Source organism: Halomonas sp. M20 (genome assembly GCF_020622265.1).
Taxonomy (GTDB): domain Bacteria; phylum Pseudomonadota; class Gammaproteobacteria; order Pseudomonadales; family Halomonadaceae; genus Modicisalibacter.
Genome location: NZ_JACNMQ010000004.1, coordinates 57,672 through 115,342, shown reverse-complemented (window position 1 = coordinate 115,342; position 57,671 = coordinate 57,672). Strand labels below are relative to the sequence as shown.

At 56.9% G+C, this 57,671-nt stretch carries 50 protein-coding genes, 1 tRNA gene, 1 other RNA gene and 1 riboswitch (2 of these 53 cut by a window edge); of the genes, 34 read left to right on the top strand and 18 right to left on the bottom strand.

The features are described 5' to 3' along the window. Positions 1-40, bottom strand: a riboswitch (TPP riboswitch) (it extends 82 nt beyond the left edge of the window). 62 nt (positions 41-102) lie between these two features. Further along, entirely contained in the window at positions 103-663 is a 561-nt protein-coding gene (locus H7850_RS11810; protein WP_227369740.1) for a Yip1 family protein, read from the bottom strand. Between the two features lie 77 nt (positions 664-740). Between H7850_RS11810 and H7850_RS11805 the strand changes: the two genes are divergently transcribed. The 7 genes from H7850_RS11805 (at position 741) to H7850_RS11775 (ending at position 5,137) form a co-directional block, all read left to right on the top strand. Beyond that, positions 741-1,178 (top strand): MarR family winged helix-turn-helix transcriptional regulator, encoded by a 438-nt coding sequence (locus H7850_RS11805; RefSeq protein ID WP_227369739.1) that lies wholly within the window; start codon positions 741-743, stop codon positions 1,176-1,178. 64 nt (positions 1,179-1,242) lie between these two features. After that, a complete protein-coding gene (locus tag H7850_RS11800) occupies positions 1,243-2,205 on the top strand; it encodes an ABC transporter ATP-binding protein (RefSeq protein ID WP_227369738.1) in 963 nt (320 codons plus the stop codon). Continuing rightward, positions 2,202-2,975 carry an ABC transporter permease gene (locus H7850_RS11795; RefSeq protein ID WP_227369737.1) on the top strand — a complete coding sequence of 258 codons (774 nt, stop codon included), beginning with the start codon at positions 2,202-2,204 and terminating at the stop codon, positions 2,973-2,975. Before H7850_RS11800 ends, H7850_RS11795 begins: the two co-directional genes overlap by 4 nt. Then, a complete protein-coding gene (gene queF / locus H7850_RS11790; RefSeq protein ID WP_227369736.1) occupies positions 2,972-3,790 on the top strand; it encodes an NADPH-dependent 7-cyano-7-deazaguanine reductase QueF in 819 nt (272 codons plus the stop codon). The genes H7850_RS11795 and queF overlap by 4 nt, the downstream gene beginning before the upstream one ends. A 77-nt stretch (positions 3,791-3,867) precedes the next feature. Then, positions 3,868-4,428 (top strand): nitroreductase family protein, encoded by a 561-nt coding sequence (locus H7850_RS11785; RefSeq protein ID WP_227369735.1) that lies wholly within the window; start codon positions 3,868-3,870, stop codon positions 4,426-4,428. Between the two features lie 2 nt (positions 4,429-4,430). After that, positions 4,431-4,937 (top strand): YiiD C-terminal domain-containing protein, encoded by a 507-nt coding sequence (locus H7850_RS11780; protein WP_227369734.1) that lies wholly within the window; start codon positions 4,431-4,433, stop codon positions 4,935-4,937. A 112-nt stretch (positions 4,938-5,049) separates the two neighbouring features. Then, positions 5,050-5,137 (top strand) — tRNA-Ser (locus tag H7850_RS11775). A 779-nt stretch (positions 5,138-5,916) separates the two neighbouring features. Here the strand turns inward: H7850_RS11775 and H7850_RS11770 are convergent. After that, positions 5,917-8,139 (bottom strand): hypothetical protein, encoded by a 2,223-nt coding sequence (locus tag H7850_RS11770; RefSeq protein WP_227369733.1) that lies wholly within the window; start codon positions 8,137-8,139, stop codon positions 5,917-5,919. Positions 8,140-8,394: 255 nt separating this feature from the next. On the opposite strand from H7850_RS11770, the gene H7850_RS11765 reads away from it, so the two are divergent. From H7850_RS11765 to H7850_RS11735, 7 genes are all read left to right on the top strand, one after another. Then, positions 8,395-9,087: an alpha-hydroxy acid oxidase gene (locus tag H7850_RS11765; RefSeq protein WP_227369732.1), complete on the top strand. Its 693-nt coding sequence runs from the start codon at positions 8,395-8,397 to the stop codon at positions 9,085-9,087. A 16-nt stretch (positions 9,088-9,103) separates the two neighbouring features. After that, positions 9,104-9,898, top strand: a complete 795-nt coding sequence (locus H7850_RS11760; protein WP_227369731.1) for a transporter substrate-binding domain-containing protein — start codon at positions 9,104-9,106, stop codon at positions 9,896-9,898. A 346-nt stretch (positions 9,899-10,244) separates the two neighbouring features. Further along, the gene (locus H7850_RS11755) at positions 10,245-12,116 is read left to right on the top strand and encodes an ABC transporter ATP-binding protein (protein ID WP_227369730.1); all 1,872 of its coding nucleotides are present in this window, start codon (positions 10,245-10,247) and stop codon (positions 12,114-12,116) included. A 46-nt stretch (positions 12,117-12,162) separates the two neighbouring features. Further along, the gene (locus H7850_RS11750) at positions 12,163-13,692 is read left to right on the top strand and encodes an ABC transporter substrate-binding protein (protein WP_227369729.1); all 1,530 of its coding nucleotides are present in this window, start codon (positions 12,163-12,165) and stop codon (positions 13,690-13,692) included. Positions 13,693-13,755: 63 nt separating this feature from the next. Continuing rightward, the gene (locus tag H7850_RS11745) at positions 13,756-14,679 is read left to right on the top strand and encodes an ABC transporter permease (protein ID WP_227369728.1); all 924 of its coding nucleotides are present in this window, start codon (positions 13,756-13,758) and stop codon (positions 14,677-14,679) included. Positions 14,680-14,681: 2 nt separating this feature from the next. Beyond that, positions 14,682-15,536, top strand: a complete 855-nt coding sequence (locus H7850_RS11740) for an ABC transporter permease (RefSeq protein ID WP_227369727.1) — start codon at positions 14,682-14,684, stop codon at positions 15,534-15,536. Positions 15,537-15,546: 10 nt separating this feature from the next. Next, positions 15,547-17,304: a peptidase M14 gene (locus H7850_RS11735; RefSeq protein ID WP_227369726.1), complete on the top strand. Its 1,758-nt coding sequence runs from the start codon at positions 15,547-15,549 to the stop codon at positions 17,302-17,304. Between the two features lie 65 nt (positions 17,305-17,369). Here the strand turns inward: H7850_RS11735 and H7850_RS11730 are convergent, their stop codons facing one another. Further along, on the bottom strand, positions 17,370-18,305 hold the full coding sequence (locus H7850_RS11730) for a 4-hydroxyproline epimerase (RefSeq protein ID WP_227369725.1): 936 nt from the start codon (positions 18,303-18,305) through the stop codon (positions 17,370-17,372). A 126-nt stretch (positions 18,306-18,431) separates the two neighbouring features. On the opposite strand from H7850_RS11730, the gene H7850_RS11725 reads away from it, so the two are divergent. From H7850_RS11725 to H7850_RS11710, 4 genes are all read left to right on the top strand, one after another. Then, positions 18,432-19,763 (top strand): NAD(P)/FAD-dependent oxidoreductase, encoded by a 1,332-nt coding sequence (locus H7850_RS11725; protein ID WP_227369724.1) that lies wholly within the window; start codon positions 18,432-18,434, stop codon positions 19,761-19,763. A gap of 100 nt (positions 19,764-19,863) precedes the next feature. Further along, the gene (gene nhaC / locus H7850_RS11720; RefSeq protein WP_227369723.1) at positions 19,864-21,297 is read left to right on the top strand and encodes a Na+/H+ antiporter NhaC; all 1,434 of its coding nucleotides are present in this window, start codon (positions 19,864-19,866) and stop codon (positions 21,295-21,297) included. A gap of 43 nt (positions 21,298-21,340) precedes the next feature. Further along, the gene (gene dapA / locus H7850_RS11715) at positions 21,341-22,219 is read left to right on the top strand and encodes a 4-hydroxy-tetrahydrodipicolinate synthase (RefSeq protein ID WP_227369722.1); all 879 of its coding nucleotides are present in this window, start codon (positions 21,341-21,343) and stop codon (positions 22,217-22,219) included. Between the two features lie 21 nt (positions 22,220-22,240). Further along, entirely contained in the window at positions 22,241-23,734 is a 1,494-nt protein-coding gene (locus H7850_RS11710; protein WP_227369721.1) for an aldehyde dehydrogenase, read from the top strand. Between the two features lie 115 nt (positions 23,735-23,849). Here H7850_RS11710 and H7850_RS11705 read toward each other — a convergent pair whose 3' ends face one another. After that, positions 23,850-24,533, bottom strand: a complete 684-nt coding sequence (locus tag H7850_RS11705) for a GntR family transcriptional regulator (protein ID WP_227369720.1) — start codon at positions 24,531-24,533, stop codon at positions 23,850-23,852. A gap of 242 nt (positions 24,534-24,775) precedes the next feature. Next, positions 24,776-25,507, bottom strand: a complete 732-nt coding sequence (locus H7850_RS11700; protein ID WP_227369719.1) for a FadR/GntR family transcriptional regulator — start codon at positions 25,505-25,507, stop codon at positions 24,776-24,778. Between the two features lie 246 nt (positions 25,508-25,753). On the opposite strand from H7850_RS11700, the gene H7850_RS11695 reads away from it, so the two are divergent. From H7850_RS11695 to H7850_RS11670, 6 genes are all read left to right on the top strand, one after another. Next, a complete protein-coding gene (locus tag H7850_RS11695; RefSeq protein ID WP_227369718.1) occupies positions 25,754-26,752 on the top strand; it encodes an asparaginase in 999 nt (332 codons plus the stop codon). Positions 26,753-26,822: 70 nt separating this feature from the next. Then, positions 26,823-27,824 (top strand): TRAP transporter substrate-binding protein, encoded by a 1,002-nt coding sequence (locus tag H7850_RS11690; RefSeq protein WP_227369717.1) that lies wholly within the window; start codon positions 26,823-26,825, stop codon positions 27,822-27,824. Between the two features lie 3 nt (positions 27,825-27,827). Beyond that, a complete protein-coding gene (locus tag H7850_RS11685; protein ID WP_227369716.1) occupies positions 27,828-28,349 on the top strand; it encodes a TRAP transporter small permease in 522 nt (173 codons plus the stop codon). A 43-nt stretch (positions 28,350-28,392) separates the two neighbouring features. After that, positions 28,393-29,670 carry a TRAP transporter large permease gene (locus tag H7850_RS11680; RefSeq protein ID WP_227369715.1) on the top strand — a complete coding sequence of 426 codons (1,278 nt, stop codon included), beginning with the start codon at positions 28,393-28,395 and terminating at the stop codon, positions 29,668-29,670. Between the two features lie 9 nt (positions 29,671-29,679). Then, positions 29,680-30,933: a M20 family metallo-hydrolase gene (locus H7850_RS11675; RefSeq protein WP_227369714.1), complete on the top strand. Its 1,254-nt coding sequence runs from the start codon at positions 29,680-29,682 to the stop codon at positions 30,931-30,933. A 110-nt stretch (positions 30,934-31,043) separates the two neighbouring features. Further along, positions 31,044-32,444, top strand: a complete 1,401-nt coding sequence (locus tag H7850_RS11670) for an amidase (RefSeq protein WP_227369713.1) — start codon at positions 31,044-31,046, stop codon at positions 32,442-32,444. Positions 32,445-32,472: 28 nt separating this feature from the next. Here H7850_RS11670 and H7850_RS11665 read toward each other — a convergent pair whose 3' ends face one another. Further along, positions 32,473-33,042 carry a helix-turn-helix domain-containing protein gene (locus tag H7850_RS11665; RefSeq protein ID WP_227369712.1) on the bottom strand — a complete coding sequence of 190 codons (570 nt, stop codon included), beginning with the start codon at positions 33,040-33,042 and terminating at the stop codon, positions 32,473-32,475. A 169-nt stretch (positions 33,043-33,211) separates the two neighbouring features. Here H7850_RS11665 and H7850_RS11660 point away from each other — a divergent pair, with 169 nt between their 5' ends. Further along, complete coding sequence (locus tag H7850_RS11660) at positions 33,212-34,975, top strand: sodium:solute symporter family protein (RefSeq protein ID WP_227369711.1); 1,764 nt, start codon at positions 33,212-33,214, stop codon at positions 34,973-34,975. Next, positions 34,972-36,933, top strand: a complete 1,962-nt coding sequence (locus H7850_RS11655; protein WP_227369710.1) for an FAD-dependent oxidoreductase — start codon at positions 34,972-34,974, stop codon at positions 36,931-36,933. The genes H7850_RS11660 and H7850_RS11655 overlap by 4 nt, the downstream gene beginning before the upstream one ends. Before the next feature lie 100 nt (positions 36,934-37,033). Here the strand turns inward: H7850_RS11655 and H7850_RS11650 are convergent, their stop codons facing one another. Further along, positions 37,034-37,453, bottom strand: coding sequence for an STAS/SEC14 domain-containing protein (locus H7850_RS11650; protein WP_227369709.1), 420 nt, complete (start codon positions 37,451-37,453; stop codon positions 37,034-37,036). A 105-nt stretch (positions 37,454-37,558) separates the two neighbouring features. On the opposite strand from H7850_RS11650, the gene H7850_RS11645 reads away from it, so the two are divergent. Together H7850_RS11645 and egtB are read left to right on the top strand one after the other, a co-directional pair. Next, complete coding sequence (locus tag H7850_RS11645) at positions 37,559-38,740, top strand: NAD(P)/FAD-dependent oxidoreductase (protein WP_227369708.1); 1,182 nt, start codon at positions 37,559-37,561, stop codon at positions 38,738-38,740. A 92-nt stretch (positions 38,741-38,832) separates the two neighbouring features. Then, positions 38,833-40,140 carry an ergothioneine biosynthesis protein EgtB gene (gene egtB, locus H7850_RS11640; RefSeq protein WP_227369707.1) on the top strand — a complete coding sequence of 436 codons (1,308 nt, stop codon included), beginning with the start codon at positions 38,833-38,835 and terminating at the stop codon, positions 40,138-40,140. A gap of 68 nt (positions 40,141-40,208) precedes the next feature. Here the strand turns inward: egtB and H7850_RS11635 are convergent, their stop codons facing one another. From H7850_RS11635 to H7850_RS11620, 4 genes are read right to left on the bottom strand one after another with little or no spacing between them, the layout of a single operon-like run. Further along, positions 40,209-40,508, bottom strand: coding sequence for a YqjK-like family protein (locus H7850_RS11635; RefSeq protein ID WP_227369706.1), 300 nt, complete (start codon positions 40,506-40,508; stop codon positions 40,209-40,211). Beyond that, positions 40,495-40,839, bottom strand: coding sequence for a phage holin family protein (locus H7850_RS11630; RefSeq protein WP_227369705.1), 345 nt, complete (start codon positions 40,837-40,839; stop codon positions 40,495-40,497). The genes H7850_RS11635 and H7850_RS11630 overlap by 14 nt, the downstream gene beginning before the upstream one ends. 50 nt (positions 40,840-40,889) lie before the next feature. After that, positions 40,890-41,246, bottom strand: a complete 357-nt coding sequence (locus H7850_RS11625; protein ID WP_227369704.1) for a DUF883 family protein — start codon at positions 41,244-41,246, stop codon at positions 40,890-40,892. Positions 41,247-41,306: 60 nt separating this feature from the next. Then, entirely contained in the window at positions 41,307-42,254 is a 948-nt protein-coding gene (locus H7850_RS11620) for a phospholipase A (RefSeq protein WP_227369703.1), read from the bottom strand. 157 nt (positions 42,255-42,411) lie between these two features. On the opposite strand from H7850_RS11620, the gene mscK reads away from it, so the two are divergent. Beyond that, positions 42,412-45,732, top strand: coding sequence for a mechanosensitive channel MscK (gene mscK / locus H7850_RS11615; protein WP_227369702.1), 3,321 nt, complete (start codon positions 42,412-42,414; stop codon positions 45,730-45,732). A gap of 5 nt (positions 45,733-45,737) precedes the next feature. Here the strand turns inward: mscK and H7850_RS11610 are convergent, their stop codons facing one another. Genes H7850_RS11610 through H7850_RS11590 form a run of 5 tightly spaced genes read right to left on the bottom strand, consistent with a single transcriptional unit; the run spans position 45,738 to position 50,299 of the window. After that, entirely contained in the window at positions 45,738-46,505 is a 768-nt protein-coding gene (locus H7850_RS11610; RefSeq protein WP_227369701.1) for a TlyA family RNA methyltransferase, read from the bottom strand. Then, positions 46,502-47,554: an ABC transporter substrate-binding protein gene (locus H7850_RS11605; protein ID WP_227369700.1), complete on the bottom strand. Its 1,053-nt coding sequence runs from the start codon at positions 47,552-47,554 to the stop codon at positions 46,502-46,504. The genes H7850_RS11610 and H7850_RS11605 overlap by 4 nt, the downstream gene beginning before the upstream one ends. Before the next feature lie 59 nt (positions 47,555-47,613). Beyond that, positions 47,614-49,014, bottom strand: a complete 1,401-nt coding sequence (locus H7850_RS11600; protein WP_227369699.1) for a sensor histidine kinase — start codon at positions 49,012-49,014, stop codon at positions 47,614-47,616. After that, positions 49,011-49,673, bottom strand: a complete 663-nt coding sequence (locus H7850_RS11595) for a response regulator transcription factor (RefSeq protein WP_227369698.1) — start codon at positions 49,671-49,673, stop codon at positions 49,011-49,013. Before H7850_RS11595 ends, H7850_RS11600 begins: the two co-directional genes overlap by 4 nt. Before the next feature lie 11 nt (positions 49,674-49,684). Beyond that, positions 49,685-50,299 (bottom strand): helix-turn-helix domain-containing protein, encoded by a 615-nt coding sequence (locus H7850_RS11590; RefSeq protein ID WP_227369697.1) that lies wholly within the window; start codon positions 50,297-50,299, stop codon positions 49,685-49,687. A 233-nt stretch (positions 50,300-50,532) separates the two neighbouring features. Here H7850_RS11590 and H7850_RS11585 point away from each other — a divergent pair, with 233 nt between their 5' ends. From H7850_RS11585 to H7850_RS11575, 3 genes are read left to right on the top strand one after another with little or no spacing between them, the layout of a single operon-like run. Then, a complete protein-coding gene (locus H7850_RS11585) occupies positions 50,533-51,519 on the top strand; it encodes a Bug family tripartite tricarboxylate transporter substrate binding protein (protein ID WP_227369696.1) in 987 nt (328 codons plus the stop codon). Beyond that, positions 51,519-51,971: a tripartite tricarboxylate transporter TctB family protein gene (locus tag H7850_RS11580; protein ID WP_227369695.1), complete on the top strand. Its 453-nt coding sequence runs from the start codon at positions 51,519-51,521 to the stop codon at positions 51,969-51,971. The genes H7850_RS11585 and H7850_RS11580 overlap by 1 nt, the downstream gene beginning before the upstream one ends. Next, positions 51,971-53,485 (top strand): tripartite tricarboxylate transporter permease, encoded by a 1,515-nt coding sequence (locus tag H7850_RS11575; protein ID WP_227369694.1) that lies wholly within the window; start codon positions 51,971-51,973, stop codon positions 53,483-53,485. The genes H7850_RS11580 and H7850_RS11575 overlap by 1 nt, the downstream gene beginning before the upstream one ends. A gap of 68 nt (positions 53,486-53,553) precedes the next feature. Here the strand turns inward: H7850_RS11575 and H7850_RS11570 are convergent, their stop codons facing one another. Together H7850_RS11570 and H7850_RS11565 are read right to left on the bottom strand one after the other, a co-directional pair. Next, a complete protein-coding gene (locus tag H7850_RS11570; RefSeq protein WP_227369693.1) occupies positions 53,554-55,566 on the bottom strand; it encodes a hypothetical protein in 2,013 nt (670 codons plus the stop codon). A 28-nt stretch (positions 55,567-55,594) separates the two neighbouring features. Beyond that, positions 55,595-56,818 (bottom strand): ATP-grasp domain-containing protein, encoded by a 1,224-nt coding sequence (locus H7850_RS11565; RefSeq protein WP_227369692.1) that lies wholly within the window; start codon positions 56,816-56,818, stop codon positions 55,595-55,597. A gap of 295 nt (positions 56,819-57,113) precedes the next feature. On the opposite strand from H7850_RS11565, the gene ffs reads away from it, so the two are divergent. Both ffs and H7850_RS11555 read left to right on the top strand, forming a co-directional pair. Continuing rightward, positions 57,114-57,210: signal recognition particle sRNA small type (gene ffs, locus H7850_RS11560), an RNA gene on the top strand. A 120-nt stretch (positions 57,211-57,330) separates the two neighbouring features. After that, positions 57,331-57,671, top strand: the start of a protein-coding gene (locus H7850_RS11555; RefSeq protein WP_227369691.1) for a DUF294 nucleotidyltransferase-like domain-containing protein. Its footprint extends 1,576 nt past the window's final position; the window shows 341 of its 1,917 coding nt (coding positions 1-341); the start codon lies at positions 57,331-57,333; the stop codon falls past the right edge of the window.

The following is a 57,671-nucleotide window of genomic DNA, read 5'->3' as shown; positions in this document are numbered from 1 at the left end:
AGCGGAATCTCAGTCCGCTTGGACTCCCCCAGGAATGCTCGCAAGCGTAGAACGATGGCTTATATGGGTCAAGTGATGGGTGAAAGAGTGGTTCACTTTGCTTCAATAAGCCCAAGCGACCGCGATCAGCAATCCCCAGGCCAATACGCTTGCAGACATGATCGTATAAGCTGCCGACATGGTTTCCATCTCGTCTTGTTCGCGTGCCAGGCCTTTCAATCCGTGGTAGACGAGGCTGCAGGAAACACCTAGTGCGATTAGCGCAACGATGATATTGAACGCCAGGCTAGGCACCCAGAGCGCCAACGCCGACAGCCACATCGGAATAGGTGCAAGGGCCGCCAGCATATAGGCATCGTGAATGCTAAGAGCGTTCTTGCTGGTATTGGCGATCTCGTAGATTAGCCAGCCCATTACCGCGAAGGTCAACAGCTCCGCCAGAAAGAAGATGGTCGTGATGAAGCGCCACTGTTTATCGGCGAATCCTGACATGAATGCATCACCATAATGAGTGCCAGCGTAGTAGAGCATGAGGGGTGGAATGAGAGACATCGGCAGCACAATGCACAGTACCAGCAATTGTACCGATGGTTGGCGCCGGGAAAGCTCTTTCCAGCCCTGGGTAGAGGAGAAGGGTAGCTGCATTAGAGATATCGGCGTCATGATACACCTCGATCGAAATTAAATATCATATTATGATATTTCTAGTTTGGCTTAAGCTGAGTGTCAAGGAGAGAAGGATGGAATCGCCAGAATCCACGTCCCGCATATCACTGGCTAAAACCGATTTTGAGCGCCTCTCGCATTTTCGCTATCGCCTGCGTTGTTTCCTGCGGCAGAGTGAGGATATGTGCCGCGCTAGTGGACTGACCCCGCTGCAGTATCAGCTTCTGTTGCACTTGCGGGGGTTTACAGGCCGAGAATGGGCGACAGTGGGCGAATTGGCGGAGCGTCTTCAGGCCAAACACCATGGTACCGTTGCGCTGATCGACCGCTGCGAAGAAGCTGGGTTAGTGGAGCGACGCCCTGGGCAAGGGGATCGCCGCCGCATAGAAGTTCATCTATTGGAAGAAGGGGCCCGGCTCGCGGAGCGAATTGCCAAGCAGCATCAACCTGAATTGCATTTACTCCAGGATGAATTCCAGCTGGCGGGGTGGCTGAACCAGAAGCCAACTTGAATTTCATCAATATGCCCTGATGTTAACAGACTCATTATTCACTAATTTGCGACAAGGATTGCCCATGGCCGAACCGGCACTGTCTATTCGTGGGCTGACCAAAGTCTACGATAATGGTTTCACTGCCCTGAAAGGCATCGATCTGGATGTTCCCCAAGGGGATTTCTTTGCCTTGCTGGGCCCCAACGGGGCGGGTAAATCCACCACCTTGGGGGTGGTATGTTCTCTGGTGCAGAAAACTGCCGGCAAGGTGTCGATCTACGGTACCGATATCGATAAAGATTTTGCCAAGGCCAAGTACAACCTGGGCGTGGTGCCTCAAGAGTTCAATTTCTCCCAGTTCGAGAAGGTCGAGGACATCATTCATGCCCAAGCGGGCTACTACGGCATGCCGCTGCGAGAGGCCAAGCCGCGCTGCAATCAGCTGCTGAAGGATCTGGGCCTGTGGGACAAGCGCAACGGTCCGGCGCGTATGCTCTCCGGCGGCATGAAGCGCCGTTTGATGATTGCCCGCGCCTTGATTCATCGTCCGCGTTTGCTGATTTTGGATGAGCCTACCGCTGGAGTGGACATCGAGCTGCGTCGCAGCATGTGGGAGTACATGAAGCGTATCAACCAGGAAGAAGACACCACCATCATCCTGACCACCCACTATCTCGAGGAAGCCGAGAGTCTGTGCCGTAACATTGCCATCATCAACAATGGCGAGATCGTCAAGAACACCACGGTGCGCAGTCTGCTGACCGAACTCGACACGGAAACCTTCATTCTCGATCTGGCTGCACCGGTGGAAAAGCCGCCACGAATCGATGGTTTCGAGGTGGAACAAACCGAGGGCTCTCAGCTGACCCTGGCGGTCAAGAAAGGTCAGCGGCTTAATGACGCCTTCGAGCAGTTCTCCGCTCAAGGTATCAACGTGGTCTCGATGCGCAACCGCGCCAACCGGCTCGAGGAGATGTTCGTCTCCATGGTGGAGGGCGACAATGCCAAGTCCCGGGAACCGGCAAAGGCGGAGGTGCAATCGTGAATGCACGTCAGATTCTGGTTTCCCTGTGGACTCTGGTGTTCAAGGAGATTCGCCGTTTTACGCGCATCTGGCCGCAAACATTGCTGCCGCCGTCCATCACCATGACCATGTATTTCATCATTTTCGGCAACCTGATCGGTTCGCGTATCGGCGAGATGGATGGCATCAGCTACATGGCCTACATCGTGCCGGGGCTGATCATGATGTCGGTGATCACCAATAGCTACTCCAATGTCGCCTCGTCGTTTTTCTCCAACAAATTCCAGCGCAGCGTCGAGGAATTCATGGTCTCACCCATGCCCGATTGGGTGATCCTGTCCGGCTTCGTGTTGGGTGGCATGGCCCGCGGATTGGGTGTAGGGCTGATCGTCACCGTCGTTGCCTCCTTCTTCACCGACGTGACGATTCATCATCCCCTGGTGACCTTGAGCGTGGTACTCATGACCTCGGCGGTGTTTGCCATCGGCGGTTTCATCAACGCCTTGATGGCAAACAAGTTCGATGACATTTCCATCGTGCCGATCTTCGTGCTGACGCCGCTGACTTATCTGGGTGGAGTGTTCTACTCCATCGACATGTTACCGGAGTTTTGGCAAGGCGTTTCCATGGCCAACCCGATCCTGTATATGGTCAATGTGTTTCGCTACGGCATTCTCGGCGTCTCCGATATTCCCGTGGGCGGGGCGCTGGTCGCCGTTGCCGCCTTCATAGTCGGGTTCTTCCTGCTCGCCCTGTGGATGCTCAAGCGTGGCAAGGGGATTCGTTCATGAATCTGCAAGATGCACCACTAGGACACGCGAGCGAGTATCCGCAACGCTACGACCCGGCGCTGTTGTTTGCCATTCCCCGGGCCGCCAACCGCGCGCCCCTAGGCATCGATGCGGCGAATCTGCCTTTCGAGGGCGAAGATGAATGGCATGCCTTCGAGCTTTCCTGGCTCGATCCGAAGGGCAAGCCAATCGTCGCCGTGGCGCGTTTTCGCCTGCCGGCAAGCTCACCGAATTTGATCGAGTCGAAATCCTGGAAGCTCTACCTCAACGGCTTCAACCAGTGCCACTTTGCCAGCCGTAATGCGGTACGCCAGATTCTTGTTCGCGATCTATCCTCGGCCGCTGGCGCAGAGGTTCAGGTCACGCTGCTGCACGTCGATGATGAGGCGCTGATGCCGCGTCGTTTGCCCGGGGAGTGTATCGACGATCTCGAGGTGGAGATTCAGGACTACGTGCCCAATCCTGAACTATTGATCGCAAGTGACGAGATAGTCGAAGAGGCGCTGTACTCGCACCTGCTCAAGTCCAACTGCCCGGTCACCGGCCAGCCGGACTGGGGCAGCGTGCTGATCCGCTATCGCGGCCCCAGAATTGACCGTGAAAGTCTGCTCAAGTATCTGGTCTCATATCGTCAGCATCAGGATTTTCACGAGCACTGCGTCGAGCATATTTTCACCGACTTTATGGCGCGGGTACGCCCGGAGAAACTGCTGGTACTTGCGCGCTATGTCCGCCGGGGTGGGCTGGATATCAGCCCCTGGCGAGCCACGCCGGGGGAGGGTCCGCCGGAGCCATTACGGCTGGCACGGCAGTGATGGCCTGGGTTAGAGTTCTTTTTAAACGCTGAGAAACGTTCTCGTCCAACTATTCCGTTCATTATCAGGAGAGCTGCATGGACGCAATGACGCTGCTGCAAGAGCGCAACTCGATGGGCAAACTGACAGGCCCAGTGCCAGATCGCGAACAGCTTGACGTGCTTTACCGGGCTGCGCTGAGGGCGCCGGATCACAAGCAGCTTACCCCTTGGCGCTTCATCGAATTTTCCGGTGAAGGCCTTGAGCGCCTGGGGGATCTCTTTGCCGAGGCAGAGCGGCGTGAAGAGCCGGATATACCCGAGAAGAAGCTCGAAGGTGCGCGCAAGAAGCCCCTGCGTGCACCCATGATTATCGCCGTGATCGCCAAGGTCGTACCGGACCTGCCCAAGGTGCCGCCCATCGAGCAGGTGCTTTCCGCCGGCTGCGCCGCTCATGGCATTCTGCTGGCAGCCCAAGCGCAAGGACTCGGCGCCATGTGGCGCACCGGCCACTTCGCCTTCAACCTGACGGTGCGGGAAGGCCTGGGACTCGATGAGCATGACGAGATCGTCGCCTTTCTCTATCTTGGTCAGCCCGGCGGCCGCGACAAGCGCATCCCCGAGCGCGACCCGGCTGATTTCGTCGAGCGCTGGACCTGAACATGGCTCGTGAGATCGGCGTGCCGCATCCGCGTTTATCGCTGCCTGCAAAAGGGCAGGGTGATGATTTGGTCACCTTTCAGCGCTGGCTTGGTGACGCCATTCCCATGGTGACCCATCTTGGTATAACCGACATGGCCTGGCAGGGCGACACGCTTGTCTGGCATCTGCAGCTTGCGCCCAATCTCAATGACAAGGGTACCGGCTTCGGTGGCTCCCTGGCAGCCCAGACAACCCTGATCGGCTGGTGCTGGACGACGCTATGGCTGCGCACACATGGGCGCGTTCAGAACGTGGTAGTGGCTACCGCCAGTCAGCGCTTTGTCGCCCCGGTGACAACCGACTACCGGCTTGAATGTGTACCAAAGGTCGCTGATGGGCTTGAGCAGCTTCGTGAACGCCTGGACACCAAGGGTAAAGGGCGCATCGCCTTGATTCAGCGGCTTTATGCTGGTGATACATTATGCCTTGAAGCCGAAGGCGACTACGCGGTTCTTCCCGAGTCCTGATTGGCTCGAATCCGACTTGAGTGCGAAAAAGTGGCTTGCAATCGAGGGCTTAGCTCGCTACCATTTGCGCCGTTCTCGAGGAGCGGCAAACGCTTTGAAAGATCAAAAATGCGGAGGGGTGTCCGAGTGGTCGAAGGAGCACGCCTGGAAAGTGTGTAAGTCGAAAGGCTTCGAGGGTTCGAATCCCTCCCCCTCCGCCAATTAGTTATACAATTCAATCAATTGCAAGCGTTTTTGCTACCCACCCAACATCCTTCCTAGCAAAACGAATGTGGTTAAATTTTCCTCACGTAGCTGTGTCCAGCAGGTTTCAATTAGATAGAAAAATTCAGCGATTGCTAAGCCTTTTCCGCTGCCTTCTCGTTTGCTGTCAACATAATAAGAGTTACATAGCCAGTTGTTCACCCGATGTTCTGTTTGAAAAAAACGACCTACATTCAATGCTCGATACAGGCCAACATTACCATGGCGCCGTAGCAGCTATTGGCTGGCTTGCCGTAACGCTGACAGAGACAATGTTTTTTCTTTAGCCAACTGATAGATTCTCTGCGACATTGCGCTGACAGTACTTCGGCCGATTGAGTTGCTGAGGTAGGCCACGCCATAGACGGCAGTGCATGGTGCGCAAGGCAATGCTTAGGCACATGCCATGGTTCTTGAGCCTTACCGATGCGCAATACGAAATTGGTCAATAGAGAACCCCCTACAACCATTTCAGGCCGCATAGCTCGCTGGACTATTTGCCACCCGTGGCGTATGCCGAGCAATGTGCATACAAGACGCGGATTCTCACATTGATGGCGAACTAAGCTAAGGGAAAGGCCAAGGAGGCCAATAAGCTTGGTCAGCTTGATGACGGCACTACAGTACAGCGTAAAACGCCCGTAGACCTCTTGCCAGGCAACTGACACTGTTCCTGCCCTTCGGGGGCGGGAATTTCTTCCCATCATGCTCCTGTAAACTGGCCCCGCCCTTATGCTTAGTACCGGTGATGATAGAATCTCAACATGTTTTGCTCCACGACTCGGCGGGCAGGATTAGCGCAGTCCAGGTGGCGAACCACTTTTTCAAGACTATTAAGTTCGGAACGATCGACCTTGATCGTATCGACCTTTTTGAAGGGGGCGCGAAAGCCAACCGGCACAGGGAACGCCTCTCTCGTGCTGGTCGGCGCCGAGGAGCCCCTGTAGTGACCGTAGCCGTTTCGGTATTCCTTCCAATGCGTTGTGGTCCATACAACCTGCTCTGTCCCTTCGCCACACGACCCATGAATATTCATCCTCAAGATCGCGTAGGCGGTGATTAAGCGCGCATACCGAGTTTGATATAGAGCGCCAGCGCCTAACGCCATCCCAGCATTGCCTAAGAGAGACTGAAGGGGCGCGAGGGCCGCTTCCGCATCCGCTTCGAGCTGCCTCTCAAGGCCCAGCCAGTCGGCGGAGGCGAACATCTGCATCTTGTCGCCCATGAGATTGCCCGCCAAGTAGACCAGCTTGGGCGGCGGTTCAGCTCCCGGACGCACGCGGCGGATCTCGGCTCGAAAGTAGTAGTCGTTGTCGAGTTTGCTCAGCTTAGATGCGGGATCAAACAGCGTCAGCTGCGCGATATTGTCTGGCTGGAGATCCCCGAGAAGCTGCAGCATCTCGCTGATCTCGACATACATGGATCCACCGCGCGCGACGTTATCGATTATTTGACCTGCGCGAGTCCGTTTATCAGTCAAGCGAAATTCGTGGCCAAGATCCGTCGAGGCGAGCCCCAAGTACCAGCGGGGAGGGTCCATGTGGGTTGGCTTCCGACAGACAAAGGTGAAAGCCGAGTAGTCGAGGGGCGTATCAGGCGACCAAGTGGGGTCAGGAAGCTTACTCTCATCGCACTCGCTGGTCTCTGGAATCCGAGGCATTATGGTCTTTCTGAGCTTCGCCATCTTCGTGGCGCGCTTCTCGGCGCGACGTTTCTCGGAGACGGCCAGTTCGGCCGCGTAGGCTGCTGTAGCGGCACGCTCCTTTGCCAGCCGTGCTTCTCTTCGCTCGGCGTCTCTCTTGACTTTTTTCTCCGCGTAGGACGTGAGAAGATCCTGTGGAGCATACTCCATCGACCAAAGCCGGCATTCGCTCGAGTGGCGCATCATACTTCCACTCCGACAAAGGTATAACGGGATATCCGCCCGTCCCTTGAACTTCAGAACTCCTTCCACGGTCATGTTCTCGTTCCACCCGGCAGATCTCAGGTGGACCTCTTCGCCGCTGCGGTGACGGATGAAGAGTTTGACGGACGAAGGACAGGGGCCATTTAAGCGTATTCCGATCCATCTACTTTTTCTCTCCTTCAAACTATACGAGCAGCCGAGACCGTGAATTGTGAGGCGCCGCTCCTCCAGTTTCCGTGCTAAAATAGCCGGGTATATCTCTTTGTCCAAGGGATTTTGAACCTCACCTTCGTAGACAATATCGTAGATTTCCTGTTTTGGTACCTCGACTTTTTTAATCATCTTCTCTTCGGCCTTCCGGGCCTCTCTACTTGCGTACTGACTGAATGATTTCAAATTGGCGCGGACCTCACCGTAATCCCATAGATTGGAAGCATACGATTTCGCAAGCAAACCGGACTTTCCCATTCTTGTCTTAACGGTTACAGTCAAATATACACCTAGACAATGTTTGGACGCCTCCGGTGGAGTCGAACTTATTTTGGGGTCGACTCTACTTAAGCTGTCTAGGCAAAGACGCTCATAAGCTTCACCATGTGGTTGCTTGGGATTAGATTCTCTAGCCCAAATGAATCTACCCTCTACCGTACTAATTGGGCCGTACTGCGGCATACCATATCTTCCGAACAAAGGTTCCGTGAGTTGATCAACCGGCTTTAACTTGGAATTACGTCCAGACATAAAGCCTATGCCTATCACGCGAGACTCCGCAGGAGATGAAGTATAATAAAATGAAATTTTCCTATCTTCATCATTCGCTGCCGCCCATTCTTCACGGTGAGTGAATTCTATATCAGTGTTTTCAAGTTTACGGCGCTCGTCATACTTCAGGTAGAACTCAAGCTCGGCCATCGACTTTTTGACCTCCGCGGGTGACATTCCAAGCGTAAGACCCAAAATATCTAGGTCGCTCTCAACTTCAGAAGTTTGCGCATATACTGAGCTACAACTAAATAATAATATAATGATCAACGCAAGTATTCGATATGTCATTTTATTGTCCTTTTTGTTATGTGTTGAATATCAAAAATCACTCATAGTGTGAGCTGACCTATATCTTAAGTAACCTAGTATTACCCTTATAGCCATTCAAGTTATTTGTTGGTGGTAACAGGATATGTGACTTGTGCAGGAAGACGCACTAAACCTCTTCATAGATGAAACCAGTAGAGGCATGCTGGCGGACAGGTCAATTTTGGAGTGCTGCATGCGCAGGAAGCGGGGGGGTACATTCCTTAAGGCTAATGTGTGGTATCGCAGTGTCGTGTAACCATCCCCGAAAATCATCGGCGAGCAGGCTTTTCGTCACCGCTTCGTCCCAGCCTGCGTCTGGCCTGGGACGGCCTGGTGCGATCGCGCTGGCTATTCGGGACCTTCCTGCGGACATTGTGGCGTCATGGTGTACCGCACTTCGAGAATAACGCCGCGACTCGCGGCGTACCGGTACTTGCGAAGAACGTCAACCGGGATTTCTCGGGCCGCCGACATCTCGATTGGTCGACCCTAGAGCGGGTTCGGGCGCGATGGAAAGGAGTGCTGGTGGTAAAGGGTATCCTGCACCCTGAGGATGCGCGGCGTGCTGTAAGCGCGGGCGCAGACGGCTTGATAGTCTCCAATCACGGCGGCCGTCAGCTCGATGCCACCGTGGCGCCGCTGACCATGCTGCCCGAGGTGCTTGAGGCGATTGAGGGGGCCGTGCCAGTGATGATCGACGGCAGCTTCCGCCGCGGCAGCCAAGTGCTTAAGGCTCTGTCGTTGGGGGGCAGCTTCGTGTTTCTTGGTCGCCCCTTTAATTATGCGGCCAGCATTGCTGGCGAAGCCGGTGTGGAGAAGGCCGTTTCGTTGCTTGGCGCGGAAATAGAGCGCAATATGGCGCTGCTTGGCGTGACGTGTGTGGTGGATTTGACTACGAATCTGTTACGAAGACATTATCTCCAATAACAAGCCGGGTGCCTCAATGAAATTCACTACTTCGTTTATCGTAAAGCTTGGCGGTCTTGCAACGGTCATTAGCTTATTCTCAGCTAGCCAAGTGCTGGCCCAAGAGCCTCTCAAGCTGGCTGTGGATGTGCCGTTCGAACCCTTTGAATACAAATTATCGGACGGCACGCTGACCGGTTTCGAGATCGAGCTCGGCGATGAGGTTTGCAAGCGTATTCAACGCGATTGCGAGTGGATCGTGCAGGCCTGGGACGGCATGATCCCGGGGTTATTATCGCGCAAGTACGATGTCATCATGTCCTCGATGGCCATCACACCGGAGCGTCGCCAGCGTTTGCTGTTCTCCGAACCCTATTACAGCAATCCCAGCGTCTGGGTGGCTGCCAAGGGTAGCACCTTGAATGCCAAGGATCGCGACAGTCTGAAGGGGCTCAGCGTAGGTGTGCAGCGTGGCACTATTCGGGATCGCTATATTACCGATACCTATGGTAATCTGATGGATGTGCGACGCTACGCGACCGGTGAGGATCTGGCGCTGGATATAGCCAGTGGACGTCTCGACACCGCCTTCATGTACTATCCGCTGGCTATTTCGAGTCTCAATATCAATCAGGATGACAGCCAGGTCATGCGCATCTCGGAGCTTATCCGCGAACCGAAGGAGTATTTCGGTTACGGTGTTGCTGCCGCCTTCAGGCCACGTGACAAGGAGCTTGCTGAGCAATTCAACGAGGCCCTTCGCGAGATCAAGAACGACGGCACCTACGACACGCTGATGCACAAGTATGTTGATTACGACATCAAGATATGAGCATGCAGTGACGCCCCAGCAGCTTCATATCTATCCTTGGTGCCTTAAGATAATTATGAAACACAACATGCATTTTCGTGTGGTTATCTAGCTTACTGGCTGAAGAACAGCCGCAGGGCAGTGCGCCTTGGCGGATGCGAGTGATTTCTCGATACGCGGCTATTCAGCTCTCTGTGTGGTATAAAGTTCGCGCTCGAATGCTCTATAACTATCGTTTCATTCAGAAGGTCTTACGTCAAAGGGTCAGATTGTTGCAATGAAACGACGGCAGTAAGAGTGCCCCGACTTGATTCTGGAATTGCATAATCAATAACGAGCCTGAGACAAACAGGGGGCATGGCAGCTTGTGACGACAACACCATTACTATCGGTTCACTCCTTGAGCGTGAATTTCGGCTCTAATTGTGTCGTGAAAGACCTGAGTTTCGATGTTTTTCCCGGCAAGACTACAGCGGTCGTCGGTGAGTCCGGTTCTGGAAAATCGATGACCTCCTTGGCCATTATGCGCCTGGTGGAGTACCTGAACGCCGAGATCACCGGTGGTTCGATATTCTTTCACAATGACGCCAATGACGGCTCGCAAACGCAAGACCTGACCCAACTTTCAGACAAGGCTATGCGCAAGATTCGTGGCAAGGATATCGCCATGATCTTCCAGGAGCCGATGACCTCTCTGGATCCTGTCTACACCATCGGCGATCAGATCACCGAAGTGCTGCTGTTGCATGAAAAACACACCCAGGTCTCGGCTCGGACCGAAGCGGTAAAGCTGCTGAAGCTCGTGCGCCTGGCCGATGCCGAGGCCTTGTTAAAACGTTATCCTCACCAATTATCCGGCGGCATGCGACAACGGGTGATGATCGCCATGGCCCTGGCATGCAAACCCAAGGTGCTAATAGCGGATGAACCCACCACTGCGCTGGATGTGACTATCCAGGCGCAGATTCTCACCATCATGCGCGATCTACAGCAGGAGCTGGGCATGGCGATCGTCTTCATCACCCACGACATGGGCGTGGTGGCAGAGATGGCTGACCAGGTGGTGGTCATGCGTGATGGCCAAAAGGTCGAGGAAGCCCCGGTAGAAGAGATATTCGCCCGCCCCCGGCATCCCTATACTCAGACATTGCTCGCGGCGGTGCCCAAGCTTGGCAGCATGCAGGGTGAAAGCTTGCCGCGCATGGTTCCGCTGATCGTGCTGGATGGCGACGCGACAAGCACCCTCGGCGAAAGCTGGCCGCAGGATACGGCAAGAACTGATGAAGCCCCCGTCGTGGAAGTGGAAAATCTGGTGACGCGTTTCGACATTCGCAAGGGGGTCCTCGGGGGCGTCAGCCATCGCGTGCATGCGGTAGAAAACGTCAGTTTCAATATCTTTCCCGGTGAAACCCTGGCGCTCGTAGGCGAGTCGGGCTCGGGCAAGTCGACGATCGGTCGCACGATTCAGCAGCTGCAGGCGAGTACCAGCGGCACGATACGCTTTGGTGGCAAAGCGGTGGCCTCGATGTCGCGGGCGGAGAAGATGCGTCTGCGCCAGGAGGTTCAGTATATCTTCCAGGATCCGTTTGCCTCTCTGGATCCGCGCAAGACGGCTGGTTTCTCGATTGCCGAGCCCATCCGCACGCATGGCTTGTTGCGCGGCGCCAAGGCGATTCGTCAGCGCGTCGATCAGTTGTTGGAGCGTGTCGGCCTGAGTGCCGATCAGGCCGAGCGTTACCCACATGAATTTTCCGGCGGTCAGCGCCAACGCATCTGTATTGCCCGCGCCTTGGCGTCCAAGCCTAAGTTGATCATCGCCGATGAGGCATTGTCAGCACTGGATGTCTCGATCCAGGCGCAGATCATCTATCTGTTGATGGAGTTGCAGCAAGAGGAAGGCCTGGCCTATCTGTTCATTAGCCATGACATGGCGGTGGTGGAGAAGATGAGCCATCGCGTCGCGGTATTGCACCTTGGGCAGATCGTCGAGTTAGGCGAGCGTCAGGCGGTCTTCGATTCTCCCCACCACTCTTACACCCGAAAGCTATTGAGTGCCGTGCCGGTGGCCGACCCAACCCAGCGGCGGCAGCGCACATTGATGCAGGGCGATATTCTCAGTCCCATTCGCAAGGTGGGCGATGAGCCGGTTCATCTACCGCTGGTAAACGTTGGCGCCGGTCATTTTGCGATCGAGGAGCCTGAAGAGAAGAGCGCGGCTGCAGCGCGGCTTGCGTCCTGAGTGCTCTCTTTACAAGATTCGCTTTACAAAAAAGGAGTCACACCCCATGAAAAGAACGCAGACCGTATTCAACAGTGTGATCGCTGGCACGGCATTGAGTGTAGCGCTTTCCGTTTCCGCGCAGGCTGGATCTCTGACTGTCGCCTCGCCCCAGGACCCGGGCAGTTGGGATCCGATCGATACCTTCCTGGTCAACTGGGCCTCGGTGGCAACCAACGTTTTCGATGGCCTGACCTATCGTGGCCCCGACCTGAAACTGGTGCCTGGCCTTGCCACACGGTGGGAGGAGTTCGACGATGGCACGCGTATTCGTTTCACCCTGCGCGAAGGCGTCACCTTTCATAACGGCGAGGCGTTCAATGCTGAGGCGGTGAAATTTACCTTCGAACGTCTACTGGGCGATGAAGGCGCCCAAGGGCCGCAGCGCTCCAACTATACAGCCATCGAAAGGGTGGAAGTGATCGACCACTACACGGTCGATTTTCACCTGAATGAACCGGACCCGGTACTATTGACCAAGCTGGCCGGTTACGGCGCCATGATCGTGCCGCCGAAGTATCTAAAAGAGCAGGGCGACGACTATTTCAATACGCATCCGGTGGGTACCGGACCCTTCAAGGTGGTGGAATATAATCCGCGCGAGAACGTGCAGTTGGAAGCGTACGAAGAGCATTGGGGCGGTGCGCCGAAGCTCGATGAGGTGACGTATCGGTTCATTTCCGAGCCGGCCACGGCGGTGGCGGAACTGCAGGCGGGGCGCGTGGATATTGTCATTCCTCCCACCATTCCCATCGGTATGATCAAGACGATCAATAACCACGACGGGGCAAGCGTCGTTAGCGTACCCTCTCCGACGGTGGAGGCTCTGCGCTTCAACACCCAGTCCGGCATCACCACCGATGAGCAAGTGCGCAAAGCCTTGATTATGGCCGTGGATCGCCAGGCTATCATCGACTCCATCCTGGCCGGGGAGGGCGAGATGATTGCCAGTTTCCAGAGCGCCCAGTCCTTCGGTAATGATCCCGCGATGGAGCCGATCCCGTACGATCCGCAGCGTGCCCGCCAACTCCTGGATGAAGCCGGCCTCAAGTCGGGCACCAGAGTGCAAATCGATGTTCGCGGCAACGACGCCACCTTCGGTGAAGTTGCCCAGGTGGTAGCCTCTTACCTGCAAGGTGTGGGCATCACTGCCTCTATTCAGCCCTACGAAACCAATGTGCTGCTCAATGACATCATCCCGGCGGGACGTACCGGGGAGATGTTCCAGCAGAAATGGGGCGGCTGGACGTTCGATTTCGACAACACTGCTTACCTGATGTACCACACCGGCGAACGCTGGAACCCTTATGACAGCGACGAAAAACTCGACGAAATGCTTGAGACCCAGCGCAGCATCACCGATCAGGACGAGCGTGAGGAACTGCTGCAGGCAATCGCCCGCTATACCCAGGATCGTGCCCTGGAAATGCCGCTCTACAGCATCAACGCCCTGTATGGCGTACGTGATCGGGTACAGAACTTCGAACCGGCTCCGGATAACCGCATGCGTCTGACCGACGTGGATGTCGCCGACTGACCGAGATGCTGCCCGGCCTCTTGTGAGAGAGGCCGGGCAGGGCCCAAATCATAAGGGATTACTGTGGCAAAGTTCCTTTTGTATCGAATATTGCAAGCCGTCTTCGTGGTGATTGCGGTCACTTTGATTGTGTCGTTTGCGATCCGCTTGACCGGTGACCCCGCAGTCATGCTGGCGCAGGGGGCAGGCAGTATCACGGAAGCGGATCTGGAAAAGATTCGTGAAGCCTTGGGATTGAATCAATCCTTTCTGGGGCAATACCTCGATTTCCTGCGCGGCCTGCTGGTAGGGGATTTCGGGCGCAGTTTCATGGGGGGGACACCGGTCAGCGATCTGATCGGCCGCGCCCTGCCTGCGACTCTCGCGCTGGCGTTTGCCTCGTTGTTCGTCTCCATTGCGGTGTCGATTCCGTTGGGAATCAAGGCGGCGGTGTCCCGCGGGAAATGGCCGGATCAGATGATCCGAATCTTTTCCCTGGTAGGGCTCTCGTTCCCCAATTTCTGGCTGGCCATCATGCTGGTGCTGCTGTTTTCCATCACCTTCAATCTGTTGCCACCCAGCGGCATGGAAGGATTCGCCAGCTTCATCATGCCGGCCGCCACCATGGGCATCATTCTTACCGCCACCAATGTGCGTCTCGTGCGTACCACCATGCTGGATACGCTGCGCTCGCAGTACATCATGGTGACGCGGGCGAAAGGTCTCTCCAACACGGTGGTGCTCTACAAGCATGCCCTTCGTAACTGCTCCATCCCGTTGATCACCTATTTCGGCTTGCAATTCGGCGGGCTGCTGGGCGGCATCGTCGTGGTAGAGCGCGTATTTAACTGGCCGGGTTTGGGCACGCTGGCCTTCGAAGCAGTGGCGGCGCGCGATTATCCGGTCTTGCAGGGGGTCATCACCGTGCTTTCGTTATTGATTATCTCCATCAACCTCATCGTTGATATCGCTTATGGCCTGGTCGACCCCAGAGTGCGCAAGGAATAACCATGACGACGGCTATCAAGACCGACAAGCTGAAACGCTTCAAGAATCTCGAGTTTATCCTGGGCGTCCTGCTTGTCGGGGGCATTGGCCTGGCGGTGATCTTTTCGGGCTGGTTGTTTCCCGGCGGCGGCACGGCGCTCGATTTGTCCCTGCGCTTGACACCACCCCTGGTGGAGCCCGGCTATCCACTGGGCACAGACCCACTCGGCAGAGACGTGCTTGCCCGGGTGGTCGTGGGCGGTGAGATTTCACTCAAGGTGGGGGTGTATTCTGCGCTCGGCGCGGTGATCATCGGCACCATTATGGGCCTGGTTTCCGGTTACTATGGTGGCTTCCTGGATATCATCGTGATGCGCTTTGCCGATGTGCAGCTCGCGCTCCCCTTCATCCTGTTGGCGATCACCTTCATTGCGGTGATCGGCGGGGGGTTGACCAACATGATCATCCTGCTGATCATTTCTCAGTGGGTGCAGTACGCCCGCTTGGTCAGGGGGTCGGTACTGTCGCTACGGGATCAGGAGTTCATTCTCTCCGCGAAAGCCATCGGGGTGAAAGATGTTCGCATCCTGTTTCAGCATTTGCTGCCGAACCTGATTGGTCCGGTGATCGTCCTGATGACCCTGAATGTGGCCAACAATATCCTCCTGGAAAGCAGCTTGACCTTCCTGGGGCTTGGCGTGGACCCGGTGATTCCCAGTTGGGGCGGCATGCTGGCGGAAGGGCGCACCTACCTGCAAACAGCGTGGTGGGTCAGTGTCTTTCCCGGCTTGGCCATACTATTGACCGTATTGGGACTGAATTTGCTCGGTGACTGGTTGCGCGATGCCCTTGATCCCACTGGACGTACTTCGCTATGAGCACTTATCCATGACCTCCCCCAAGACCGGCACGTTGTTCGAACGTTTCTTTTCACGCACCACTCGGGTCCTGCTGGAGGAATACGCCACGCCGGCGTACCAGGGCTATCAGTTGGAGGCGTGGGTGTTTGACGATGAGGCCGAGCGCCGGGCCACGCAGGCGGCTTTCAAGGCTGCCGGGATTTCCGCGCGACTGCGCAGCGCCTACAAGCCTCTGGTGCATTTCTTCCTAGAAGAGTTCTCCTGGGAGTCGCTGCAATCGCTGGTGATCGAATATCCTTTACTGGAAGATTCGCCCCGACGCTTCCTACTGGAAGCCTACCCGCTTGCGGCCATGCTGCCGCAAGACGTGACGCTACGCTGGGAGAGCGTCGAAGCCATCTCTGCCACCCCGGCACGCTATGGGATTCAGGTACAGCGCACTTCGAGTGGCCGAGAAATGTATACGGTAGAGGCGCCGAATCGTCATCACCAGGATCATGTCGGGGAAACGCAATACTCGCCCTGTGGCTGGCTGAGGCTGATCTCCCCTCAGGGTGAGGTGACCGAAACGGCCATCGAGACCGATTACGAAGCGCTGTTCCAGGCCGCCATGACGGCGCTGTCGTCAACTCGCTGGCAGGCGGCGCCATCTTATTTCGAAGAACTCAACTTCACCGTGCATCTGCCCTGCGGCGACCGCCAGTTGGCGTGGGACGATGAATATCTGAGCCTCGCCGAGGCGCTGCACGAGGAGCTTTATTTCTCCACTCTGGAGTATTTCCAGCGCCATGCCGGCTTGGCGCTAGGGGATCGCAGGAGTCAGCCCGGGCAGATTGTGCCGGAAGTGCTGACCCAAGGAGACGTTCCCTATTTGAGCGTCAGCTTGCGGCCATTGGATACAACTCAGCCTCGGCGTTCGGCTGTGACACTGGAAACCGCCCAGCAGGCGGTAGGAGAGGAGCAGATCACCCAGCTGTTGGGCGAGCTCGGGGGGCAGGTGTTGCAAACGACCACCCGGGCAGGCAGATCGGTGGAGGCTCGTTACCGGAAAGGAAGCGATCGCGCCGTGATGATCAGCGCCGGCCAGCACGCCAACGAAACCTCCGGCGTCGTGGGGGCGTTGCGCGCCGCCCGGCAGCTAAGCCGTCAGTCCCAAGCACATTTCGTGATCTCACCGCTGGAGAACCCGGATGGTTATGCGCTGCAAGGTCGGCTGGTGGCTACTCAGCCGCGCCATATGCACCATGCGGCACGCTATACCGCCTTCGGCAATGACTTGCAGAACCAATCGCTAGGGGGGCATTTCGAGCATGCCATTCGCGAGCAGGCACTCGCCGTCAGCGGTGCCGGGCTGCATATCAATCTGCATGGCTACCCGGCACATGAATGGACGCGCCCCTTGAACGGCTATGTGCCGCGCGGTTTTGACATGTGGACGATCCCCAAGGGGTTCTTCCTCATTCTGCGCTATCAGCCCGGCTGGGAAGGCGCGGCCAGATCATTGATCGACGCCGTGATCCAGGACCTGACCCAGGTGCCCGGGCTGGTCGAGTTCAACGCCACCCAGATCGCGCTGTTCGAAACCCATGCCGGCGACCTGGCGTTTCCGGTCTTGAATGGTTTCCCCTACCTGATGATGGAAGACGCACAGCAACTCACCCCGCTGATGCTGATAACCGAATACCCCGATGAGACCTTGTCTGGAAACGCCTTCGTCAAGGCGCATAACGCTCAGGAGGCGACGGTGATCAGTGCCTACAACGCCTTTCAATCCCTATCACTCTGATAACACTGCTTGTTTTCCGGGGGTTCGTCAGGTTTAAAGGAGTATTCCACCGAAGACAGCTAAGCTCATGAGGCGGTAATTCCCCAGGCAAAAGGATCGTTCTCATCTACGAGTAGCGTTGTATCAGCGCTTAAGTAAGCGCGGCCCCGTATGTACGGACGAATAGCGTCGTCTACTATCTCGTAATGCGCCTCGAACACACTCCCAGTGATACTCGCCTGACGCCAGGTTTGCTTCGGCGCTAGCTTTTCGTCGCCAGCCAGGCAGGCTAATTTGGCACAGGTGCCGGTGCCGCAGGGAGAGCGGTCATATTCTTTGCCCGGGCAAAGTACGAAGTTCCGGCTATCGGCGCTCGGGTCGTCGGCAAATAATTCGATATGATCAATTATTCCGCCGTCCTTACCGGTGATGTTGTTCTCTTCCAGCGTTTGACGCACAAGCCACGTGTACTCAGTCAATGCCTCGACATTATCGAAGGTGATGCGCTGGCCATGATCACTGACCAAGAAGAACCAGTTGCCGCCCCAGGCAATATCACCGTGAATTCGCCCATGCCCGGGGATGTCGAGAGGGACGCTCTGGCGATAGCGATACGCCAAGACATTGCGAAAGCTGACATCACCGTCGTCATGTAGCGTCGCTTCCACTTGGCCAACCGGGGTATCGATTAGATGCTTGCCTGCGTTGATGCGGCCCAAGTGCGCTAGTGAGGCGACCACACCGATAGTGCCATGGCCGCACATACCCAAATAGCCAGTGTTGTTAAAGAAAATGATGCCGCAGGCGGCTTCCGGCGTAACCGGCTCGCAGAGCAGCGCGCCAACCAGAACATCATGACCCCTAGGTTCTAGCATGCAGGCTTTGCGCCAATGATCATGCTCACTGCGCAAGATATCCAAGCGCTCACGCATGCTGCCTTTCCCCAGCACTGGAAACCCTTCAAGGACTAGACGCGTTGGCTCTCCGCCAGTATGCGAATCAATGATTTTGATCTGTTTCATAGCAGGTTCTCCGATTGTTTTGATTAATGGCCCTGTCGCATTAGACCTTCGTCTTCAATACTTGAAAGCGTAGATTATATATTTTATACAATCAATACTGTTTTCAGCGATGACGGGAGCGCGACCATGACTGCTAGCACGTCTACATCTGCTGCATCTTCAACCAACAGGGACGAGGCCGTACCCGATGCCGATATCGTCGTCATCGGAGCAGGGGTTGTGGGTGTCGCTTGTGCGCTTGAACTAAGCAGGCGGGGTCGCAAGGTGCTGGTCATCGATCGCGAATCACCGGGCATGGGTGCATCGTTCGGGAATGCCGGCCATATGGCAACGGAGCAGGTCTTCCCGGTCGCCGATGCCTCACTGCTGTGGCGTATTCCAGGCATGCTGATGGATTCAACGGGGCCGCTACGATTGGACTGGCGCTATCTACCTAAAGCCGCTCCCTGGTTCATGCGCCTTATGTGGAACATGCGCGCCGAACCCGCACGTCGAGCCACGGCGGGACTTCGAACCTTGAATGAAGCCAGTCTTGCCGCTTGGCAAAGCCTTCTGAACGACATTGGCCAGGCCCGACTGCTCAAAACAGATGGCTCGCTATTGGTGCACGAAAAGCCGGATACCGCCGAAGAGCTTGAGGGCGTCGCCAAACGCATGCAGGCCCAAGGCGTCCCGGTCGAACGCTTTCCTCGCGACAAGGTGCTGGCAACGGCTCCTGAGCTTACCGAGGCCATACAGGGAGCGCTGTTCTTCCCGGATACCGCTCATGTGACAAATCCATATCGACTCGTGGAAGCATTGGCTCGCGCCGCCGAGCAGCACGGGGCTCGGTTTGTGCAGGGCGACGTGAAGACAGGGCGCGTCCGTGATGACGGCGTTCATTTGGAAACCAGCACGGGCAGTGTTACGGCGTCCCGAGTACTGGTGGCATGCGGCGCTCATTCAGCACCGTTGGTTGCAGCCTTGAGCGGGTTGCGGGTGCCGCTGGATACCGAGCGTGGCTATCACCTGATGCTGCCTCGGGAGCCACATCGCTTACCCATGGCGGTTACCTCGCTAGAACGTCGTTTCATCATGACGCCGATGGAGAAGGGATTGCGCTTGGCTGGCACAGTGGAGTTCGCCGGTCTTAAGCGTGCACCCAACATGGAACGCGCCTGGCAACTAGAGCGTCTTGCCCAGGGGATGTTTCGTCGTCCGCTGGATAGCAAGGGTGCAACGCCCTGGATGGGATTTCGGCCTTCGCTGCCGGACTCTCTGCCAGTCATCGATCAAGTCGGCCCCGGGAAGCGGCTCTGGCTGGCCTTCGGTCATCATCATCTCGGGCTGACCCAGGCAGCGGTCACGGCCCGTCTTGTGGGGAGTTTCTTAAACGAAGGGAGTACAGCCAACAGTTCGAAACCAACTGCGCGAGCATTACCGTCGCTTGAGCCTTACCGACTTTTACGTTTTGCCTGATGACGTATCGGTGATGACCGGCAAACCAACGGTCATCGGACAACTCAACGCGCAACAACAGCATCGGTACAACAACAAATGCAAACGAGCGGAGTAACTCATGACTGAACAACAAATTGCAAAGACACGCTTGCCGACCGTCAAGGAAGTAGTAGGAGTCATGGTGGGCTTCATCGCCATCATGTTTCTATACATCAACGTCTTCGAACTACCTATACAGTTGGCGCTATTCACCGCCTGGTTTTTGGTGATAGGGCTGGGGCTAATGCTGAAGTTTTCCTACGCGGCGATGCAACAAGGGTTGATCGATGGCATCCATAATGGCATGGAAGCCGTATTGGTACTGACGACAGTCGGCGCGCTGATCGGTACCTGGATCGCTGGGGGGATCGTGCCCAGCATCATCTACTATGGCTTGTCGGTGATGAGCCCGCAGGTATTCCTGTTCGCGGCCTTCGTCATCTGTGCCGTCACCTCGCTGTCTACCGGAACTTCCTTCGGCACGGCAGGCACCGCCGGGGTGGCCATGATGGGTATAGGACACAGTTTTGGCATTCCTTTGCCACTGGTTGCTGGTGCGGTGATCTCCGGCGCCTATGTGGGAGACAAGATGTCGCCGCTTTCCGATACCACCGTCATGACCGCATCGCTGTGCCGCGTCAATCTCATTGATCACATTCGCTCAATGCTGTGGGTCAGTGGCCCGGCAGCGCTGATCGCGGCGATCCTGTTTTTGGTGGTCGGCTTTTTCTACGTTGGTGAAAGTGTTGATACCCAGCGGGCACAGATGGCCATGGAGGCGCTGAATGGTCACTTCACCATCAATGGCTGGCTGCTATTGCCGGCGGTGATCGTCATCGGTTTACTGACGCAGCGTTACCCGGCGATTCCAGTGATCACTTTTGGAGCACTGATGGGAAGCGTTTGCGCCTGGTTGGCTCAAGACGTTTCGCCGATCGATGCGGTGCGAACCGCCTATGTAGGCAACGCCATGCAATCGGACGTGGACTTTCTCAATACCCTGCTCAACCGGGGCGGTATCGAGTCGATGCTCAGCGTGGTTGTGTTGATCCTCTTCGCGCTGGGACTGGGTGGTCTGATGGAGCGTATCGGTGTACTGCAAACCATCAGTAATAGCTTCTTGCGTTGGGCCAACAATCCCGGCCGTCTCACTGTGTCCACCATGCTGAGTGCGTTTTTCGGTAACTTCTTCGGTGGTGCGGCCTATGTCTCCGTGATCACCGGCAGCACCATCACCGAGAAAAACTACGATAAGCAAGGGATCGAACGTCGCGTGCTGTCTCGCAATGTTGAGGCAGGTGGGACTATCACGACGCCCATGGTGCCCTGGACTGACGGCGGCGTATTCATGGCAACGACGCTTGGTGTCTCGACACTCACTTATCTGCCGTTTCTCTGGTACCACATGCTAGTGCTGGTTATTTCAGTGGTCTATGGCTACGCCAATATCGCCATCTGGCGTACCTCGTCTCCCCATTTCAATGCTCCGGCTGCGGCAACGGCTCACTCGTGAGCAATCCTTTTTACTCTGAAACTTCATCAAAAGGAGATTCATTATGAAACTTGACGGCATTATCGTTCCTATCGTCACCCCCTTTGGTGCCGACGGCGGTGTGGATTTGGATGTCTTGCGCACCCTGGTTGGTAAATTTTTGGATGCCGGTGCCGGCGGTATCGTTGCCTGCGGTACCACGGGTGAATACTACGCCCTCAATGAAACTGAGCGTGACAGCGTGCTGCGCACGGTGCGCGAAGCGCTTGGCGATCGGGCGCTGCCGATCGCCGGGATCAATTCTTTGTCAACCGCTGAAGCTGTTGTGCGGGCCAGCCAGGCCGAGGAGCTGGATTATCAGGTGTTGATGCTGGCACCGCCCGCCTATGCGCTGCCTACTCAGGATGAAATCGTGGCCCACTACGAAGAGGTGGCGGCCAACACGAAGCTGCCCATTATCCTTTACAACTTTCCTGCGCGCACGGCAGTGAATATTGAAGTAGAGACGGTAAGACGCCTGGCCAAGATGCCGCAGATCATCGGTATTAAAGAAAGCAGCGGTGACTTCAGTCGCGCCATTGAATTGATGCAACTGACCGATGATGGCTTTCAGGTGGTGTGTGGCTCCGACGATCAGGCCGCCGATTACCTGTTCTGGGGCGTTCGCTCCTGGATCAGCGGTGGTGCCAACGTTTTCCCGGCCGAGCAGGCGCAAATGCTCAAGGCCGCTGAACAGGGTGATTGGGATCGAGTACGCACAATCATGCTCGCCATGTTACCGGCAATTCAGGATATGGAAGGCGGTGACTACAACCAGAAGGCCAAGCTGGGCTGTGCACGCCATGGCGTCGATGTGGGCCCAGTTCGCGCACCATTACGTCCGGTAAGTGACGCCGATGCTCAGGTGTTTATAGATGCTTTGAAGGGCGTCGATCAACAGTGAGACAGTGACAGGAGAGATAGAATGAGCACGCAGCCATTAAGCGTCGAAGACGTTTTTGCCAAGGCACGTGAAGGCAAGCTCTGGGCGGGCCATCTCGTCCCGGGGCTGACCGAGAATCGGAATGACAGCTTCGCTACCCTGGCCCCGCATGACAAAAGTGAGATCGGTAGAGTTGCCAAGGGAAATTCGGGAATCATCGATCACGCTGTAAAGCAGGCTCGTGAGGGTTTCAATAGCGGTGTTTGGTCGAAGCTTGCACCGGCTGAGCGCAAGCAGATTATGCAACGCTGGATCGCACTGCTTGAGCATCACGCAGAAGAGCTTGCTGCGCTGGACTGTATCGATGGCGGTAAACCGATTACAGAATGTCGTGAAACGGATATCCCCGAAACACTGAACACCTTGCACTGGTATGCCGAGGCAGTCGACAAGATATTCGGCAAGGTCGCGCCCACTGGCGGTGATGCTGTAGGGCTGATCATCAAGGAACCCATGGGTGTTGTCGGTGCCGTATTGCCCTGGAACTTCCCGGCACAGATGTTTGCTTGGAAAGTGGGCCCCGCGCTGGCAGCCGGAAACTCGGTCATCGTCAAGCCTGCCGAGCAGACTTCCATGAGCGCTTATCGCATGGCTCAGCTGGCTTACCAAGCAGGGATACCCGAGACCGCCTTGTTGGTGGTGACGGGATATGGCGAAGATACTGGCCAGCCCATGGGACTTCACAACGATGTGGACGTAGTGTCATTTACCGGCTCCACAGAAGTGGGGCGCAAGTTTCTGGAGTACTCCGCGCGCAGCAATCTCAAAGAGATCGTATTGGAATGTGGAGGTAAAAGCCCGCAGGTGGTGTTTGCAGATTTGCACGACATCGACGTGGTGGTCGATGACATACTCAACGCCGCTTTCTGGAATATGGGTGAGAACTGTAGTTGCGGCTCTCGGCTAATTGTTGAGAGCAGTATCAAGGACGAACTATTGTCCAAGTTGGCAGAAGGCCTAAAGAAGTGGAAGGTGGGGGATCCTACCGATCCCGAGACTCATATCGGACCGATGGTCGAGCAGGTCCACTTCGAGAAAGTGCGGGGCTTCATTGAATCTGCGAAGGAAGAAGGCGCCAAGGCAATCGTTGGTGGGCAAACCCTAGATGAAGGAAGCGGGTGGTTTGTCGAGCCTACTATCTATGATTTGGTGACCCCCGAGATGCGGCTGTTCCGCGAAGAGGTATTCGGACCACTGCTTGCAGTAACGACGTTCGAGACCGAAGAGGAGGCATTGTCGTTGGCCAACGATACGGTCTATGGCCTGGCCGCGTCTCTTTATACCTCTGATGTGCGTCGCGCTCAGCGCATGGCGAGCGGGATTCGCGCGGGCACGGTATCGGTCAATGGCTTTGCTGAGGGTGACATCACCACGCCCTTTGGTGGCTACAAGCTCTCGGGATTCGGTGGTCGTGATAACGGACTTGAGGCCTTCGATCAATATATGCAGACCAAGACAATCTGGTATGTGAATTGAGCTGATATCCGGCTGATTGGACTCATCGAGTATAGGCAGAAGAGCCCGCCGCCGACCAGGTATGTCGCCGCTGTTATTTAGAGGGAAGCAGCGGCGTTTATTGAGCATTCAGCCGTCAAACGGTCTCAGGACGCTCTTTCTTCACCCGTCCTTGGCTTTCCAAAAGTGAGACGATGCTCTCGCAGGCGTCGAGGATATGCTGACGTAGCAGAGCGCAAGCCTCATCGACGTTACTCTCGCGGGAAAGTTCCAGCAGCGCATGATGTTCGCTTTCCGCCTTCTTGATCGCCTGAGTGTAAAGAAGCTGCATGCGAATATAGCGATCGGAGCGGGTATTGAGCTGAGTAACCAGATTCATGGCTTCAGGAAGATTAGCCGGAGCATACAGGGTCTTATGAAAGGCGAAATTATACTCGCTCCAGTTGTCGATCTGACTGCCACTATCTAGTGCCGCGTCGTACTCAAGCAAAATAGCTTCGGCGCTATCCAGCGTCTCAAGGGTCATGTTGGGCAGTGCGTGTTGGAGAAGATGCGTCTCAAGCAGCACTCGCAAGTCAAAAAGCTCACGAATCATCGCTACCGAAAGCTCGGTCGTGAATGCGCCTCGATGCGCGTGAAACACAACCAATCCTTCAGATTCCAGGGTCAGTAGTGCCTCACGCACGGGGATGCGACTAACTTCGTAGTCACTGGCGAGAGCGTCTTGACGTAGCTGCGTACCGCCTTTGAACTCGCCGCTAAGGATGCGGTGTCGAAGATTATCGGCGACCAGTTGCGCGCGTGTCTTGTAAGGGGGCATAGCATGAACTCTGAAACCTAAAGATATACATTATACAATTTCCGATCTGAAGTAATAAGCTCTTGTAATCAAATTTAATTCTGGCGTGCATTCTCGGCGGTCTCAAGTTCCAAGCACAACACTAGTGAAGTGTTTCAGGTCGGGTGACGGATTTCCCGGTAAGGCGCGATGAACCCCCGCGGCATCAAGCGACTTGTAGAGGGCTTCATGCAGCATCCCATGCACTGACTTTTTCATCGCAATCAGTCTCGATAGGTGAGGTCGGTCTCCCAGCTTTTGGCGCTTTCTTCGATCGCCGCGTGTACTCCCGGGATGTCGTTCATCTTGAATGCCGCGTAGATAGCCTTGTGATCCTTGAGGGCTGTTTCCGGCAAAATCTGCATTGAAGTTTCAAGGGCCGCTTCGATCAGCTGCAGCAAGGTTTCTCCGACACGAATCGTCATCGGGTTGTGAGTGGTGTGCAGAATAGCCCGGTGAAAGGCAATATCGTGGTGTGAGGTCTGTTCGCCATTGACGATCGCGGCTTCCATGTCGTCGAGGCTCTGGCGGATCCGGATATGGTCATCGGCGGTTGCCTTGATCATGGCCTGTTGGGTGTAAGCCGGTTCAAACATGCGTCGAAACTCCAGCACGTCGCGGGTCATGCCCCGCGCCAGGATCATGCCGAACGCCATGGGATCGACCAATGGCTCTCCCGGTTCGCGTCGGATGATGGTGCCCTGGCCGCGACGCACCTCAACAATGCCGATAGCCTGCAACATTTTGATCGCTTCTCGCACGCTTGATTTGCCGATACCCAGGCTGTGAGTCAACTCGGTTTCCGAAGGCAGGTAGTCGCCGGGCATGAGCTCGCCGCGAATGAGGGCGGTCTTGATACGCTCCAGAATCTGGAAGGCAATAGAGCTGCGATCAATAGAGCCTCCGAAGCGTCCTGGTTCCTTGGGGGAAATGCCACGTTGGCGTTTGAGTGTCATTTCGAGTGTCTCGCATATTCATCATTTAACGTGAGCAGAGGCTTGCTGGCATGCGGAGCCCTGCCGTCTGCAGGCTTGGTTGAAGCTTATTAGACCTTTTGATTGCAGACGACACTTGCGTCTCAACAGAAAGTGAGTCTAGCATCAAACAAACGTCAGACATCAGATGTCTGACGCCATATTAAAAACACTCGGTAGAATAAATGACCGGTGCGCCGATAACGAATAGAACAACGGTGCCAGACAATGACAAGAAAACACGTCGTGTTACTGACGACAGGCGGTACGATCGCTAGCAAAACCAGTGAGGCAGGTCTTAATATCTCCGGCGCTTTGAGCGGCGATGTACTGTTCGAGCGTGTCGTTCTACCGCCCGAGTCAGACATAGAGGTCGAAGTTCGCTCGATCCTGCAAAAGCCTAGCAATGCCATTACCCAAGCGGACTTGATCGAGATTCAGCAGCTTTGCCAGCACTTAGCCAATGATCCCAACGTTGCCGGTATTGTCATTACCCATGGCACCGATACCCTTGAGGAAACCGCGCATTTCCTTGATATCACTCTCTCCTTCAAGCACTGCGCTCTGGTCGTGACCGGCTCCCAGCGTGCTCCCCATGAAGAAGGTACCGACGCCTTTCGTAACATTGCCAATGCCATCATCGTGGCTGCCCATCCTGCAATGCAGGGGTTGGGCGCCTTGGTGGTGTTCAACGAATCGATCTATGCCGCACGACACGTTCGCAAGATGAATACTTATCAGGTGAACGCCTTCGAGTCGCCTGGCTACGGAAAGCTGGGCTATGTCGATGGTCTGAGAGCGTGCCTGGTTCAAAGGCCCGTGAGAGCGAAGACGCTAGCCTTGGGTGAAAGTCTGCCACGGGTGGATATTCTGCCGGCCTACCTGGATGCCAGCAGTGACCTGATCGACGCTGCTGTTGATGGTGGTGCTCAAGGGCTAGTGCTTGAAGGTCTGGGAAGGGGGCATGTGCCCACCAGCTGGCTTGAGAGTATCGGTCGGGCCACCGGTAGAGGGCTGCCCGTGTTGATAACAAGTGCCTGTCATCAAGGGCCGGTTCATCGCAGTTATGAGTTCCCCGGCAGCCTCGCCAGCCTGGAGACGCAGGGGGCGTTTGCTGTCAGGGATCTCAGTGCACGTAAGGCGAGGTTGTCCCTCGCTGTCCTTCTTTCCACTCACTCAAATGAGGATATTTCGTCCCGACTGAAACAGCTGAATAACGATCCGTGATCCGAGCAACACCATGAGACATTTGAATGGCTATGATCCTGAAAACTACAACGACACAAAGGTACTTCACATGAACCATTTTCTCACCAAGCTTTCATTGGCCTCTGCTATTGCTGCTGTCTCCTTAGGGATGACCCAGGCACAGGCAGCTGAATACAACTTCACCTTTGCCCACGTGCTGATCGAGGAAACGCCCAATGGGCAGGCGGCGTTGAAATTCAAGGAAGAGGTCGAGGAGAAATCTGGCGGTCGCATCAGCATCGAGGTGTTACCGGCTGCTCAGGTCGGTGGTGACGTCGAGATCATCGAGCAGATTCAGATGGGATTGGTCGATATCGGCATCCCGCCAACCGCCACCCTGGGCAACTTCGAGCCGCGTACGCAGATTCTCGATCTACCCTTTTTGCTATCGGATTACGACACCATGGTCGAGGTGCTGGACGGCGAGGTAGGTCGTGAAATTCTCGATACCCTCGAAGACGACAACATGCACGGCGTTAACTTCTGGGGTGCCGGCTTCCGCCACATCAGCAACAACGTCCGCCCGATCGAAAAACCCGAAGACCTCGATGCAATTCGGATGCGCACCATGCAGGCACCCATCATCATCTCGACCTATGAAAACCTCGATGCCAATGCCACGGCGATGGCCTTCACCGAGGTCTACAACGGTTTACAGCAAGGTGTCGTCGAAGGCCAGGAGAACCCGCTGGCTAATATCTACACCATGCGCTTTTATGAAGTGCAGGACTATCTGTCCTTGACCAGCCATGCCTATCACGCCTACGCGGCGGTCGTTAACAAGAGTTCGTGGGAATCGCTGCCCGAAGACCTGCAACAAGTGATGATCGAGGCCTTTGATAACGGACGTGACACAGCGCGAGAGCTTACGCAGCAGGATGAAAAAAGGATTCTCGAAGAGATCCAGGATGAAATAGCGATCAACGAGATCACCGACGAGGCGCGTGAAGCCTTTGTCGAGGCCAGTATGCCGGTGCATGAGGAATATAAGGATATCGTCACCCCCGAACTTCTGCATAAGGTCTATGACGTAGTCGGTATCGAGTATTGATCCATGTTCGAAGCGCTCAATAAACTACTTGATCGCTTGGAAAGCGTAGCGATGGTCGCCTTCATGTCGATAGCGACCATCATTACCACCTTCCAGGTCGTCTATCGTTACGGTTTCAACAGCTCACTTTCCTGGGCCGAAGAGGTCGTAATCTACTCCATCGTCTGCATGAGTTTCGTGGGCGCAAGCATGGGGGTTCGCCATGGCGTTCACATCTCGGTGGATGTGCTCAATGCCTTTGCGCCTCCTTCGGTTAATCGCTGGTTGCATATCCTGACAGCGGTGTTGGGTATCCTTTTCGCCATTGCGATGGCCTATCTCGGCTTCCGGCTCTTCCTCAGCACTCTCGAACGCGGAATGTTGTCTCCTGCGTTACGCATTCCCATGGCCTGGGTCTATCTGCCCATCGGTCTGTCCGGGGTTCTGTTGATCGTTCGCTACTGTTGGGTCATCCATGAAGTCTGGCGAAAACCGCCTGTGAGCCTGGCCGAGGAGCTCGCCGCCGAGAAGGACAAACTGGTGTGAAGAGCAGTCGCCACAAAATACCCAACAATAACGAGGGAATCTCATGATCACGGCACTGCTGCCCATCTTCTTTGCGGTATTGCTGCTGGGGCTGCCGATCTTCGCGGCACTGGCTTTTTCCGTGATTCTGGCCATTCAGTTCTTCGGGGGTACCGACCCGATCATCGTGCCGATGCGCATGTTCTCGGGCATGAACAACTTCTCATTGATGGCCATTCCCTTCTTCATCCTGGCTGCCGAGCTGATGCGAATCGGTGGTTTGTCGGATCGCTTGATCGAGCTCGCCAAGGCCCTCGTCGGCTGGGTGCCCGGGGGCTTGTCGGCAGCCACCGTATTGTCGTGCCTCTTTTTCGGCTCCATTTCCGGCTCGAGCCCGGCTACGGTGGTGGCGATCGGAAGTATCATGTTCCCGGCGCTGGTGGCGGCCGGTTATGACAGGCGTTTCGCCATTGGCGTAATCGCCACGGCGGGCACGCTAGGCCCCATCGTACCGCCAAGCATCGCCTTGATTATCTATGGGTCGGTGACCGGCACCTCGGTCGGCAGGCTGTTCGCGGCCGGACTACTTCCCGCCATTCTGATTGCTTCGATCCTGATCGCCTACTGCATCGTCTTTTCCTCCTTCAAGGGCTATGCTCGCGCTCCCTTCCCATCGCTTCATCAGATTGGCGCTGCCTTCAAGTCGGCGGCCTGGGGCCTTGGGCTACCGTTTATTCTGCTGGGTGGCATCTATAGTGGCGTGTTTACTCCCACGGAGTCCGCGGCCGTGGCGTGTGTGTATGGCTTGTTCGTCGGCATGGTGGTGTATCGCAAGATCAATCTTAAAAACCTGACCAGCACATTGAGCAGCGCTGGCTTGATGTCGGCCTCCTTGTTATTGATCACGGCCGGCGCGTCGGCCTTTTCCTGGTTGCTGGCGATCACGGGGGCACCGACGCAATTGGCCAGCCAGGTATTGTCATTGACCGATGATCCCATCCAGGTCATGGCTCTGTTCAACGTAGTCATGATCATTGCGGGGTTTTTCCTCGATAGTGCCTCCGCAATCATCGTCTTGTCACCGCTGTTACAACCGATTGCTGCCCAGGTCGGCGTCGACTCCACACATTTCGGAGTCATCACTCTGATCAACTTCTCGGTGGGCATGATTACACCGCCGGTAGGACTTAACCTGTTTGTCGCCATGGCGATTTCGAAGATGTCGCTGCAAGAGGTATTCAGGGCGTGCTTGCCGCTGATTGGACTGATGCTGCTGTCGCTGGTGATCATCACCTATGTGCCATGGTTCAGCACCTACCTACCTTCGCTGATCTATCGTTGAGGAGGGTAAATGACCGAATCTAGACACTTGGGTGAATGTCTCGACGGCCAGCGCTTCTGGAATGACGTGCAGTCTCTCGCCAGTATTGGCGCTCTTCAGCCAAAAGGTATCCGAAGGCTGGCGTTGGATGACCAGGATAATCAGGCTCGCTTGTGGCTTGTCGAACAGGGGAGGGCATTGGGGTGCCAGGCTTACTACGACGCCATGGGCAATGTCTTTATTCGTCGAGAAGGAAAGGCCCCTGAGCTGGCGCCGCTGTTGGTTGGCAGTCATCTCGACAGCCAGCCCCAAGCCGGTATCCATGATGGTGCGCTGGGTGTGGTGGCGGGATTGGCTGTGCTCAGGACACTTCATGAACAAGGCATCGATCATCTTCGTCCGCTGGAAGTCGTGGCCTGGACCAACGAGGAGGGCGCCCGCTTCACGCCAGGGGCCTCAGGATCCTCCTGGTTCGCCGGCCAGCGCGATTACCATGCTATCGTCTCCACCCTCGACGGCAGCGGTATCCGCTTCGGTGACGCCCTTGATGATTGCCTTGAGCTGCTGAAAGAGCATGGACTTACCTATCGCCCCGAGCCTTTCATCCCTCACACCTTCCTGGAGCTGCATATCGAGCAGGGCCCGGTACTGGAAGCACTGAACAAACCGATCGGCGTGGTGAGCGGCATTCAGGGGGTGAACTGGTACGAGGTCGAGGTGGAAGGCCAGGCCAACCATGCCGGCACCACGCCGCGTCAGGTACGTCGTGATGCCTTCGACGGCGCCCATGAGTTCGTGTCAGCACTCAAGGCCACGGTGTTGGAACAGGACGACGATCTACGCTTCACTATCGGCAAGTTTTCTCTCTGGCCCGACTCGGTGAACACCATCGCCCAGCATGCCGCCTTTACTATCGATCTTCGTCATCCGACTCAGTCAGTGCTCGATACCCTTGATGCTAGGTTCCATGACCTGGCTAAACGGCAGTGGGCCGGCTGCGACACCTCACTCAAGGTCACTTCTCATGTGGCGCCGGTGGCGTTTCCTGAGCATCTGCTCGACGTGCTGCGTGACAGCGCCGGGCGGTATTGCCCTGGCACACCGGAGTTGGTCTCCGGAGCCTTTCATGACGCCATCCATCTTGCTCATGTTTGTCCTACCGCGATGCTGTTCACGCCTTGCCGCCAGGGGCTTAGTCATCATCCGGATGAGCATATAGAGCGCGAGGATGCAGAGGTCGCCGCGCGGGTGTTGGCAGATGCCGCGGCTTCGCTACTGGGATGAGAACGTCATGCAATTTTGCTCTTGCGTCAAGATAAGCCGTTAGCAACATGCACGGTGTCGTCGCAGACATCGAACCGATATTCGCCATTCGCTAAGGACTGGACTCAGCCATGTACGACTCCCCGATCTTTCTGCCACTGCGTGAGCAACATGCAAGGCTACGCAACGGTTCACTGAGTGCGACTCAGCTTGCTGAGTCGGCGGTCGCCCACTATGCGTCTCGCGGTGCGCAGGATCATGCTTACCTCACCTGGAACGGGGAGGCCGCGCTGCAAGCTGCCCGTGCTACCGATAGCGTGCTGGCCGTTGGCGGCGATACCGGCCCCTTGATGGGGTTGCCGGTCTCGATCAAGGATATCTTCGCTGTACCTGGCCTGCCCACCTACGCCGGCTCCTCACGCCGGTTGCCCGAATGTTGGGAGCAAGCTGGGCCCATGGTGACAGCTCTGCTACACCAGTTGCCCAGCGTGATGGGCAAGACACATACGGTGGAATTCGCCTTTGGCGGGTTGGGCACCAATCCGCACTGGGGTACACCGCGCAATCCTTGGGATAAGAACCACCATCGTACGCCGGGTGGTTCGAGTGCTGGCGCAGGCGTCTCACTGATGGGAGGCACCGCGAGTCTGGCCTTGGGCACCGATACCGCCGGCTCGGTACGCATTCCAGCTTCCATGACCGGCGTCGCCGGGCTCAAGACCACCGGAGGGCGCTGGCCGACTCGGCAGATCGTGCCGCTTTCTTCCACCCTGGACACGCCAGGGTTGCTTGCTCGCAGCGTCGACGACCTGGCCTTCGCTTTCGCTGCATTGGATCATGAGCTGAGCGGTGTTCGCACCGAGCGATCGAGTACGCCCGAGCTGGCCGATCTTACCTTCGGCGTCCCAGAACGCTTCTTCTGGGACAACTGCAGTCCAGGGATCGCCGAGGCGGTTCGCGAGGCGATCAACCAACTCGAGGCTGGCGGCGCCCGCATCGTCACCGTCGATCTGCCAGGCACCGACGAAGCCTATGCGCTGTTCCAGCAGGGTGGTCTGGCAGCGGCCGAGTTAGCCGCGTTTCTCAATACCGAAATGCCCGAGATGATCGACGCCCTTGACCCCAATGTGGCCGCTAGGATCAAGGCTGCCGATGACATGCCGGCCTGGGAGTATGTTCGCCGGCGCAACGTCATCGATTTACTCTCTGTCGCCGCTGCCGAGCGCCTGGCCGCTATCGATGCGCTGCTAACGCCGACGGTGGCCATCACACCGCCGACGCTAACAAGCCTGGAGCCTGAAGGGGCCTATGCCAAGGCCAACATGCACGCGCTGCGCAACACAGTAATGGGCAACTTCATGGGACTGTGCGGGCTGACATTGCCCGTGGGTAAGGACGCGGCCGGCATGCCGGTGGGCATGCAACTACTGGCAGGACCCTGGCAGGAGGCGAGACTGCTGGTCATTGGCCAAGCGATAGAAAACAAGCTTGGCAGAGGTCACGATATTCTTGGCGAGCCACCTGCCTGTTGAATGCAGCGAATCTTGGTAGTTCAAGGTGTTAAAAAGAAGCCGGCGTTATGAACCATAGCGCCGTGGAAAAGCCCTCGCAGAGGTTGGCATGGCTGTGCGGTTCGTTGCTGGTAAAGGAGAGACAGTCGCCTTCTTCGAGTACGAAACGTTCGCCAGCCACCACGACCTCCATCTTCCCGCTCAACACCAGTACTGCTTCGTGTCCCTTGTGTGAATAGGGCTCGCTGCTCGTGCCCGGCGGGTAGCTCGCGTGAATGACTTCCAACTGGTTGTTGCTGCGCGGTGTCAGCAGCTGATCGACGATACCATCCTGATATTCGATCTTGACGCGTTGCGCCTGGGTAACCAGCTTGTCGCTCTTTAGCGTACTCCCATCATGTTCGCCTTGCGTATCCGAAAAAAGCCATTGCATGGTGACGCCCAGCGCTTGGGCGATATCCACCAGTGAACCGATCGAGGGCTGGCTGATACCGCGCTCGATCTGGCTTAAATATCCATGAGATATTCCGACCTTTTGCGACAATTGCATCAGCGTCATGCCTTTTAGCTTGCGCAGACTGCGAATTCTGGCGCCCTGCAAATGTGTCGTACCCGCCATACGGCCCTCACATCCAATTGAAATGCATAGTGTTCCACAGTAAGCGCCTGCATCACCGGTTTAGGAATTAGCCTAAAGTATTATTACTGTGAGTGAAAAAAGTACACTAAATTTTTACTTCAGTGGAAATCCTATTCCAAGCACCGATTACAATTACAAGGGCGCACTGATGAATATCTATTTCTGGGGGTTATTAGTAAGCATTGCCGTCTATCTGTTGGTAGGTAACTATGCCGGACGCAAGGTGCAGGGGCTCGACGACTACTACGTGGCGGGACGCAAGGCTCCCACGCTGTTAATCGTTGGCACGCTGGTCGCGAGCTTTCTCAGTACTACCGCTTTCCTCGCCGAAACCGGCTTTGCCTATGACGGCTATGCGTTTTTGATGCTGGCACTGGTCGCAATCAATACCAGCGGCTATGTGATCGGGGCGCTGTTTTTCGGCCGTTTCGTTCGTCGCAGCAAGTCATTGACCATCCCCGAATTCTTTGCCAAGCGTTTCGATTCGCGGGCAATGCAGGTGTTGGCCGGCTTTACCACAGTCATCGGTTTGACCGCCTATTTGCTTGCGGTGACTCAGGGTGGTTCGATCCTGATTTCGGATGTAGTCGGTATTCCGTATGGCGTGGCGTTGATCATGGTCTGGCTAGGCTATATGGTGTTCACCCTCTACTCCGGGTCTCGCGGTGTGGTGCTGACGGACACCATCATGTTCTTGTTATTTACCCTAGTTTCGATCGTTGCCTTTCCGTATCTACTTGGCGAAGAAGGGGGCTGGAATGCCACGCTCTCGGCACTCGCCACTTCTGAAGCGAAGCCGGGAATCGTCGCCTGGCATGGCATGACCGGAGAGGGCGCCTACTGGGCATCGGGCAAGGACGCGCTGATCTGGGCTCTGGTTCTGGGGGTATCCTGGTCCTTGGTATTGGCGGTCAGCCCGTGGCAGACCAGCCGCTACCTGATGGCCAGAAGCGAGCATGTGGTGGTGCGGTCGGCCTGTATCTCGGGTCTGGTACTCGCGGTGCTGTACGTGGTGTTGATGATGAGCGGCGCCGCCGTCAATCTCGTCAACCCGGATATCGAGGTGTCGGAGCGGGTCATGGTTTGGGCGGGGATGAACATGATGCCGGCCTTTACCGGTACCTTGTTGATATCTGGCATCATGGCTGCCGCGCTCTCCTCGTGCTCGACTTTTCTGTCGCTGATCGGCTTCAGCGTCTCGAACGATATCGTCAAGTCCACTCGCTGGAGCGAGCAGAAGACGTTACGGATGAGTCGCTACATCATGTTCTTTGCGGCGCTGACCAGCCTGATCCTGGCCTACTTTCAGCCGCCCGCGGTGATGTGGATCACCTATTTCGCCGGCACCCTGTTCGCCTCGTCCTGGGGGCCGGTGGCCTTCATGAGCATCTGGAGCCGACGCATCAGCGCACCTGCGGCTTTCGTCGGCATGCTGGTAGGGTTTGTCATCAACATCGGCGCCAAGCTTCTCGACAATGCGGGTATGGTGGCGCTACCTGTTTATCTTGATCCTTTCATTCTTGGCTTCGCCAGTAACCTGATATGCATTCTGGTGATCTCGCGTTTCACGCAGCCGACGACGGCTGCACTGGCTTACTTCGAGGCAATCCGCCGGACGCCGGAAGAGGAGTTCGATCCCGCCGAGGTCAAGAAGACGCTGGTCTGGCCAGTGGTGGTGATGGTTTCCGGATTGGCTATTGCCGGGCTGCTGGTCGTCTTTTATGCCATTCCCTATGCGGCAGCACTGGGACGTGACTTCAGTCTGCTCAGCGGCGAGAGCCTGCTATCGATTGGCTACGGCACTTCGGTGTTCTGCGTGGGTCTGCTGGCTTACTGGCAAGTGAGGCGGGTCTATGGTCGCAAGGCAGCCCTTCGCGCCATTCCCACACGACACTCGGAGGCTCATTCATGAGCACTCAAGCACTCTTTCCGACTCTTTTTTCGCCGTTTCAAATCGGTCGGCATACGATTCCCAATCGCATTGTCTTTACCGGTCACGATACCTGCCTGCCGGAAGACGATACCGTCAACGATGCGCTGGTGGCGTACATTGAGAAGCGCGCTCGTCATGGCACGGGATTGATCGTGCTGCAAGTCTCCGGCGTACATGAAACCGCGCGCTATACCTCGCATCTGCTGATGGCCAATGACGATAGCTGCATTCCAGGATATCGCCGCCTGGCGGAGGCTTGTCAGAAACATGGTAGCGTACTTTTTGCTCAGCTGTTTCACCCGGGACGCGAGATCATGGAGTCCGCCGATGGTCTCAAACCGGTTGCCTACTCGGCTTCCAGCACGCCTCAGGAGCGCTTTCATGTGATGCCGCGCGCGCTTAGCGGCCACATCATAAAAGAGATCGTTGCGAGCTTTGGTGCGGCCGCCCGGCGTATACAACAAGCCGGCGTCCAGGGGGTGGAGATTCTCGCAAGCCATGGCTATCTACCGGCGCAGTTTCTGAATCCCAAGGTCAATTCTCGAAGTGATGATTACGGTGGCAGCTTCGCCAATCGCGTGCGTTTCCTTGAAGAGATCATCGATGAGATCCGTCGTCAGGCTGGTGACGAGTTGGCTATCGGATTGCGTATCTCCTGCGATGAGCGTGACGAGGACGGCATGACACAGGAGATCGCCATCGAGACACTCAAGCACCTCGAGAGCAAGCTGGATTATGCCAGTGTTGTCGCCGGCACCTCAGCGTCTCTGGGAGGGTCGGTGCATATCGTGCCCCCCATGTCTTACAAGAATGCTTATCTTCAGGATGAAGCCTTGGCGCTACGGGCTGGCTTGTCACTGCCGCTGATTCTCACTGGGCGTATCAATCAACCTCACGAGGCGGAGGCGGTGATCCGTTCCGGCGCTGCGGATCTGTGTGGTATGACGCGGGCGCTGATATGCGATCCGGCGATGCCGAGCAAGGCCAGACAAAACGATGCCGATGGCATACGTGCGTGCATCGGCTGTAACCAGGCGTGTATCGGCCACTTTCACCGCGGGCTGCCGATCTCCTGCATTCAGTACCCCGAGTCGGGCCGCGAGCTGCACTATGACCGAATCGGCATGGCGGAACATGCCAAGCGCGTGGCGGTGATCGGTGGCGGCCCCGCCGGCATGAAGGCCGCGGTGATAGCGGCGGCCAGGGGACATCGAGTCACTCTCTATGAGGCGAGCACGCGTCTGGGCGGGCAGGCCAACCTGGCGCAATTATTGCCGCATCGCGCAGAATTCGGAGGAATCATCACTAACTTGCAAGAAGAGCTCAAGCGCAGTGAAGTAGACGTACTAACCCAGCGGACTGTCACGCCGGAAGAGCTACTGAAGGAAGGCTATGAGCAAGTGCTGATAGCCACGGGTGCCAAGCCCTACACGCCTCCCCTAGAGCGAATGGGCAATCTTCCGGTCAGTCAGGCCGTCGAGTTGCTGAACGCGAAGAACTTACCCGGTGGTCATGTGGTGGTCTACGACAGCCAAGGTGATTGGATTGGTGTAGGCCTCGCTGAGATGCTGGCTAAAGCCGGCGCGCGGGTAACGCTTGCGATCAATGGCTTGCACCTGGGCGAGTCGTTACAGAGCTATGTTCGCGATGGTGCGGCTGCACGGTTGCATAACCTTGGCGTCCAGATAAAAACCTATGCGCGAGCCTTTGGCGTCGACGACGATACGGTTTACCTCTATCACACGGGCGGTGGAGAGCCGATGGTCATCGATGGTGTCGATCATCTGGTTTTGGCGTGTGGAAGTGTTCCCTGCGTTTCACCTGAAGATGAAGATAGTTGGCAAGACCTGCCAGTCACTCTGATCGGCGATTGCCTTGCCCCCCGCACCGCCGAAGAGGCGGTTTATGATGGTCTTAAGGCTGCGGTTGATATTTGATAGAAAAAAGCACTCATCGCGTCGCGTTCAAACGCCTCAGCATGATTAATTCAAGCTGATAGAGAAAAAACAGCAGGAAAATAGATTGCCCCAGCGCACCCTAATCGGGTTGGGTTGAGGCAGCTTTTTCTGCGGAGGTATCTGCCTCCGATGACTCACAGACCCATTGCATTGCGGTCTCTTTCTCTTCTTTCTTGAATGGCCGTACCTCGATGGATGAGAACAGCTGATTCTGGACGCTTGCAACGCTACGCACCCATTGCTGATCCGAAACGACTGCAATGCGATGAAAACGATGCATGCGTCCAAACTGGGTCAGGCCATAACCGATGTCGCGCATCAGGGCGGTACCGGTCATCCAGCGTAGATTATCGACCTCGACAAAGAAGCTGATCTTATCGTGGCTTTTCTTGGTATGTTCGATGGCATCGATGCCGCGCTGGAGATCATCGGCGTCGATACAGCCGGAAACCCGCATGGCAACAACGTGTAAGGCTGGGGCAGCAATCAGTTCGAGCATGAGAGTCACTCCTCAAGTGATAGTCTTTTAACAGCGCAGACATTTTTCAGACAGAGCGTAGAATGACCGGCTTTATCCATTAAATAGTATCTGGAGCCTGTTTGTATGATTTCCAACCCGGATGTCGTGATAATCGGCGCGGGCGCCGCTGGGTTGATGTGTGCGCTGACCGCCGGCTATGCCGGGAGACGGGTGCTGGTCATCGATCATGCCAACAAGCCGGGCAAGAAGATTCTCATGTCCGGCGGGGGGCGCTGCAACTTCACCAATCTCGATACGCAGCCGGACCATTTCTTCTCCAACAATCCCCATTTTTGTATTTCGGCCCTCAATCGTTATCGCCCGGAGCATTTTGTCGAACTCGTCGAACGTCATGGCATCGAGCCGGTAGAAAAGGCGCCGGGCCAGCTATTCTGTGCCGATTCGGCAAAACCGATTCTCGATATGCTGCTTACAGAGTGTGACTGGGCAGGAGCGGAGATTCATCTAAAGACCACCGTCGAGCGCATCGAGCGAAAGGGCGAAGGCATGCGTCTGACAACGTCCGCTGGGGGCATCGATACCGGCGCGGTGGTGGTTGCCAGCGGCGGGCTATCGATTCCGACCATGGGGGCATCGGGTTTTGGCTACGATATCGCCCGCCAATTCGGCCTGGCAGTAACTGAAACCCGCGCTGCGCTGGTGCCGTTTATTCTGACCTCTCAATGGAAAACACGCGCGGCAGCGCTTTCGGGCGTGTCCTGTGAAGTGGACGTGAAATGCCGTAATGGAGGCTATCGGGCACCGATGCTGTTTACCCATCGCGGGCTCTCCGGCCCCGCTATGCTACAGATCTCGAGCCATTGGCAGCCGGGTGATGAACTGCTGATCGATCTTTTGCCAGACATCGATGCCTTCGGTGCGCTGGCCAGTGCACGCAAGGCTACCCCCAAGCGCCGGCTTTCGACCTGGCTGGGTGAGCATTTGCCCAAGCGCCTGGCTCAGGCATTGATCGAGTGGTATGGCAGCGATGGGCTATTGGCGGAGCAGTCCAATGCTCAGTTGCAATATTGGGGCGAGCGACTCAACGCCTGGCGGCTAAAGCCTGCGGGAACGGAAGGGTGGCGTACCGCAGAAGTGACCCTGGGGGGCGTGGATACAGCGGCCATTTCCTCCAAGACCTTCGAGGCTAAGGATCTGCCGCAACTGCGCTTCATTGGTGAGGTGCTCGATATTACCGGTGAGCTGGGAGGGTACAACTTCCAGTGGGCCTGGGCGTCCGGGGTGGCGTGCGGCCTGGCGTTGTAAAAAAGTTACCCGAACTACTTGGACTCGCGCAGTGACCTGCTACGCTGAATTGTCATATCAAGGATGCCATTTTTTCGACAGGAGGTTGCCGTATGTCATTACTTGTGGAAAGAAAGCGCGATTCGGCTTTCGAAGAAATCCAGCATACCAAGGAGTGGTTGCGCAGTTATCAGCGCGTTCGCGCCGCTACCGAAGCGTTATGCGCGCCGCTGTGCAAGGAAGACTATGTGGTGCAAAGCATGGCGGATGTCAGTCCGCCCAAATGGCATATTGCTCATGTCAGCTGGTTCTTCGAAGCATTCCTGCTGACGCCGTTTCATGCATCCTATTGCCCCCTCGATAGCGCCTACGACTTTCTTTTCAACTCCTATTATGAAACTCATGGGACTCCGTTTCCACGACCGCATCGGGGGCTGATATCACGCCCCACGGTAGATGATGTATACCGTTATCGTGCCCATATCGACAATGCCATGGTGGAACTGCTCAGCAATCCACCGGCTGAGCATGTGAATGACATCCTCCACCGAGTGGAGCTTGGGCTCAATCACGAGCAGCAGCATCAGGAACTATTGGCCATGGATATCAAGCATATCCTGTCACAGAATCCGCTTTTCCCGGTTTATCGCAGCGACCTGTCGCCGGCTTCCGATCAACAGGCCGAGCCACTGCGGTGGCATGATTTTGCAGCAGACGTGCGCTATATCGGTCGTGAGGTCCACGCAGATGGTTTTGCCTTTGACAATGAAACGCCGCGCCACCGCCAGTTCGTCGAGGCATTTCAACTTTCCAGTCGCCCCGTGACGAACGCTGAATTTCTGGCGTTCATGCAGGCCGGTGGCTATGAACACCCGGACTATTGGCTATCCGACGGCTGGCAGACGGTCAAGCAGGCTGGATGGAAAGCCCCGCTTTACTGGGTAAAGCGAGATGATGGCTGGTACCACATGACCTTGGGGGGGCTAGTACCCGTGGATTGGCAGGCGCCGGTGAGCCACGTCAGTTTTTATGAGGCCGATGCTTTCGCCTGCTGGGCCGGCGCGCGTTTACCTACGGAGGCGGAATGGGAAGTCGCTGCCCGAGAAGCGAATTCCGAAGGCAACTTCATCGAGCAGGATTACTTGCGCCCGGTAGCCGGCGGAGTTTCAGAGGATGCACCCGGGCAGATGTTCGGCGATGTCTGGGAGTGGACCGGCAGTGCCTACCGGCCATACCCGGGATTCAAGCCACTGCCCGGTAGCCTCGGGGAATACAACGGCAAGTTCATGTCGGGTCAAATGGTGCTGCGTGGTGGATGCTGCGCGACGCCCCAGGCCCATATCCGCGCAACCTATCGAAACTTCTTTCCGCCTCATGCCCGCTGGGCTTTCTCGGGATTCCGTCTTGCCAAGGACGTTTGAAAATAGAAACAACAACGCCGGCATAAGCCGGCGTTTCATTTACACGCTTTGCTAAACGACGATGAGGCTCAAGCGCGTCGATTGCGCAACATGCGATAGGCGACCCGGCCTCGATTGACGAGCATCATGCCGGTAAGCAGCCTGCCCATCAGCTTGCCGGTAGAACGAGGTTTGCGAAGGCCGCGTATTGCAGCAAAGCCGCCCAATGCAATGAAGGCCGTACGCCATTGAGTTAGCCGTTGCCATCCACGATCAATGGGAGCAGTTGCTTCTCGCCAATCGCGCAAGGCCATGGTCATATCAATGCGTTGTTGAAGTATCTCGATCTCGAGCTCTTCTCGCCGCTTAAGACGATCACGATGGCTCACGCGAAGACTCCAGATAGTGCCGATCTTGAGACAGGTTGCTTAGCGTCGATTCCATCAGCCTGCGCTGCTTGGCAATACGCTTGGCACTGAATGCCAGTATGGCAGCCACGAGTAATAGCGTGCCGCCGCTGACACCAATCGCCAAAACACGATGCTGCTCCCAATAGGCGACTATCAGCATCAGAAGTAGCATGCCAATGCCAAAGGCAAACAGTATCAAGCTGGCGCCTGCAAGCATCAGTACCGTAAGGATGCGGTCACGCTCGAGTTCCAGTTCGACTACGGCGAGACGCAGTCTCGTCTCGCCGGTAGTAACCAAGCTGCTCAGCATTTGCCGTCCAGCTTGAATCACGCGTTCCGCTGGGCCGTTGCCGCTGGACATTAGCGCCGTCCGACGATCATGCCGATAACGACACCCACGGCAGTACCGATACCAATGCCGGTCCAGGGGTTCTGATGCACGTAGCGATCGACCATGTCGGCACTATCGAGCACGCCGTCACGGGCATCGTTATAGGCTTTTTCGCCTCGAGCTTCGATACGCGTGCGTGTTTCCCGCAAGCGCTTCTCGGCACGGCTGCGCAATTCCTTGACGTTGCTTCGCGAATCGTCGGCAGTTGCACTGACCAGTTCTTCCACGGTCTGAGAAAGATGACGCAGGTCTTCTTTAAGTTGCTCGGTGCTGGCTCCGCGAGAGTTCGTCTCACGGCTGTGGTGTCCTACAGGAAACATGCTCATTTCTATAGTCTTCCATGAGTGGTGAATAAGGCTATCATCATAGCAACATGCCCTTGGTTATCAATCATTGCCTGGAATACCCGCTAGATAAGTATTCAGGCTGAAGCCCAATCCGAAACGCTGTACGTCCTCATCGTAATCAACGAGACTCTCCCCATACCCATCGAAGTACTGCACATGGCCCCGGACTTTACCGATCAATGGGAAGGTATAGTCTATCAGCGCGCCGTAATGATGCTTGCCTGGATTGCCGCGCAACATGAGGGATATTTCCTGATCGCCGAAGGTATGTACCAGAGTCATGTCGGCATAGCCGATATAGTTCTCGAGGTCCGGGTTGTCGTCGTCTTTATCCGACTCGGGAATGCGCCAGTGGGGGACTACGCTGATCGCCCAATCACCCCGTTGAAAAAGCAAGTCCGCATACAGACGATTCCAGCTGCGGGACAAGGGCTGCGATTGCCCGTTTGACTGGTGCGCGAAACCTACGCGATTTTGCGTGTTGGTCCAGCCAAACCAGGAATAGGCATTGTCGAAACTGATGAACGCTTCGGGCTCGTGATTGGTTTCGCGGAATGGAGACGATGCCTTGGCATTGTAGGCCTGCCACCAGCTGCGCTGAGTATAGGCAAAGTAGAGATCGCCATTGTCACCAAACATGTCGTTCAGGACGCTTACCTTGAGACTGATCTGAAACTTGACTTCTGAATTGTCTGCATTGCCATTGGTGCTGATTGAGTCGAAATCTTCCTGGTTGGGGTTGGTACTGTAGGACCAAGGCAATAAATAGTTGCGTCGATAAACGCTAAGCACCAAGGGATTGCGCGATGATTCGCGCTCAAGTTCACGGCGAACATCCGCCTGCTTCAGGGTGCTGGCAATTGCCTCCTCGCTACCCGAAGTACTATTTTCTTGCGTGCTCGGCTGGGCGTTCGCTTGAATCGAAACGCTCAGCAATGAACAAAAAAGCAACCGCGCAATCACACGCAGCGGTGAGGGCAAAACCATTATCAGCGTCCTGTATGCGGCACCAAGCGTCTGTTTCTACCATGCTGTTCTGCCAAGTCAATCGCTTTGCGGAAGTAATTGCCACCTTGATATGGCGCTCGGATAATTCTTTAGCAATTAGAATGCGATACGCTCGCATGGGAAATGAGGATCAATAATGGCAGCGGGGCAGAAAAGAGGGTGGCGCATAGTCATTGTGGTTGTGCTGGCGTTGTTGTCGATTTGGACTTCGGCCTGGGGCCAGGAGGTGCCACCGGAGCGTGATGCAGTTTCCCGGAGTCTGGAAACACTGACGGCAATAGAGCAGCCGAATAGCGATCAGCAGGAAGAAATGGAAACGCTGCAGTTCGTGCTTGATATGCTGAAGGACATAGAAAACATTCGTCAGGAACGCAACGAGCTCGAGCAGCAAATCACTCGTGCGCCGGATGAAATGCAGCGCCTTGCGCGTTCGCTGCGCGACACGATGGCAAGTGAAACGGTAGACACCGAAACACTCAAGTCTCTCGACATTTCTGAACTGGAAACACGAGTCGCCGATACCCTGAATCGGCTGCAGTCGCTGCAAGACGATCTAGCCAAGACCAATTCACGCTTGATCGCCGCCCAGACGTTGCCCGAACGCGCTCAGGCAACTATCTCCGAAGCGCTCGAAGAAATCGAGGAAAAGCGTCTTACGCTGAGTGATTATAGCGGTGTCGCAAATTCACCGAAGGCATGGTTGGCGCGAAGCGAATTGGCACTGGCGGAGAATAAGTTGGCGCTCAAACGTCGACAGCTGGCCGTGAATACCCGCTTGCTCGAATTGGCCAGTCGTCGGCGCGAAGTGCTTATCCGCGAAATCGATCAAATCGAGGATAATCTCACTCTGATGCAGGCCATCCTCGACCAGAAGCGTCGCGACCAACTTGCAGATACGCTGGGAGCGACGTCCGGTAACGAACCTTCCCTTGCCGATGACAGTGCAGTGGTGATCGATGCCAGATCGCGCAATCGCCAGATGAGTCTCGAGTTGTTGCAGGTGATCGATCGCTATAACGTACTCAAGCGTGAAGGCGTGACGGTGCGTACGCAGCTCGATCGCGTACGACAGGTACAACGCACCTTGAAAGAGCAGATTGAGGCTGTGCGGGGGAGTCAACTGTTGTCGCGCATTTTGCGGGAGCAGCGCAGTTCCTTGCCTCAGGTCGATGCGGTCAAGGGTATTCAAGAACAGATCGCCGATATCCGCCTCAAGCAATTCGAGTTGAATCGACAGCGTGATGGGTTGCGTGATGCGGAACGACTTGCACGTCAGCAAATCGACGAAAATGGCGCTGAAATGACGCCCCAGGTAATCGATACATTGAGGAAACTGTATCAGGGGCGTAGCGAACTGGTGGATCAACTTGAGCGAGAATACGGTGAGTTGCTGACCACAGCCATCGATCTTCAGCTCAATCAGCAGCAGCTACTCGAAATCAGTGCATCGTTGCGCATGACCATCGAAGAACAGCTTTTCTGGGTGGCGAGTCGTCATCCTCTCGATCTGGCCTGGCTGCATCAATTACCACAATCACTGATGGCTCAGGTGAGTGGAGAAGGTTGGCGGCAGAAGCTCCATCACTTCTGGCGGCTCCCTCATCCGGCTGGCCTGTGGGGACTGCCATTGCTGCTGCTTTCCATCGGCCTGTTGCTACGGCGTCGGCCTATCAAGGCACGACTATTGGCTCTCCACGAACAGGTAGGGCGGCTCAAGCGCGATACCCAGATGCATACCCCCAAGGCCATCCTGCTCAACACTCTGATCGCTGCCCCGGGGCCTTTGGCATTGGCTGCCATTGGCGTCTCCATGAGCCTTGGTGGGGTAGGTGTCGTCGTTGCCTGGGGCGAGGCGCTATTGCAGCTCTCCCTGGCATGGGCGGCAATCGCGCTGGTACGTCGTCTCCTCGTACGAGATGGTGTCGCGGTGCGTCATTTCCACTGGCCTGCCGATTACGCTACGCGCTTGCGAAGCCTGCTCTGGTGGTTGGGCATCGCGCTCATTCCAGTGTTATTGATCAGCTCCCTGGCTCAGGGTGACGGCCCGACCCTTGCCGAGCGGCCGCTTTTCCTATTTTTAGTACTGGCGGGTCTGTTGGCCATGAGCGTGCTGCTGGCACGACTCATTCTTGCTCACACACCCTATTTTGGGGTCAAGCTGTTTCGACTGCTGTTAGGGCTGGCGCTGTCCGGCACTACCCTGGTTCTGGCGGTGCTGATCGTGTTGGGCTATGAATACACCGCCTTGAAGTTGGTCAATCGCTTCGTTGCCAGTTTGTATATATTCGGCTTGTGGATTCTGGTCGAGGCATCCGTGGTCCGTGGACTGGCGGTAGCCGCGCGGCGCCTGGCTTATCGGCGAGCTGTGGCGCGCCGCCGTGCCCAGGTTCAGGAAGGCGCCGAAGGTGGGCTCGAGGTCGTCGAAGAACCGCCATTGGATCTCGAGCAGGTCAATCAGCAGTCCTTACGTCTGTCCAAGCTAATATTATTCCTTGGTTTTTCTGTGGTGCTTTACGTTCTGTGGTCGGATTTGCTGGCGGTGCTGGCCTATCTCGACAATGTTGGCATCTGGTCGATCACCCAAGGCGTAGGTGAAAGTCTTAGCGAAACACCCATTACCGTCGCAGACCTGCTGACGGCACTGATTACCGTGGTGCTGACCTCCGTCATGGCACGCAATCTGCCGGGCTTGCTCGAAGTGATGGTGTTGTCCCGGCTATCTCTCAAGCAGGGCAGCGCCTATGCGATCACATCGCTGCTTTCCTACATCATCGTTGGGGGCGGTATCGTTACGGCGCTGGGAACGCTCGGAGTGTCCTGGGGCAAGCTACAATGGTTGGTGGCTGCTCTGGGTGTCGGTCTTGGTTTCGGTCTTCAGGAAATATTCGCCAACTTCATCTCGGGGCTCATCCTTCTTTTCGAACGCCCAATACGCATCGGCGACACCATCACCCTGGGTAATCTGCACGGAACGATCAGCCGCATCCGCATTCGCGCCACCACGATGACGGATTTCGATCGCAAGGAGATCATCATTCCCAACAAGACGTTCGTCACGGATCAACTGATCAACTGGACGCTGTCGGACAATGTTACTCGGGTGGTGCTCAACTACGGCGTGGCCCATGGTTCCGATCTGGACAGAGTGCACCGGTTGCTGGGGCAGGCCGCCGCCGAGAACGAACGGGTGCTCAAGGACCCGGAGCCTCAGGTGCTGTGCACCAGCTACGGGTCGACGGCCTTCAACTTCGAATTGCGCATCTTCGTCAACGATCTGCTCGACCGGCTTTTCGCTGCGGACGAGATCAATCGGCGGCTCGATACGCTATTTCGTGACAACGACATCCGGGTTGCCTTTAATCAGATGGACGTCTGGTTGCACGATGCAGAAGGACGGGCGAAGAACGTCATCTCCCAGACGAAAGATACGACGCTGGGCGAATCACTGAATAAGTGAGGGGATCACCGGTGCCGAGCATGCAACAGGAATTCGCGATTGCCGTCGCCACCGAGAATCGGGCTGTCGCGCCAGCTGAGTACCTCAAAATCGTGCCCGGCACAGCAGGCGCGGATGCGCTCTTCGACCTGTGTATAGCTAGCACTATCCCTGACGATGCCGCGAGTATCTACTCGGCCTGGACCGGCCTCGAACTGCGGCTTGACCAGAGACAGCAGTTCGGCGCCTCGGTTTAGCATCCGGCCTAGCTCCGGTAGGATCAGCGTCTGGGAGATAAACGAAACATCCATGACCGCCACGGCTATCCCGAGCGGGGCATGTTGCTTGATGGCCGCCAGAAGCCGCGGGTCATTGGACATGGCCCTCGCATTGAGCCCTTCGAGGCATGTCACGCGAGGGTCGCGGCGTAATTCGGTATCGAGTTGATCGTGGCCTACCTCGATGCCGATGACATGGACGGCGCCATGGTGCAGGGCGCAGTCGGTAAATCCGCCGGTGGATTGGCCTACGTCCAGCACGCTTTTACCCTCCAGGCGCAATGCCAGAGTGGTGAGCAGGGCTTCCAGTTTCAGGCCGGCACGGGAGACATAACGCTCTTCCTCATCTTCTCCCAGCACAAGCCCCGTGTCTTCCGGAAGCTTTTCGCTGGGTTTCGTCAACGCCTTGTCAGGAGCGCTTTTCAGCGTCACCCGCCCATTGCGAATCAGGCGCTGGGCCCGGGTGCGCGAACGCACTAGCCCTTGGGCGACGAGTAGCTGGTCGAGACGCATCATGGGTGTTCTCTCATGTAGGCGTGGGGATTGGGGCCTGGCGTGGCGCGCTGAAATTCTCGCTCCCATCGGTCCAGCAGCGCTTCGCGCTTGAGGTGATCGAGTGTCGCCAGCAACCCCGGCCCGAGGCGAATCGGCCGCAACGCTTCGCCCAGGCGCTCGCGTAGTGCCGCTGCACTGCCCGGGCCTTCGAAGGCCGGGTGCACGGCCCCCAAGGGCGTTTGTTCGCCGATTACCCGTTGTCCCGCCTCACTGAGCAGGTAGTCGAGAAAGCGTTGCCCTTGCTCACGGTTGTTTGCCGAGCGTGACAGGAATACCAGCCGTTGCATGATCAGCGCATAGTCGTCCGGCACGACGATTTCCAGCTCCGGGTGCGTTTGAACGAAATCCTGAGCGTAGCTGCCGAGCAGATTGTAGCCGATGAGATAGCGTCCCGACGCCAATCCTTTCAGCATTTCGCCGGTGGTGCCCACGAGATCGGCCTGTACGCCGCCAAGGGCGGCGACCAGCTCCCAGTAGCGGGGCGATAGGCGAGCCTCCTCGACGGCATAGGTATAACCGGCACCGCTGAGTGCCGGATCGTAGGTCACTACACGACCTTGCAGGGCGTCGCGCTCATTCTCGAGCAGCCGAAGCAGGTCGCCGTGATCGGTCATCTTGCCGAAACGCTCGGCCAGCTCCCTGCGGTAAACGATCACCACCGGCTCGAAGGTGATGCCGAACAATTCACGCCGCCAGCGCGCCCACTGAGGCCAATTCCGGGCTGCCTGGCCGTCCAGGGCTCGGGCATAGCCGTGGTTGGCCAGCTGATACTGCCAGGGCATGGCCGAAGACATCACCACGTCGGCACTCCTTTCACCCTCGTCGGCCAGGAAGGTGCGATGGATCTCGAGGGTGGTGAGATTGCGATAGGTCAGGTCGATGTGGGGCTGGCGGCGATGGAAGTCCTCCAGCACCGGTGCGATCAGCGGTGGGTCCAGGGCGCCATGAATCAGCAGGTGAGGTGCATTGGCGCGTTCTGGTTCGGCAGGGTAATGCAGTGTCTGCGCCATGCTTGGCTGCGACAGCAACACCAAGCAAAGCCATGAGAGGGCCATTCGCCATCCAACATTCATGATGGCGTCTCCGGAAAGCGTATGACCGCATTCAGTCCATGCCCCGAACCAGCCTCTTCAAGACTCAGGCGCGCGCCGTGGCTGCGGGCAATACCCTCGACGATGGCCAGACCCAGGCCCGACCCCTCGCTGGATAGCCGGTCACTGTGCTGACCTCTGTAAAAGGGACGCAGCACCCTCAGGTGTAGGTGAGGCGGGATCCCGGGCCCGTTGTCCTCGACCGCGAGTATCGGCGGGGCGGTTTGCACTCGAACGGTGATGCGTGGAGCCTCCTGGTGTCGTTCGTCATGCTGACTGCCATATCGTCGCGCGTTGTCGATGAGATTGCTCAGAGCTTCTTCCAGTTGCCAGTCGATTCCCGAAACGATCACGGCATTTTCCGGCACCTCGACGCCAAGGTCGATGCCGGCTCGCTGGCAGGCCGGGAGTGCGTTGCGCGTTGCCCTGCGCGCAATCTGATTAAGATCCAGTGGTCTGAGTTCCGGGGTGGCCTCGGGATTGTTGAGCCGGGTCAGCGACAGCAGTTGTACCGCCAGACGAGCGGCACTGTTGCTGGTTGACTGCATCGCGCACAGGGAGTCTCGCCATACGCTCGGGTCGTCCTGGCGCAGGGCCAGTTCGGCTCGCGCCGATAAGCCTGCCAAGGGGGTGCGCAACTGATGGGAAGCATCGCCAATGAAGCGTTCCTGGTTGGCACGCACGCGGCGCATGCGTGACAGCAGTTCGTTGAGTGCCTCGCGTAGTTCTGCGAGTTCCCGTGGCAACGACAGCTTCAGAGGCGCCAGGGTGCGAGGATCTCGGGCGCGAATGGCGCGACGCAAGCGGGTGAGTGGAGCCAGGGCGAAGCGAATGGCGAGTACCAGTACGCTGGTGGCCAGCAGGGCCAACAGGGCGATGCGGACAAGGCTGCCATGGAAAAGCGATGACGCCAGTCTTTCGCGGCCTTCCCGGGTGTGAGCGACCCGTACCTCAAAATACTCACGCTGGTTCCAGTCCTCGAGCCGAGCATTGCGTATGCCCAGTCGCAGCGTCTGGTTCTGCCAGCCTACATCTGCAAAGCGTAAGGGAGCGCTGTCTCCTTCGAGGGCAGGTAGATGAGCGTTGCCGGTGACGAACTCGTCCTCCGCGGCATAGAGGGCGTAGAACACTCGTTCTTCGGCATCCGTGGCGAGCATTTCCAGAGCCGCCGGCGGCATGTCGAGCCAGAGGCGATCGTCCTGCCACTTGACCTGTTCGGCGATGGCCAGCGACGCCGCCTCGAGCAATCGATCGAAGGCGCGGTCTGCGGTGTCCCGGGCGCCCAGATAGGCTTGCCACAATATCAGTACCGCCAGGCCCAGCAAAGGCAATAGCAACCAGGCCAGAAGACGTCGGTAGAGACTGTCTCGGGCTGTCACGATGACACCAGCTGATAGCCCAGACCGCGTACGGTATGCAAGGTGACATCGCTGTTGGCCAATCGGCGCCGCAGGCGATGCACGTAGACCTCGATGGCGTTGTCTCCTAGAGATTCGCCGGCAAAGGCTTCGGAGGCCAAGCGAACCTTGTCCACCGGCTCGCCGGTGTGGCGCATCAGGCAGGCGAGCAAGCGCTGCTCTCGGGGCGGTAGATTGAGGTATTCACCGCCAAGCGTAAAACGCTGGGCGAGACTATCGAAGTTCAGCGTGCCGATCTGCAAGCTGGCATCGCGTGCCTGGCGGCGCAGCAGCGCACGCACCCGGGCTTCCAGTTCATCCAGGGCAAAAGGCTTGGCAAGGTAGTCGTCGGCGCCCAGGTCGAGCCCCTTCACGCGATCCTCGATGGCGCCGCGGGCAGTAAGGATCAACGCCGGCGTTTTTGCGTCGCACTGGCGCAGGGCGGCAAGCACCTCCAAGCCGCTGCAGTGCGGCAGGTTGAGGTCGAGCAGAATCAAGTCCTGACCATGATCGGCGTGGGACAGTTGCTGACGAGCCTCGCGACCATCCTGGAGAGTCGTGACGCGATGGCCCTCGAGGCGCAATACGTCGGCCAGCGTCTCGGCGAGCAGTGCGTCGTCTTCGATCAAGAGTAGCTTCATGGCTGTCTCGCTCAGGGCGCAGCAATCGCTGACGGGCTAGTAGCCTCCGGCCGCTGTGCCACTCTGGACACTGCTTCGTTCAATAACGCGGTGGCGGTGGTGGGGTCGAGGCGTCCGCGTGGCCCGGAGAGGGCGAGCCAGAGTGTTCCCGAATCCGCTGTCGTCAAGCGCTGGCAGACCATGACACCGCCAATGAAATCCAGTATAGGGCTGCCCTGGGGCGCAGGCCAGCGCTGCCCGGGACGTAGTGCATGATGCAGGGCCGCATCCGGGGTCGTTACCAGGCGGCATTCGGCGTTTTCATCGTCGATCTCGATCAGGCTGGCGGTTTCGCCGCTGACGCCGGCCAGGCGATCGAGCACGGGCTGGATACTGACCTCGAGCTGCCTGCTAGGCAGGTGCCGACGGGCCAGGCGCAATGGTGTCGACCCCAGGCGATAGCGTCCATCGCTGCCGCGCTGCACGTAATCGAAGCGCTCTAGTGAGCTCAACAGGCGTAACAACGTGCTCTTGTAGAAGCCCGTGGCATTCGCCAGTTCGGCAAGCGTGAAGCTCTCCATGGAGGAGTCGAATGCTTCGAGTATGGTCAATGCCCGTTCCACGGCCTCTACGCGGTCTTGTGCCATGCTTTCAGTGTGCCTCGTGCAGGAGTGGGGGATGCCGTCACCGATACACTACTTTGGTCGCAGCGACGCCAATAAACGTTGACGCCACCTCTCAAGATGCCTAGCTTTCTATTCAGAGGAACGGCGTTCTTCCTTACAGAATTGTAAGGTAACGTCTAGGTGAATGGCAAGTCCGGCGATTCGCCATTCGTTTCGAGTCGATTGATCCATCTCCACAGGAAAGGGAAACAACAATGACGATGAAAGCACCCATCAAACTACTTGCTGCGGTGACGCTGACCTTGGGTAGCAGTATGGTCATGGCTTTCGAGCCCTCCGGCAAGGTGGAGTGCCTGGCGCCTGCAGACCCGGGTGGCGGCTGGGACTTTACCTGTCGGAGCGTGGGCAAGGTACTCGAGGAAATCGATCTGGTACCGCGCAGCGTGCAGACCATCAACATGGCCGGCGCCGGTGGTGGTGTCGCCTATGCCCATACGGTGAGCAAGCGTGCCGGCGACGAGCAGCTGCTGGTTGCAGCCTCTACCGCCACGACTACCCGTCTGGCCCAGGGCCAGTTCCAGGGTTTGGACGCGGACATGGTCAACTGGATCGGAGCGCTGGGAGCGGACTATGGCATCATCGCTGTGTCCAAGGATTCCGAGTATCAGGATCTGCCGACATTGATGGACGCGCTCAAGCAAGACCCCCGGGCGGTGAAGTTCGCCGGCGGCAGCGCCAAGGGCGGCTGGGACCATCTCAAAGTATTGATTGCGGCCCAGGATGCCGGGGTCGAGAACCTGCCACGCATTCCTTACCTGTCCTATAACAACGGCGGTGAAGCCATGACCCAGGTGGTGGGCGGTCATGTGGACGCCTTCACAGGTGATATCACCGAAGCCCAAGGCTTCATGGAATCCGGCGATCTACGCGTGCTGGCGGTACTTGCCGAGGAGCGTCTGCCGGGCGAGTTCTCCGACATACCCACCGCCAAGGAGCAGGGCATCGATGCGGTCGGCCCTAACTGGCGTGGCTTCTACATGCCGGCGGATATCTCCGACGAGGCCAAGCAGTATTGGGTCGACGCCATGGACACCATTTATGAAAGCGAAGAGTGGAAACAGGTCATGACGCAGAATGGTCTGATGCCCTTCCACAAGAGCGCCGATGAATTCGAAGAGTTCGTCAAGCGGCAGATCGATGACATCGAAACCCTCTCCAAGGATATCGGGCTGATTCAATAATGGCACTCAACGATCGTGTCTTTGGCATACTGATGCTCGTCCTGGCCGTTGCATACGGCTGGGGCGCCACTCAGTTTCCAGAACCGTTTGGCGGGGCCGAGGCTGTCGGCCCCGAAACGTTTCCATTTCTGTTGGCGGCGGTGCTGGCGCTGACCAGTCTTTACCTGATCGTGAAGCCGGACCCGGATAATGCCTGGCCGCCGGGTCGCATATGGCTGGAGCTGGTGATTGCCGTTGCCGTGCTGATCGCCTATACGCTGTTGCTACAACCCCTGGGGTTCGTCATCGCCACGACCCTGGCGGTGGGCACCCTGTGCTGGCGCATGGGGGCGGCAGTGCTGCGGGCATATCTCACCGGACTCATCGCAGGGGTGGTGGTATTCCTGCTGTTCACCTATGCGTTGGATCTGCCGCTGCCCTGGGGATTGCTAAGCGTGCTGGAGACAAATTGATGGAAACCCTCAATTATTTGATCGATGGGTTCGGCGTCGCGCTGCAGCCGCATAACCTGATGTTCGCGCTGCTGGGGGCGTTTCTCGGCACCCTAATCGGCGCATTGCCAGGTCTGGGACCCGCCAATGGGGTGGCGATTCTGATCCCCTTGGCGTTCTCTCTGGGATTGCAGCCGGATACCGCTCTCATCATGCTGACGGCGGTCTATGCGGGTGCCATGTACGGCGGACGCATCTCGTCGATCCTGCTGAACATTCCCGGCGATGAGCCGGCCATGATGACCTGTCTCGATGGCTACCCGATGGCGCAGAAGGGTAAGGCGGCGGAAGCCCTGGCCATTTCCGCCGTGGCCTCTTTCATGGGGAGCTTGATTGCCACCATCGGTCTGATCCTTCTGGCACCGCTGCTGGCCAGGTTCGCCCTGACCTTCGGCGCAGCGGAATATTTCGCTCTGTTCGTGCTGGCCTTTGCCACCCTGGGTGGTATTACCGGCAAGAACCCGGTCAAGACAATCATGGCGGCGGCCATCGGCCTGATGATTGCCACCGTGGGTATCGACAATACGGGCACCCAGCGCTACACCTTCGGCATCCTCGAGCTTTATGAAGGCATCGATTTCATCATCGCCATCGTCGGTCTGTTCGCCATTTCCGAACTATTGTTCTTTATCGAGGAGCGCGCCGGGGGCGGCAAGCCGGCCATGATGGTCAACAAGCTCAAGCTCTCCTGGCGGGATATCGTAGCCATACTGCCAACCTCCTTTCGCGGAGGCGTGCTGGGGTTCATCGCCGGCGTCTTGCCAGGGGCAGGCGCGTCCCTGGGCAGCTTCATCAGCTATACCCTGGAAAAGAAGATACTGGGCAAGAAAGGACACTTTGGCGAGGGCGACCCCCGCGGGGTGGCGGCACCTGAAGCCGGCAACAACGGTGCATCGTCCGGGGCGCTGGTGCCCATGTTGACGCTTGGCGTGCCGGGCAGCGGTACCACGGCGGTGCTGCTGGCGCTGTTGATCTCGTTGAACATTACCCCTGGGCCGCTGATGTTCACCCAGAACGCGGATATCGTCTGGGGCGTGATTGCGGCGCTTCTAATCGGTAATTTCCTGTTGTTGCTGCTGAACATTCCCATGGTGGGTATCTTCGTCAAGCTGCTCTCCGTGCCGCCGATGTATTTGCTGCCCATTGTCACCATGGTGGCCTTCGTGGGTATCTATTCGATCAGCAATTCCGCGTTCGACCTTTATTTCATGGTCGCTTTCGGTGTAGGGGGCTATTTCCTGCGCAAGCTGGAGATTCCGCTGGTACCGATCATCCTGGGTCTGCTGCTGGGACCTGAAATGGAGAAGAATTTACGCCACGCGTTGGACATTGCCGATGGTGACTGGACGGTGCTATGGAGCAGCGGTCTGGCGATGGGTTTATGGAGTGTGGCAATCGTCGGTCTGATCCTGCCCTATCTGGTCGGGCCGATTCTGCGTCAGCGCATGAAGGGAAAAGGTGGCGTAGGCGATTGAGATCGGTACTGACGAGACCCCACTGGCATTCCAGTGGGGCCTTCGTTTGAAGCGAGAAAAAGTAGGCTTTAAAGCGAACCGCTTAGAGCCTGTAAGGGGTCTGTGGGTATCCGATCCTTGGCCCAGGTGCGCTGGACTTTGGCGACGACTTCTTGAATGTATCCTTCGTCGACAGCGCTGGTATCGCCTGGCTCCAGAGGGTCGTAATGAAAGATATAAAGACGCGAAAGAAAGTCTTCGAAGAGTAGGGAGGCCTCGCCGTAACGCTCGCCGTTCCCAGCGGTACTGACCACCACACCATCCCCCCAATCCTGACCGCTATCGTTGTTGGGATTGAAGAAGTACATGCGCATGACCTGTTGCGGGTCCAGGCTCACCCGCAGCAGTGAAATGGCATGCCATCCGATGAAGCGCGCAGCGCTATCGGTGACCGCGACCCCCGCGGGTTGGGGGTGAATCAGCGGTTGATTGCCATTGTAGTAAGGGTGGTAGCAGGCATAGAAGTGGCGCAGGAAATTTTCCAGCTGAAACAGCTTGCCGGTAGCGACATCCACGGCAATCCGGAAACCGCGTCCGGCCCACCAACCGTGGAATTCCGGATTGACCCAGCGGTGCGGGTCTTCGCCCCGGGCCATGCAGCGCCGTCCCATTTCGGTGTAGATGCGATCCAGATGCGGCACCACCAGCAGCGATACCGGGTCGAGATCCATGGGCAGCGTCTTGGCGACACCCTCAAGGTTTTCCCTGGAAGAGACCGGCTGACCTTCGAAGTGCATGATGATCTCGTCGTCACGCGTGGCCCAGACGATCATCTGCAGCAGGTAGTCCGGGTCGTTGTAGGACCACATCGAAAGGGCTCGGGCCGACTGACAGGTGGGATTGTTACCTTGCCCGACCCCGAGCGGCTGGCCGAGCATGCACAGCACGCCCTCCATCAGCCGCGCACCGGGAGAAGGCGTGACACCGAAGGCAAGGGTCAGGCGTTGCTGGGAATAGGGTGACAACTCGAGCCCTACCTGGCGCCACAGGGCCGGCGCCACCGGCGGTTGATATAGGATGCCGCGCTCGAGCATCAATGCCAGCCCGTAGATGGCCTGGCTGGTCTCGGGATGCACTGCCAGATCGATCATGGCATGGACCAGGGCGTGATAGCACAGCAGGCAGTCACGACCGGTGCTGGAAAGGCCTAGGGCCTCGCTCAGAACATGATCGCTGTGCGTCAGTAGATGGCGCAGCAGCAATGCGTGATAGGGCGAGACCAGGCCAGTATCGTGCATCGCTCGGGCGAAGCCGGTAGCTTCGAACTGAAGCGCCGCCGCGTCCATGCTTTCCAGGCGCTGCTGATAAATTTCGAGGCCTGGATCCTCGCGACAGCCGTTGGTGGTACCGAATAGGCTGCTGATCAGGCGATCCGCGCCTTGACCGCTGACGCCAAGGTCGATGTTCGGATTGATGCGACAGGCGGCAATCTGCAAAATCATCTGCTTGACGGATTCGACCTGAATCGGGCGCTGCTGCAGCACGCGCCAGATCTCGTCCACCAGCTGATCGACGATATGCTCGTAGCCGATACCCTCCGCTAGATGCCTGAGCAGGCCCCGGGTCAACAGCGCCAGGCTACCTTGCTGCGTTCGCTCTGCTTCGCTGGGGGCCGTAAACAGCAATTCCAGATTGAGCGCCAGTACCTGGGTCAGATAATGATGAGCCTGTTCAGTGGAAATGGCGGAATGCGGGTAGGCACCCTTGGCAACTGCCAGCAGGCGTATTTCGCTCAGGGTTTCCATCAGCACTACGTCACTGGATTCCGAGCGCAGCGAATACTTGGTCAATGCAGGTTGCAATATTTGTGGTTGGGCCCAGTCGGAGCCGTTGAAGATGCCCGCCGTCTCTAATGGTGCGGCGCGTTGCTCGATCGCATCAAAGCCGCCTTCCATCATCATGATACGGCGCAACGCCGTCAGCACCCGACTGGTTTTGGTGGCTTTGGCATAATCCGGTGTTCGGGCAAGGATGTCGATTGCCTCATCCAGATTCGCAAGCGACCTTTGCAGGTCGCCGGCGTTTTCTCCTTGATTAGTCAAGCAAGCTCCTTGGCATGCTGCAGTCTGCTCATACGTAGAAATCGAGCTCTTCCTGATGCTTCAACAGATCGCGCATGGTATGCGGATCGTCGCCGAAGAAATAGATCAGTCCCCAGTGCGTACCAAATGCAGTGCGCTTGGTCACGGTCTCTTCCAGCGGAGCCGTCAATTCATGAGACTCGAAGTACTCGTGCTGTTCCGTTTCCTCAGGAATCTCGAGCTTGCTGACCACCCTCCGGCGCGGATAGACCCCGAAGCAGCCTGCATGGCCCTTGGCATCCACCACCTCCTTGGGAAAGAAGTTCGTGATTTCCTCCTCGGTGGTCTTGGGGTCGAAGGACAACACCAGCCCTTGATAGGCGTTGAAGCCGTAGGCGCGTTCGAGCAGCTCGAAGACCTTGAAACCCGGCGGACGGTAGGCGACTTCACCAAAGTACATTTCTCCGTCACTGGTGACGAAGTACTCGGGATGGATGAAGCCAAATTCGATATCGAAGGTCTTGATCAGTTTCTCGATCTGGCGAGTGATCGCTTCCCGGTACTTTTCAAGCTCCGGGGTCGCAGGCACGAAGACGGAATAGCCCAGGGTCACGTACTCGGAAATATTCAGAAAGCGAATCTTGCCGTCGTGTACCCACGCCTCGACGGCGAATTCCCAGCCGTCCAGGTGGCTCTCCATCAAGACCGGGAATTCCTCGTCGGGAATCGTATCGATCTCGTCCGGGGTACGGATGACCCGATGGCCGAGGCAGCCCGCTTTATCGAAGGCCTTCAGGTGAATGGGGTCGTTGGGGTCGCCATCGAGTTTGAGTAGGGTCTGGTTGACGCGCTTGAGAAAGCGAATGACATCGGACTTGTCGTGGGCTTCCTCGAAGATGCCTACGCGAATACCGCCAAGCTGAGCACGACGCTTCATCAATGCCTTGTCGCGCAGCAATAGAGCCTGCCCGTACAGCCGCGGGTTATCCATCAGCACCGAGTTGATTGCACCGGCCCACTCCACGGTTTCCTCGAAAAGCGGAATGGCAACATCGACTCCCATGTCATTGAGGGTTTCAGCAATTTCCATCGAACGGTCGTTGAGACGTTCGAAATTCCAGGCAAGATAAGGAATGTCATGTTCCTTGCAATACTCTTCCGCCCAGTCCGGTGCCACGATGACGTAGCGCCGGTCAAAGCGATCCAGCGCCTCGATGGCACTCAGGCTCCAGCCAAGCATCGCAACGTAACCCTTGTCAGGATTCTTTTCCATGAATCTACTCCCTGATAATTATTGTATAAACAGTGAGTCGCCATGAGACGTTCGGCTCCTCATTCCTTTGTAAGCATAGCAGCCAATGGCGCCAATAAAACCGTGGACTTTTGTCGTGCCGGGGTAATCAAGCGTTACCCATGGCATGATGAAGCTTCTACGTCGGTATCCGACCTTGATGACGGCTCGGGCCGCTGGTATATTGCGGTCTCGCTGAACAAGCTCCTGAAAGTTCAGGAGCTTGCCTTCGAGTCGTTGAGCGCTGTGCTGCGCTTGACGGTTCTGCGGTGGCCCTCGTCGGTCCTCCCGCAACGCTAAACTGCGAACCCCGCCAGGCCCGGAAGGGAGCAACGGTAGCGGTGGCTGCGTGTGCCGGGATGTGGCTGATGGGGGCTGCCTCCAACATGAAGACTGCTCGCCTCATCGTCCTTTCACGTATGTGGTCTTTTCTTGACCCGACAGTTCATCCTTTTGACAATTCCTCGATCGACCAATGACCTGGATGTCTGCTCATGAATACCGAATTGCTGGAAATCCGCGACCATCTCGGGCGGTTCGCACCCTTTGATCGCCTATCCGATGAATTGCTCGATGCGGCAGCAAGCGAGGTTCAGGTCAGCTATTACCGGGCGGATACCGAAATACTGGCCCGGGATCAGGAAACCCACGAGCTGTGTTATATCCGTAGCGGCGCCGTGGAGATGTATCGCCGCAGCGGGAGTCTCTACAACCGCTTGAGTGAAGGTGACATCTTTGGTTACTCCGATTTGTTACGCCGCCGAGGCGTCCAATTTCCGGTGCGGGCGATCGAAGATACGCTGATCTACTTCATTCCCGAAACCGTGTTCGAGCG

Bases quoted from the DNA above. Each gene is read 5' to 3' on its own strand.
- H7850_RS11810 (WP_227369740.1), bottom strand. From the start codon at position 663: ATGACGCCGATATCTCTAATGCAGCTACCCTTCTCCTCTACCCAGGGC.
- H7850_RS11805 (WP_227369739.1), top strand. From the start codon at position 741: ATGGAATCGCCAGAATCCACGTCCCGCATATCACTGGCTAAAACCGAT.
- H7850_RS11800 (WP_227369738.1), top strand. From the start codon at position 1,243: ATGGCCGAACCGGCACTGTCTATTCGTGGGCTGACCAAAGTCTACGAT.
- queF (WP_227369736.1), top strand. From the start codon at position 2,972: ATGAATCTGCAAGATGCACCACTAGGACACGCGAGCGAGTATCCGCAA.
- H7850_RS11785 (WP_227369735.1), top strand. From the start codon at position 3,868: ATGGACGCAATGACGCTGCTGCAAGAGCGCAACTCGATGGGCAAACTG.
- H7850_RS11780 (WP_227369734.1), top strand. From the start codon at position 4,431: ATGGCTCGTGAGATCGGCGTGCCGCATCCGCGTTTATCGCTGCCTGCA.
- H7850_RS11770 (WP_227369733.1), bottom strand. From the start codon at position 8,139: ATGACATATCGAATACTTGCGTTGATCATTATATTATTATTTAGTTGT.
- H7850_RS11760 (WP_227369731.1), top strand. From the start codon at position 9,104: ATGAAATTCACTACTTCGTTTATCGTAAAGCTTGGCGGTCTTGCAACG.
- H7850_RS11750 (WP_227369729.1), top strand. From the start codon at position 12,163: ATGAAAAGAACGCAGACCGTATTCAACAGTGTGATCGCTGGCACGGCA.
- H7850_RS11740 (WP_227369727.1), top strand. From the start codon at position 14,682: ATGACGACGGCTATCAAGACCGACAAGCTGAAACGCTTCAAGAATCTC.
- H7850_RS11735 (WP_227369726.1), top strand. From the start codon at position 15,547: ATGACCTCCCCCAAGACCGGCACGTTGTTCGAACGTTTCTTTTCACGC.
- H7850_RS11730 (WP_227369725.1), bottom strand. From the start codon at position 18,305: ATGAAACAGATCAAAATCATTGATTCGCATACTGGCGGAGAGCCAACG.
- H7850_RS11725 (WP_227369724.1), top strand. From the start codon at position 18,432: ATGACTGCTAGCACGTCTACATCTGCTGCATCTTCAACCAACAGGGAC.
- nhaC (WP_227369723.1), top strand. From the start codon at position 19,864: ATGACTGAACAACAAATTGCAAAGACACGCTTGCCGACCGTCAAGGAA.
- dapA (WP_227369722.1), top strand. From the start codon at position 21,341: ATGAAACTTGACGGCATTATCGTTCCTATCGTCACCCCCTTTGGTGCC.
- H7850_RS11710 (WP_227369721.1), top strand. From the start codon at position 22,241: ATGAGCACGCAGCCATTAAGCGTCGAAGACGTTTTTGCCAAGGCACGT.
- H7850_RS11705 (WP_227369720.1), bottom strand. From the start codon at position 24,533: ATGCCCCCTTACAAGACACGCGCGCAACTGGTCGCCGATAATCTTCGA.
- H7850_RS11700 (WP_227369719.1), bottom strand. From the start codon at position 25,507: ATGACACTCAAACGCCAACGTGGCATTTCCCCCAAGGAACCAGGACGC.
- H7850_RS11695 (WP_227369718.1), top strand. From the start codon at position 25,754: ATGACAAGAAAACACGTCGTGTTACTGACGACAGGCGGTACGATCGCT.
- H7850_RS11690 (WP_227369717.1), top strand. From the start codon at position 26,823: ATGAACCATTTTCTCACCAAGCTTTCATTGGCCTCTGCTATTGCTGCT.
- H7850_RS11685 (WP_227369716.1), top strand. From the start codon at position 27,828: ATGTTCGAAGCGCTCAATAAACTACTTGATCGCTTGGAAAGCGTAGCG.
- H7850_RS11680 (WP_227369715.1), top strand. From the start codon at position 28,393: ATGATCACGGCACTGCTGCCCATCTTCTTTGCGGTATTGCTGCTGGGG.
- H7850_RS11675 (WP_227369714.1), top strand. From the start codon at position 29,680: ATGACCGAATCTAGACACTTGGGTGAATGTCTCGACGGCCAGCGCTTC.
- H7850_RS11670 (WP_227369713.1), top strand. From the start codon at position 31,044: ATGTACGACTCCCCGATCTTTCTGCCACTGCGTGAGCAACATGCAAGG.
- H7850_RS11665 (WP_227369712.1), bottom strand. From the start codon at position 33,042: ATGGCGGGTACGACACATTTGCAGGGCGCCAGAATTCGCAGTCTGCGC.
- H7850_RS11660 (WP_227369711.1), top strand. From the start codon at position 33,212: ATGAATATCTATTTCTGGGGGTTATTAGTAAGCATTGCCGTCTATCTG.
- H7850_RS11655 (WP_227369710.1), top strand. From the start codon at position 34,972: ATGAGCACTCAAGCACTCTTTCCGACTCTTTTTTCGCCGTTTCAAATC.
- H7850_RS11650 (WP_227369709.1), bottom strand. From the start codon at position 37,453: ATGCTCGAACTGATTGCTGCCCCAGCCTTACACGTTGTTGCCATGCGG.
- H7850_RS11645 (WP_227369708.1), top strand. From the start codon at position 37,559: ATGATTTCCAACCCGGATGTCGTGATAATCGGCGCGGGCGCCGCTGGG.
- egtB (WP_227369707.1), top strand. From the start codon at position 38,833: ATGTCATTACTTGTGGAAAGAAAGCGCGATTCGGCTTTCGAAGAAATC.
- H7850_RS11630 (WP_227369705.1), bottom strand. From the start codon at position 40,839: ATGCTGAGCAGCTTGGTTACTACCGGCGAGACGAGACTGCGTCTCGCC.
- H7850_RS11625 (WP_227369704.1), bottom strand. From the start codon at position 41,246: ATGAGCATGTTTCCTGTAGGACACCACAGCCGTGAGACGAACTCTCGC.
- H7850_RS11620 (WP_227369703.1), bottom strand. From the start codon at position 42,254: ATGGTTTTGCCCTCACCGCTGCGTGTGATTGCGCGGTTGCTTTTTTGT.
- mscK (WP_227369702.1), top strand. From the start codon at position 42,412: ATGGCAGCGGGGCAGAAAAGAGGGTGGCGCATAGTCATTGTGGTTGTG.
- H7850_RS11610 (WP_227369701.1), bottom strand. From the start codon at position 46,505: ATGATGCGTCTCGACCAGCTACTCGTCGCCCAAGGGCTAGTGCGTTCG.
- H7850_RS11605 (WP_227369700.1), bottom strand. From the start codon at position 47,554: ATGGCGCAGACACTGCATTACCCTGCCGAACCAGAACGCGCCAATGCA.
- H7850_RS11595 (WP_227369698.1), bottom strand. From the start codon at position 49,673: ATGAAGCTACTCTTGATCGAAGACGACGCACTGCTCGCCGAGACGCTG.
- H7850_RS11590 (WP_227369697.1), bottom strand. From the start codon at position 50,299: ATGGCACAAGACCGCGTAGAGGCCGTGGAACGGGCATTGACCATACTC.
- H7850_RS11585 (WP_227369696.1), top strand. From the start codon at position 50,533: ATGACGATGAAAGCACCCATCAAACTACTTGCTGCGGTGACGCTGACC.
- H7850_RS11580 (WP_227369695.1), top strand. From the start codon at position 51,519: ATGGCACTCAACGATCGTGTCTTTGGCATACTGATGCTCGTCCTGGCC.
- H7850_RS11575 (WP_227369694.1), top strand. From the start codon at position 51,971: ATGGAAACCCTCAATTATTTGATCGATGGGTTCGGCGTCGCGCTGCAG.
- H7850_RS11565 (WP_227369692.1), bottom strand. From the start codon at position 56,818: ATGGAAAAGAATCCTGACAAGGGTTACGTTGCGATGCTTGGCTGGAGC.